Annotated in this window: 50 protein-coding genes (2 of these 50 only partly in view); 20 read left to right on the top strand and 30 right to left on the bottom strand. The window is 71.9% G+C overall.

Going from position 1 to position 57,671, the window contains the following annotated elements; genetic code table 11:
• From E1288_RS08115 to E1288_RS08105, 3 genes are all read right to left on the bottom strand, one after another.
• A protein-coding gene (locus tag E1288_RS08115; protein ID WP_132482853.1) for a transporter substrate-binding domain-containing protein crosses the window boundary here: on the bottom strand, positions 1-153 show its beginning. Its footprint begins 462 nt before the window's first position; only the first 153 of its 615 coding nucleotides appear in the window; it begins with the start codon at positions 151-153; the stop codon falls past the left edge of the window.
• A 140-nt stretch (positions 154-293) separates the two neighbouring features.
• Positions 294-2,960, bottom strand: coding sequence for a helix-turn-helix transcriptional regulator (locus E1288_RS08110; protein ID WP_132482851.1), 2,667 nt, complete (start codon positions 2,958-2,960; stop codon positions 294-296).
• A gap of 22 nt (positions 2,961-2,982) precedes the next feature.
• Complete coding sequence (locus E1288_RS08105) at positions 2,983-4,107, bottom strand: questin oxidase family protein (RefSeq protein WP_207954245.1); 1,125 nt, start codon at positions 4,105-4,107, stop codon at positions 2,983-2,985.
• A gap of 172 nt (positions 4,108-4,279) precedes the next feature.
• Here E1288_RS08105 and E1288_RS08100 point away from each other — a divergent pair, with 172 nt between their 5' ends.
• The 5 genes from E1288_RS08100 to E1288_RS08080 all read left to right on the top strand — a co-directional run bounded on the left by E1288_RS08100 (position 4,280) and on the right by E1288_RS08080 (position 10,864).
• On the top strand, positions 4,280-5,791 hold the full coding sequence (locus E1288_RS08100; RefSeq protein ID WP_132482849.1) for an MFS transporter: 1,512 nt from the start codon (positions 4,280-4,282) through the stop codon (positions 5,789-5,791).
• 135 nt (positions 5,792-5,926) lie between these two features.
• Complete coding sequence (gene edd / locus E1288_RS08095; RefSeq protein ID WP_132482847.1) at positions 5,927-7,774, top strand: phosphogluconate dehydratase; 1,848 nt, start codon at positions 5,927-5,929, stop codon at positions 7,772-7,774.
• 105 nt (positions 7,775-7,879) lie between these two features.
• Positions 7,880-8,506, top strand: a complete 627-nt coding sequence (gene eda, locus E1288_RS08090) for a bifunctional 4-hydroxy-2-oxoglutarate aldolase/2-dehydro-3-deoxy-phosphogluconate aldolase (protein ID WP_132482845.1) — start codon at positions 7,880-7,882, stop codon at positions 8,504-8,506.
• Between the two features lie 295 nt (positions 8,507-8,801).
• Entirely contained in the window at positions 8,802-10,136 is a 1,335-nt protein-coding gene (locus E1288_RS08085; RefSeq protein ID WP_165968029.1) for a polysaccharide deacetylase family protein, read from the top strand.
• Positions 10,124-10,864 carry a hypothetical protein gene (locus tag E1288_RS08080; RefSeq protein ID WP_132482841.1) on the top strand — a complete coding sequence of 247 codons (741 nt, stop codon included), beginning with the start codon at positions 10,124-10,126 and terminating at the stop codon, positions 10,862-10,864. Before E1288_RS08085 ends, E1288_RS08080 begins: the two co-directional genes overlap by 13 nt.
• 3 nt (positions 10,865-10,867) lie before the next feature.
• Here the strand turns inward: E1288_RS08080 and E1288_RS08075 are convergent, their stop codons facing one another.
• From E1288_RS08075 to recA, 4 genes are all read right to left on the bottom strand, one after another.
• Positions 10,868-11,527: an HAD family hydrolase gene (locus E1288_RS08075; protein WP_132482839.1), complete on the bottom strand. Its 660-nt coding sequence runs from the start codon at positions 11,525-11,527 to the stop codon at positions 10,868-10,870.
• Positions 11,528-11,614: 87 nt separating this feature from the next.
• A complete protein-coding gene (locus E1288_RS08070; RefSeq protein WP_132482837.1) occupies positions 11,615-12,205 on the bottom strand; it encodes a HEAT repeat domain-containing protein in 591 nt (196 codons plus the stop codon).
• 219 nt (positions 12,206-12,424) lie between these two features.
• Positions 12,425-12,931, bottom strand: coding sequence for a regulatory protein RecX (locus E1288_RS08065; RefSeq protein ID WP_235883417.1), 507 nt, complete (start codon positions 12,929-12,931; stop codon positions 12,425-12,427).
• A 140-nt stretch (positions 12,932-13,071) separates the two neighbouring features.
• Positions 13,072-14,112: a recombinase RecA gene (gene recA / locus E1288_RS08060; RefSeq protein ID WP_132482835.1), complete on the bottom strand. Its 1,041-nt coding sequence runs from the start codon at positions 14,110-14,112 to the stop codon at positions 13,072-13,074.
• Positions 14,113-14,373: 261 nt separating this feature from the next.
• Here recA and E1288_RS08055 point away from each other — a divergent pair, with 261 nt between their 5' ends.
• Positions 14,374-15,144 carry a DUF4383 domain-containing protein gene (locus E1288_RS08055; protein ID WP_132482833.1) on the top strand — a complete coding sequence of 257 codons (771 nt, stop codon included), beginning with the start codon at positions 14,374-14,376 and terminating at the stop codon, positions 15,142-15,144.
• Here E1288_RS08055 and E1288_RS08050 read toward each other — a convergent pair.
• Positions 15,141-15,335 (bottom strand): DUF3046 domain-containing protein, encoded by a 195-nt coding sequence (locus E1288_RS08050; protein WP_132482831.1) that lies wholly within the window; start codon positions 15,333-15,335, stop codon positions 15,141-15,143. The genes E1288_RS08055 and E1288_RS08050 overlap by 4 nt on opposite strands.
• Positions 15,336-15,372: 37 nt before the next feature.
• Between E1288_RS08050 and E1288_RS49790 the strand changes: the two genes are divergently transcribed.
• Complete coding sequence (locus tag E1288_RS49790; RefSeq protein WP_268951806.1) at positions 15,373-15,504, top strand: hypothetical protein; 132 nt, start codon at positions 15,373-15,375, stop codon at positions 15,502-15,504.
• 13 nt (positions 15,505-15,517) lie between these two features.
• Here E1288_RS49790 and E1288_RS08040 read toward each other — a convergent pair whose 3' ends face one another.
• Entirely contained in the window at positions 15,518-17,341 is a 1,824-nt protein-coding gene (locus tag E1288_RS08040) for an Hsp70 family protein (RefSeq protein ID WP_132482827.1), read from the bottom strand.
• 172 nt (positions 17,342-17,513) lie between these two features.
• Here E1288_RS08040 and E1288_RS08035 point away from each other — a divergent pair, with 172 nt between their 5' ends.
• On the top strand, positions 17,514-22,082 hold the full coding sequence (locus E1288_RS08035; RefSeq protein WP_132482825.1) for an ATP-dependent helicase: 4,569 nt from the start codon (positions 17,514-17,516) through the stop codon (positions 22,080-22,082).
• Between the two features lie 78 nt (positions 22,083-22,160).
• Here the strand turns inward: E1288_RS08035 and E1288_RS08030 are convergent, their stop codons facing one another.
• Entirely contained in the window at positions 22,161-22,931 is a 771-nt protein-coding gene (locus E1288_RS08030) for a maleylpyruvate isomerase N-terminal domain-containing protein (protein WP_235883416.1), read from the bottom strand.
• Positions 22,928-23,374, bottom strand: a complete 447-nt coding sequence (locus tag E1288_RS08025; protein WP_132482823.1) for an SAV_6107 family HEPN domain-containing protein — start codon at positions 23,372-23,374, stop codon at positions 22,928-22,930. Before E1288_RS08025 ends, E1288_RS08030 begins: the two co-directional genes overlap by 4 nt.
• A 316-nt stretch (positions 23,375-23,690) precedes the next feature.
• On the opposite strand from E1288_RS08025, the gene E1288_RS08020 reads away from it, so the two are divergent.
• Positions 23,691-24,260: a GNAT family N-acetyltransferase gene (locus E1288_RS08020; protein ID WP_132482821.1), complete on the top strand. Its 570-nt coding sequence runs from the start codon at positions 23,691-23,693 to the stop codon at positions 24,258-24,260.
• Positions 24,261-24,380: 120 nt separating this feature from the next.
• On the opposite strand, the gene E1288_RS08015 is transcribed toward E1288_RS08020, so the two are convergent.
• Positions 24,381-26,063 (bottom strand): DUF885 domain-containing protein, encoded by a 1,683-nt coding sequence (locus E1288_RS08015; protein ID WP_132482819.1) that lies wholly within the window; start codon positions 26,061-26,063, stop codon positions 24,381-24,383.
• A gap of 306 nt (positions 26,064-26,369) precedes the next feature.
• Here E1288_RS08015 and E1288_RS08010 point away from each other — a divergent pair, with 306 nt between their 5' ends.
• Complete coding sequence (locus tag E1288_RS08010; protein ID WP_132482817.1) at positions 26,370-27,035, top strand: DUF3153 domain-containing protein; 666 nt, start codon at positions 26,370-26,372, stop codon at positions 27,033-27,035.
• Here E1288_RS08010 and E1288_RS08005 read toward each other — a convergent pair.
• Positions 27,032-27,910 (bottom strand): methylenetetrahydrofolate reductase, encoded by an 879-nt coding sequence (locus E1288_RS08005; RefSeq protein WP_132482815.1) that lies wholly within the window; start codon positions 27,908-27,910, stop codon positions 27,032-27,034. The genes E1288_RS08010 and E1288_RS08005 overlap by 4 nt on opposite strands.
• Positions 27,911-28,013: 103 nt before the next feature.
• Between E1288_RS08005 and E1288_RS08000 the strand changes: the two genes are divergently transcribed.
• Positions 28,014-29,144, top strand: a complete 1,131-nt coding sequence (locus E1288_RS08000) for a polyprenyl synthetase family protein (RefSeq protein WP_235883415.1) — start codon at positions 28,014-28,016, stop codon at positions 29,142-29,144.
• Complete coding sequence (gene crtI / locus E1288_RS07995) at positions 29,144-30,607, top strand: phytoene desaturase family protein (RefSeq protein ID WP_132482813.1); 1,464 nt, start codon at positions 29,144-29,146, stop codon at positions 30,605-30,607. The genes E1288_RS08000 and crtI overlap by 1 nt, the downstream gene beginning before the upstream one ends.
• A gap of 127 nt (positions 30,608-30,734) precedes the next feature.
• On the opposite strand, the gene E1288_RS07990 is transcribed toward crtI, so the two are convergent.
• The gene (locus E1288_RS07990) at positions 30,735-31,100 is read right to left on the bottom strand and encodes an Rv2175c family DNA-binding protein (protein WP_207954243.1); all 366 of its coding nucleotides are present in this window, start codon (positions 31,098-31,100) and stop codon (positions 30,735-30,737) included.
• 171 nt (positions 31,101-31,271) lie between these two features.
• Between E1288_RS07990 and pknB the strand changes: the two genes are divergently transcribed.
• From pknB to E1288_RS07975, 3 genes are all read left to right on the top strand, one after another.
• The gene (pknB, locus tag E1288_RS07985; RefSeq protein ID WP_235883414.1) at positions 31,272-33,254 is read left to right on the top strand and encodes a Stk1 family PASTA domain-containing Ser/Thr kinase; all 1,983 of its coding nucleotides are present in this window, start codon (positions 31,272-31,274) and stop codon (positions 33,252-33,254) included.
• Between the two features lie 224 nt (positions 33,255-33,478).
• The gene (gene mptB, locus E1288_RS07980; RefSeq protein WP_235883413.1) at positions 33,479-35,068 is read left to right on the top strand and encodes a polyprenol phosphomannose-dependent alpha 1,6 mannosyltransferase MptB; all 1,590 of its coding nucleotides are present in this window, start codon (positions 33,479-33,481) and stop codon (positions 35,066-35,068) included.
• A 128-nt stretch (positions 35,069-35,196) separates the two neighbouring features.
• Positions 35,197-35,892, top strand: coding sequence for an aspartate/glutamate racemase family protein (locus E1288_RS07975; RefSeq protein ID WP_132482811.1), 696 nt, complete (start codon positions 35,197-35,199; stop codon positions 35,890-35,892).
• A gap of 58 nt (positions 35,893-35,950) precedes the next feature.
• Here the strand turns inward: E1288_RS07975 and E1288_RS07970 are convergent, their stop codons facing one another.
• Both E1288_RS07970 and E1288_RS07965 read right to left on the bottom strand, forming a co-directional pair.
• Positions 35,951-37,339, bottom strand: coding sequence for a class II 3-deoxy-7-phosphoheptulonate synthase (locus E1288_RS07970; RefSeq protein WP_132482809.1), 1,389 nt, complete (start codon positions 37,337-37,339; stop codon positions 35,951-35,953).
• 81 nt (positions 37,340-37,420) lie between these two features.
• Entirely contained in the window at positions 37,421-37,897 is a 477-nt protein-coding gene (locus E1288_RS07965; protein ID WP_132482807.1) for a PPOX class F420-dependent oxidoreductase, read from the bottom strand.
• Between the two features lie 163 nt (positions 37,898-38,060).
• Between E1288_RS07965 and E1288_RS07960 the strand changes: the two genes are divergently transcribed.
• Positions 38,061-38,462, top strand: coding sequence for a hypothetical protein (locus tag E1288_RS07960; protein ID WP_132482805.1), 402 nt, complete (start codon positions 38,061-38,063; stop codon positions 38,460-38,462).
• On the opposite strand, the gene E1288_RS07955 is transcribed toward E1288_RS07960, so the two are convergent.
• The 4 genes from E1288_RS07955 to E1288_RS07940 form a co-directional block, all read right to left on the bottom strand.
• A complete protein-coding gene (locus E1288_RS07955) occupies positions 38,459-39,919 on the bottom strand; it encodes an MFS transporter (protein WP_132482803.1) in 1,461 nt (486 codons plus the stop codon). The genes E1288_RS07960 and E1288_RS07955 overlap by 4 nt on opposite strands.
• A gap of 327 nt (positions 39,920-40,246) precedes the next feature.
• Entirely contained in the window at positions 40,247-41,272 is a 1,026-nt protein-coding gene (locus E1288_RS07950; RefSeq protein WP_132482801.1) for a 6-phosphofructokinase, read from the bottom strand.
• Positions 41,273-41,555: 283 nt separating this feature from the next.
• A complete protein-coding gene (locus E1288_RS07945) occupies positions 41,556-42,056 on the bottom strand; it encodes a polyadenylate-specific 3'-exoribonuclease AS (protein ID WP_132482799.1) in 501 nt (166 codons plus the stop codon).
• Between the two features lie 45 nt (positions 42,057-42,101).
• Positions 42,102-42,851 (bottom strand): lysophospholipid acyltransferase family protein, encoded by a 750-nt coding sequence (locus tag E1288_RS07940; RefSeq protein ID WP_132482796.1) that lies wholly within the window; start codon positions 42,849-42,851, stop codon positions 42,102-42,104.
• 198 nt (positions 42,852-43,049) lie between these two features.
• Here E1288_RS07940 and E1288_RS07935 point away from each other — a divergent pair, with 198 nt between their 5' ends.
• Together E1288_RS07935 and E1288_RS07930 are read left to right on the top strand one after the other, a co-directional pair.
• Entirely contained in the window at positions 43,050-43,817 is a 768-nt protein-coding gene (locus tag E1288_RS07935) for an alpha/beta hydrolase (protein WP_132482794.1), read from the top strand.
• The gene (locus tag E1288_RS07930; RefSeq protein ID WP_132482792.1) at positions 43,814-44,293 is read left to right on the top strand and encodes a DUF308 domain-containing protein; all 480 of its coding nucleotides are present in this window, start codon (positions 43,814-43,816) and stop codon (positions 44,291-44,293) included. Before E1288_RS07935 ends, E1288_RS07930 begins: the two co-directional genes overlap by 4 nt.
• Positions 44,294-44,388: 95 nt before the next feature.
• Here the strand turns inward: E1288_RS07930 and E1288_RS07925 are convergent, their stop codons facing one another.
• The 5 genes from E1288_RS07925 to E1288_RS07905 all read right to left on the bottom strand — a co-directional run bounded on the left by E1288_RS07925 (position 44,389) and on the right by E1288_RS07905 (position 48,226).
• A complete protein-coding gene (locus E1288_RS07925) occupies positions 44,389-45,324 on the bottom strand; it encodes an ROK family protein (protein ID WP_132482790.1) in 936 nt (311 codons plus the stop codon).
• Positions 45,318-45,686, bottom strand: a complete 369-nt coding sequence (locus E1288_RS07920) for a hypothetical protein (protein ID WP_132483012.1) — start codon at positions 45,684-45,686, stop codon at positions 45,318-45,320. Before E1288_RS07920 ends, E1288_RS07925 begins: the two co-directional genes overlap by 7 nt.
• Positions 45,687-45,700: 14 nt before the next feature.
• Positions 45,701-46,918, bottom strand: coding sequence for an ArsA family ATPase (locus tag E1288_RS07915; protein WP_132482788.1), 1,218 nt, complete (start codon positions 46,916-46,918; stop codon positions 45,701-45,703).
• A gap of 11 nt (positions 46,919-46,929) precedes the next feature.
• Positions 46,930-47,373: an SRPBCC family protein gene (locus E1288_RS07910; protein ID WP_132482786.1), complete on the bottom strand. Its 444-nt coding sequence runs from the start codon at positions 47,371-47,373 to the stop codon at positions 46,930-46,932.
• Positions 47,374-47,437: 64 nt separating this feature from the next.
• Positions 47,438-48,226: a metallophosphoesterase family protein gene (locus tag E1288_RS07905; protein WP_132483010.1), complete on the bottom strand. Its 789-nt coding sequence runs from the start codon at positions 48,224-48,226 to the stop codon at positions 47,438-47,440.
• 244 nt (positions 48,227-48,470) lie between these two features.
• Between E1288_RS07905 and E1288_RS07900 the strand changes: the two genes are divergently transcribed.
• On the top strand, positions 48,471-50,279 hold the full coding sequence (locus E1288_RS07900) for an AMP-dependent synthetase/ligase (RefSeq protein WP_132482784.1): 1,809 nt from the start codon (positions 48,471-48,473) through the stop codon (positions 50,277-50,279).
• Between the two features lie 187 nt (positions 50,280-50,466).
• On the opposite strand, the gene E1288_RS07895 is transcribed toward E1288_RS07900, so the two are convergent.
• The 3 genes from E1288_RS07895 to E1288_RS07885 form a co-directional block, all read right to left on the bottom strand.
• A complete protein-coding gene (locus tag E1288_RS07895; protein ID WP_235883412.1) occupies positions 50,467-51,741 on the bottom strand; it encodes a basic secretory protein-like protein in 1,275 nt (424 codons plus the stop codon).
• Between the two features lie 95 nt (positions 51,742-51,836).
• Positions 51,837-52,808, bottom strand: a complete 972-nt coding sequence (locus E1288_RS07890; RefSeq protein ID WP_132482781.1) for a C40 family peptidase — start codon at positions 52,806-52,808, stop codon at positions 51,837-51,839.
• A 451-nt stretch (positions 52,809-53,259) separates the two neighbouring features.
• Positions 53,260-54,576, bottom strand: coding sequence for an NYN domain-containing protein (locus tag E1288_RS07885; protein ID WP_132482779.1), 1,317 nt, complete (start codon positions 54,574-54,576; stop codon positions 53,260-53,262).
• Between the two features lie 132 nt (positions 54,577-54,708).
• Between E1288_RS07885 and E1288_RS07880 the strand changes: the two genes are divergently transcribed.
• Positions 54,709-56,427: a DEDD exonuclease domain-containing protein gene (locus E1288_RS07880; RefSeq protein ID WP_132482776.1), complete on the top strand. Its 1,719-nt coding sequence runs from the start codon at positions 54,709-54,711 to the stop codon at positions 56,425-56,427.
• Between the two features lie 92 nt (positions 56,428-56,519).
• On the opposite strand, the gene E1288_RS07875 is transcribed toward E1288_RS07880, so the two are convergent.
• Both E1288_RS07875 and qcrB read right to left on the bottom strand, forming a co-directional pair.
• Positions 56,520-56,945, bottom strand: a complete 426-nt coding sequence (locus E1288_RS07875) for a PPOX class F420-dependent oxidoreductase (RefSeq protein ID WP_132482773.1) — start codon at positions 56,943-56,945, stop codon at positions 56,520-56,522.
• A gap of 92 nt (positions 56,946-57,037) precedes the next feature.
• Positions 57,038-57,671, bottom strand: the final stretch of a protein-coding gene (gene qcrB / locus E1288_RS07870) for a cytochrome bc1 complex cytochrome b subunit (protein WP_132482771.1). Its footprint extends 1,019 nt past the window's final position; only the last 634 of its 1,653 coding nucleotides appear in the window; the start codon falls outside the window, past its right edge; the stop codon is at positions 57,038-57,040.

Raw genomic sequence — 57,671 nt, 5'->3', positions numbered from 1 at the left:
GTTGCCGGCCGACGGGGCCTGGCTCGTCGGCGCCGTGGTCGGGGCGGGCGGCTTCGGCCCGGGCAGTGCGTTCGGCTCGACCGGCACGTCCTGCCCGCAGCCCGACAGCACCGCGGCCGCGGCGACCACCGCGGCGAGCACGCGAATCCGCATGGGCCCGCTCCTCACTCCTCGACTCCCCCACCCATGATCCCGCACGCGGCGGGGTGCTCGTGGCCGGATTTCCGGGAAGCTGTATCGATCGTGAAATGCACACCACATCCGCGGCGTGATCGTCATCACGAGCACCGCAGTCATTCGGGAAGGCCGGGGAGGCGGGCGAGTTCGAGGCGGGAGGCGACGCCCAGCTTCGGGTAGGCGTTGGACAGGTGGTAGCCGACCGTTCGCGGGCTGAGGAACAGGCGGGCCGCGATGTCCCGGTTGGTCAGGCCCGTCGCGGCCAGGCGGGCGACCTGGCGTTCCTGCGGGGTGAGGCGGGCCGCGGGGTCGGCCGACGCGCCGCGGCTTTCGCCGGAGGCGCGCAGTTCGTCGCGGGCGCGCTCCGCCCACGGCCGGGTGCCGAGGCGGTCGAAGGTGTCCAGGGCCGAGCGGAGGTGCGGCCGGGAGTCGGTGCGGCGGTGCCGGCGGCGCAGCCACTCGCCGTAGAGCAGTTCGGTGCGGGCTCGCTCGAACGGCAACTCGTCGCCCTCCCGGTGCAGGTGCACGGCTGCCGCGTACTGCCGTTCGGCGACGTCGCCCTCGCTGAGCAGGGCCCGGCAGCGCAGGGCGACCGCCTCGGCCCAGGGACGCCCGAGGTTGGCCGCCCAGTCCGAGTACCAGTCGCAGGGGCCCTGCGCACGTTCCGGTTGCCCGACCCGCGCTGCCGCTTCGATCAGTTCGGGCAGGCCGTTGCGGGCATCCATCCTGGTCAAGCCGGCGGCGATGTCATCCGCTCGGTCCAGGACGGACTCCGGTCGGCCCGCCGCGAGATCGGCGAGGGCCAGCGCGCGGGTCGCCCGGATCGCGGCCGCCGGCGCGCCGTCGCGCAACGCGACGTCGAGCAGTTCCCGGCACCGGACGTCGTCCCCTTCCAGCGCCGCCAGGTGCGCGAGGACGACCGCCAGCGTGCTCGCGACCTCGGTCTGCCCCATCTCCTCGGCCAGCCGAAGCCCCTCGCCGCTGCTGTTCCGCACCTCCTGGAGATCCCCGAGCTGCAGGTTGGCCATCGCCGAGAGCGCCAGCACGTTGGGCAGCAGCCCGATCGCGCCGTCCGTCCGGCAGCCGGTCTCCAACGCGGTGGCGAGCTCGCGCGCGGTGCGGAAGTCCCCGAGCAGCACGTGCGACCACACGATGACCGCGCGCTTGCGCAGGGAACCGGACATCACCCCGAGCTCGGTGCGCATCTCCCGCAGCGCGGCCATCCCGTCCACGGCTCCGCCGGTGGTGAGCCTGCCGAACCCGGTCGCCGTCCGGGCCAACGCGCCGACCAGCGCGGAATTGCTCCGGCCGAGCGCGTCCGCGCTGCCCGCGGCGTCGACGACGGCAGCCAGATCACCGGATTCCCAGGCGTTCTTGGCGGCGCGGAACAGCAGGCGCCCGGCCAGCTCCGGGGCCCGTGCCGCGATGTCGGCCGCCGCATCGACCAGCTCGCGGTACGGGCGGCGGCCCTGTTCGTGGGCAAGTACTGCGGCCACGTCGACCGCCTCGGCCAGATCGACGGGGTCGGTGAGGAACCTGCCGGTCTCCTCCACCAGGCCGGACGCCAGCTGGAGCCGGCCCGCGTTGGCCGCTGCCCGCGCCGCCGCGAGCAGCCGACGGCCCCGCCGACGCGGATCGGGCGTCAGCGCGGCGGATCGCCGGTGGAGCTCGGCGGCCACCGCGTAGCCACCGCATCCGCGCACGTCGGCCGCGATCCGTTGGAGCTCCGCCGCGATGTCCTCGTCCGGTTCGAGGGTGGCGGCGGCCAGGTGCCAGGCCCGGCGGCCCGGATCCGCCCGATCGGCGAAGGCGGCGGCGAGGGCTCGGTGCGCCGCGAGCCGCTGGACCAGCTCGGCGCTCTGGTAGGCGGTGGCCTGGAGCAACGGGTGGCCGAAGACGAACACCCCGCCGGAAAGCCTGATCAGCCCGGCGTTCTCGGCGGACGCGAGATCCACTATGGACGAATCGAGTCGGCTCGCCGCGTCGAGCACCGCTTCGGCCTCACCGGCGTCGGCGGCGGCCGCGATCAGCAGCAGGGTCCGCGTGCGGGGCGGCAGCTCGGCGAGCCGGGCGGCGAAGCCGCGCTGGACCGGATGTCGCAGCGGCGGCGCACCCGGGTCGTAGCCCAGGCCCGTGCGCCGGATTTCCAGCAGCGCCAACGGATTTCCCCGGGCTTCGCGCAGGATCGCGGCGCGGGCGAGGCCGGGCAGGTCGGCGGCGAGCAGGTCGGCGGCCGCCGCCTCGTCCAGCCCTCCGAGCCGCAGCTCGGGCACGCCCGGGGCCGGGAAGTCCGGAGCGAAGGAGTCGCGGGCCGCGAACAGCACGGCGACGCGTTCGCCGTCCAATCGGCGGGCGGCGAACAGCAGCGCCTCCGCGGAAGCGCCATCGAGCCAGTGGGCGTCGTCGATCACGCACAACAAAGGGCGATGCGCCGCCAGCCGCCCCAGCAGGGTCAGCACCGCCATTCCCACCAGGAAGCGATCGGGATCGCGCGCTGGTTCCAGCCCGAAGGCGCTGCGCAGCGCGCCGGCTTGCTCGGCGGGCAGCTCATCCGTGCGCTGGCCCCGCAACAGCAGGTGCAGCCCGGCGTGCGGCAGCTCGGCTTCGCCGTCCACGCAAGCGATGCGCAGCACCTGCATGCCGCCGGTATCGGCATGGGTGAGCAGCGCTGTCTTGCCGATGCCCGCCTCGCCCCTGATCACCAGGGCGCCGCCGCGGCCGGCCCGGGCGGCGACCAGCAGCTCGTCGATGCGAGCCAGCTCGTCCGCTCGTCCCACGATCATGTTCGCAGGCTAGCCCGGACCGTCAGTTGCCCGTGACGATTCGACGAGCGGTGACTCCGGCTCCGCGCGGCGTGCGCTGCAGTGCAGAAGCGGCGGCCGCGGCATAGCGGTCATCGGGCCGCAACGCGTTTTCTCGCATGCATGCCTCGGTGAACTTGATGACGTGCTCGTCGCCGTGCTCGACCGCCCTGGCCGCGAGTTCGCCGAAACCGGGCGTCTCGACCTCGGCGGCCAGCGTCCGCGAAGCCTCCCTCTCGTTGCGCCCGACGGAAAACGTGGTCAGCAGGGCTGCCTGCATCTTCCACAGCTCGCCCACCGACGGCAGGTGCTGCTCCGCCGGGAGGTGCGGCAGGACGAGCCGGACCGCGGCCGGAGCGGTGACGGCGTGGACCAGCGCGGGCGCCGGGACGAAGTCGGGGTGGGCGAGGAAGACCCCCGCGAACTCAGCGGTCATCTCGCTCAGCAGCCGCTGCGGATCGGCCGACGCCGGGGCGCGCAACGCCGCGTCGTATCCGGGGATCTGGTCCATCCGGGCCCAGGCGCGTTGGAACTCCTCGACGTTGCGCGCCTCCGGCAGGCCACGCCGCGGAAGGGTCGCGATGGCGTCGGACAACGCCGCCGTGCCGTCGAAGCCGACACGCCCCGGCAGGTGCACGAAGCGGGCCGCCCAGTAGGCCATGCCCCGCGCGAGCTCGTCCAGCTGCAGGCTGCTCGGCTCGTCCACGGACGCCAGCCCGCGCACGGCGTGCGCGGTGCGGATCACGCCGTGGGTCATCCCGGCGAAGATCCCCGGGGTCAGCCTCGGCCACCACCGGGCGAGCACCGCGCGCCACGGTTCGTCGGCCAGCTCCCGCCGGAACAGCTGCTCCCAGTCCCCCACCTGCCCGAACGACCCCAGCGCCGATCGCCACGACGACTCGTCCGCCGCATCGATCCGGTTCGAGCCCTCCGGCGGGTCGTAGTGCTCCTGCCCCGTGCGGTACCGCTCGATCCACGGGGCGACCTCGTCGAAGTAGCCGAGCACGGCGATCGCCTCGGCCCCCATCGGCGCGTGGTTCGCCAGCTCACCGCCGGTGCGCTCGAAACCGAGGTCGGCCACGCGCTCCAGCGCGCTGTTGAGGATGTCCGCGTATCGGTCCACGTCCACGAGCCTTCCGCTGCGCCGTCCCGTCGCGGTCCGGCATTCGATCCGACGCCGCCAACGCTATGGATGCGCGTCGCACGACTGCCTCTGTCAAGCGACCTGGTTTCGCCGGCCCGCGCATCCCGGTCGGTCGGCAGAGGCGCTCGACCGGCCGCGCTTCCTAGCGTGCAGGCCCATGGATCAGCCGAGACGGGCAGCCGGGCGGCGGGAGTGGGCGGGGCTGGCCGTACTCGCCCTGCCGACCGCCCTGGTGGCCATCAACAACTCCGCGCTGCACCTGGCGTTGCCGACGCTGAGCGCCGACCTCACCGCCACCGGGCCGCAATTGCTGTGGATCGTCGACGTCTACGGATTCGTCATGGCCGCGCTGCTGATCTCGATGGGATCGCTCGGCGATCGGATCGGGCACCGCCGCTTGCTGCTCACGGGCGCCGTGGCCTTCGGCGCGGCCTCGCTGCTCGCCGCGTTCGCCCCCAGCGCCGAGGTGCTGGTCCTGGCGCGGGCGCTGCTCGGCGCGGTCGGCGCGACCTTGATGCCGGCGACCCTCGCGCTGCTGCGCGCCATGTTCCCGCTGCCCGAGCAGCGCACGGTCGCGATCGGCTGGTGGGTCACCAGCTTCACCGCGGGCAACGTGCTCGGCCCGGTCGCCGGCGGGCTGGTGCTGGAATTCGCCGACTGGGGCTCGGTTTTCCTGCTGGGCATCCCGGTGATGGCGCTGCTGCTGATCATCGGCCCGTTCCTGCTCCCCGCCCACCGCGACCGCGCCGGCGGCCGCCCGGACTTCGCCAGCGCACTGCTGTCGGCAGGTGCCGTGCTGGTCCTCGTCCACGGGCTCAAGGAGCTGTCGGCCGGAAACGAGCAGCTGGTGCCGGGACTCGCGATCGTCGGCGGGCTGGTGCTCGGTTACGCCTTCATCCGCCGCCAAGGCCGGTCGGCACATCCGATGCTCGACCTGGGATTGCTGGCCGACCGCGCGTTCGCCGTTCCGCTGGTCGCGGTGACGCTCACCGTTTTCACCAACGCCGGCACCACTTTCGTCCTCGCCCAGCACCTGCAGGGCGTGCTCGCGCTGCCACCGCTGGAGGCCGCGCTCTGGCTGCTTCCGTCCACAGTGGCCGGAATCGCGCTGTCCGCCTGCTCCGCCACCTTCGCCCGCCGGTTCCGGCCATCGGTCCTGCTGACCACCGGCCTCGTCATCGCCGCCGCCGGAACCGGCGCGCTCACCCAGGCCGACGGCCCGGCCGCGCTCGCGGTCCTGGTCACCGGCACGATCGTGCTCCGCGTCGGAGTGGTTCCGGTGATGATCTCGAGCACGGACGCGATCGTCGGCGCGGCGCCGCCGGAGCGCGCCGGTTCGGCCACCGCGCTCCAGGAAACCTGCGGCGAGCTCGGGCTGGCGCTCGGGGTCACCGTGCTCGGCAGCATCTGCACCGCCGTTTACCGCGCCGGGTTGGGCGGGGCGATCCCCGGCTCGGTGGCACCGGAAGCCGCCGAAGCCGCCCGCGGTGGCATCGGCGCTGCGGTCGGGCTGGCCGCCCGGTTACCCGGGGAGCAGGGCACTGAGCTGCTCGACCAAGCCCGCCAGGCGTGGACCGATGCATTGCACGTCAGCACCGCTATCGGAGCCGTGATCCTCGCCGCGGCCGCGGTCGGGGTGTGGAGCGTCCAACGGCGCCGAGCCGGCTAGGAGTCGTCGAGGTCGCCGCAGGTGAACAAGCTGTATCGATTGTGAAATGCAGGCCACACCCGTTAGTGTGATGGCCGTCATGAGGCGCCACCGTCGTCGCCGCCCCGCATTTCGCAATTCTTCCGGAGGCGATCAATGGCGCCGCCAATGCAGCACGTCGTCGAACAGGTCACCCAGCGGATCGCGGACCGCAGCTCCGCGTCCCGCGCCGCGTACCTGGAGCGCATCCGCGCGGCCGGGGCCGTCGGTCCGGCCCGCACCGAGCTGCCCTGCAGCAACCTCGCGCACGGCTTCGCCGCGTGCAGCGGCCCGGACCGGCTCGCGGTGCGCGGAGCGGTCAAGCCCGGCATCGCGATCGTTTCCGCCTACAACGACATGCTCTCCGCGCACCAGCCGTACGCCGAATACCCGGCGTGGCTGAAGGACGCGGTCCGCGACGCCGGCGGCGTGGCGCAGTTCGCGGGCGGTGTGCCCGCCATGTGCGACGGCATCACCCAGGGCCGCACCGGCATGGAGCTGTCGCTGTTCTCCCGCGACGTCATCGCGATGGCCACCGGCGTCGCGCTCTCCCACGAGATGTTCGACGGCGCCCTGCTGCTCGGGGTGTGCGACAAGATCGTGCCGGGCCTGCTCATCGGCGCGCTGTCGTTCGGCCACCTGCCGACCGTGTTGGTGCCCGCCGGGCCGATGCCCTCCGGGCTGCCCAACGGGGAGAAGAGCCGCATCCGGCAGCTGTTCGCCGAGGGCAAGGCCAGCCGCGAGGACCTGCTGGAAGCGGAGTCGGCGTCGTACCACTCGCCCGGGACCTGCACGTTCTACGGCACCGCCAACTCCAACCAGCTCGTCGTCGAGGTCATGGGCCTGCACCTGCCGGGGTCGAGCTTCGTGCCGCCGGGCACCCCGCTGCGCAAGGCGCTCACCGAGGAGGCCGCCCGCCGCGTCGTGCAGCTCGGCCGCGACGCCGACCGCGCGCCGATCGGCGAGATCATCGACGAGCGGGCCATCGTCAACGGTGTCGTCGCGCTGCTGGCCACCGGCGGTTCGACCAACCACACGCTGCACCTGGTGGCCATCGCCGCCGCGGCCGGCATCGAGCTGACCTGGGACGACTTCTCCGACCTGTCCGCCGTCGTGCCGTCGCTGGCGAAGGTCTACCCCAACGGTTCGGCCGACATCAACCACTTCGCCGCCGCCGGAGGCGTGCAGACGCTCGTCGGCGAGCTGCTCGACGCCGGCCTGCTGCACCCCGACGTCAAGACGGTCGCCGGCCCCGGGCTTGACCGCTACCGGCAGCAGCCGTTCCTGGAGGACGGCGAGCTCGTCTGGCGGGACGCGCCCGCGAAGAGCCTGGACCCGGACGTGCTGCGCGGCGTCGACGAGCCGTTCGCCCCCGACGGCGGGCTGCGGGTGCTCGACGGCAACCTCGGGCGGTCGGTGATCAAGGTTTCCGCGGTCAGCGCGGAACACCGCGCCGTCACCGCCCCGGCCCGGGTCTTCGACGACCAGCACGGCTTCACGGCCGCGTTCCAGGCCGGCGAGCTGGACCACGACGTCGTGGTGGTGATCCGCAACCAGGGTCCGCAGGCCAACGGGATGCCGGAGCTGCACGGGCTGACGCCCGCGCTGGGCGTGCTGATGGACCGCGGCCACCAGGTCGCGCTGGTCACCGACGGCCGGATGTCCGGCGCCTCCGGCAAGATCCCGGCGGCGATCCAGCTGACCCCGGAGGCCAGCGCGGGTGGGCCGCTGGCCCGCGTCCGCGACGGCGACGTGGTCCGGCTCGACGCCGACCGCGGCACCCTGGAGGTGCTGGTGCCCGACGACGAACTCGCCGCGCGCGACAACGCCCCGGCCGCGCCCGGGGCGCAGTACGGCACCGGCCGGGAGCTGTTCGCGGCGTTCCGGCAGGCCGTGGGGCGGGCCGATCGCGGTGCCAGCGTGTTCGCGCCGCCGACGGCGCAGCCCGTCGACGTGACAGCATGACAGCGCTGCTCAGGACCCGTGAGTACTTTGAGTTGCTATGGCGACACGAAGTACGCACGGGTCCCCGGCGGAGCGTCACACGCACTAGGAACGGATGAACCACCCATGAACACTGCAGCTGACGTGCTGGAACTCGCCCCCGTGGTGCCGGTCGTGGCGCTGGACGACGTCGCGCACGCGGTGCCGCTGGCCGAGGCGCTGCTGCGCGGCGGAATCCGCACCATCGAGGTCACCTTGCGCACCCCTGCCGGGCTGCCCGCGATCGAGCGCATCGCCGCCGAGGTGCCCGAGATGGTCGCCGGGGCCGGCACGATCACCGAACCCGGGCAGGCCAAGCGGGCCGCCGACGCCGGCGCCCGCTACCTCGTCACGCCGGGCACCACGGACCGGCTGCTCGACGACGTCGAGGCATCCGGGGTGCCGTTCCTGGCCGGTGCGAGCACCGTGTCGGAGGCGATGCGGCTGGCCGAGCGCGGGGCCACTGCGATGAAGTTCTTCCCCGCCGAGCCCAGCGGCGGCGTGCCGTTCCTCAAGGCGATCGCCGGACCGTTGCCGGACCTGCGGTTCTGCCCGACCGGCGGGATCAGCCCGCAGACCGCGCCGAACTACCTCGCGCTGCCCAACGTGGGCTGCGTCGGCGGCTCGTGGCTGGCGCCGAAGGACGTGCTGGCCGCCGGCGACTGGGCGCAGATCGAGCAGCTCGCCCGCGACGCGGCCGCGCTGCGCCCCTAGCCGGGCCCAGGCCGCGTCGAACGGATGGCGCGAACGGCCTGTTCACCTCGTCTATCGAGGTGAACAGGCCGTTCACGTCAAGCCGTGGCACAGCCTCCGCAGGCGCGAGGCGAGTTGTGAACATCCGCTGCAGCAGCCCGAAAAGTCTCACCGCCTCCGTCAAACGCGGTAACCGGCGCCCCGCAGCGACTGGTTCCGCCTCCGCCTGTGCCGTCCGTAGCGTGATGCCGGTCAGTATCCGTCGACCGGTTGGCGGTCAGGTGCGATGGACGGAACACGCCCGGCTCGCAGAGGCTTGAGCAGAACCCTCGCCTGCGCCAGCGCCACCCTGCTGGCCGTTTTCCTCGGCATGCCAGGGGATGCCGACGCCCAGACGCCGCACACCGTGGTCACCTTCACCGTGGACGACGGGAGCGTCTCGCAGACCTCCGGCGCCCGGATCCTCAGGAAGCACGGGATGCGCGGCACCTTCTACGTCGTGTCCGGATCGATCGGCACGCGCGGCTACCTGAGCCTCGACGACCTTCGCTCGCTCGCCGCGGCCGGGCACGAGATCGGCGGGCACACCGTCAACCACCCCGACCTCGCCGAGGGCGCACCGGACGAAGCCCGCCGGGAGATCTGCCAGGACCGGGCCAACCTCGTCGGCTGGGGCTTCCGGCCGACCTCGTTCGCCTACCCGTACGGCAGCTTCAGCCGCGAGGCCGAGCAGGCGGCCGCGGACTGCGGTTACAACAGCGCGCGGGTCATCGGCAGCCTCCGGACCAAGAAAAGCTGCTCGGACTGCGCCCCGGCCGAGTCGATACCGCCGGTGAACCCGCTGGTGGTGCGCGGCACCGACACCGTCACCCCCGACTGGACGCTGGCGGACCTGCAGCAGGTGGTGCTGCGGGCCGAAGCCTCCGGCGGCGGCTGGGTTCCGCTGGTGCTGCACCAGACCTGCGACTTCTGTGGGTCGCTGTCGATCAGCCCGGCTGTGCTGGACCAGTTCGCGTCCTGGCTGGCGCAGCGGCAGGCGAACGGCACGGTGGTGCGCACGGTCGACCAGGTGATCGGCGGCGGGTTCCGCCCGCTGGTCCGCCCGCCGGCGCCCGCGCCGCGCGACGGGCTGGTCAACGCGTCGCTGGAAGAGCCGGGCCCGCGCGGCTGGGTGCAGAGCAGCTGGGGCCAGAACAATCCACAATGGACCCGCAGCGCCGACGCGCACGACGGGCATTGGGCGCAGCGGCTGGACATCACCGAATACGCCAGCGGCGAGGCGAAACTCCTGCAGCAGCTCGACATGGGCGAGGCCGCGCCGACCGCGCACCCGAACAACACCTACGAACTCAGCACCTGGTACAAGTCGACCGCGCCCACCCAGCTCGCCGTCTACCGCCGCGATCAGGACGGCATCTGGCGCTACTGGACGACCAGCCCGTGGTTCGCCGCCTCGGCGAACTGGGCGTCCGCGGCGTGGACGACACCGGCGGCCCCGGACGGCACGACCGGGCTGAGCTTTGGGCTCACCCTGGCCCGCGCCGGTTCGCTGACCACGGACGACTACCGGCTGCAGGAGAACGTCAGGCCGAAGGCCGAGGCCGTCTGCGCCCGCCTGCCGTGGACCTACCTGTTGAGATGGCTCTGCTGACGGCGAGCATGGTCGCGGTCGCCATCCTGATCGCGGCAGCCTGCGGCGGAGACGCCGCGGAACCGGACGGCCGGGCGTATCCGCCGCACACCGGCATCGTGGCCACCACGTTCTGGGTCGGCGAGGTGCTCGACCCGGACTCGCCGGATGGCAGCCAGCGGTTGTCGGCCTACGACGCCGACTGGCTGGCGAGTTACGGCGGTTGCGACGGCGTGGAGCGGGACGGCCGGTGCGACACCGAACGGCGCACCGCCGCCAACGACTTCTTCCCCACCAGGATGACGCCGCGGCAGAACCCGTTCTACCTGGACCTGCCCTTCGACGACCGAAACGATCCGGCCGCGTTCGAGCAGCGCGGCCGGGTGGTGCCGTGGGCCAGCGATCCGGGCTACGCGGGCCGCGCCGCGGACCGCTCCACCAGCTTCATGAAGAACCGCTGGGTTCGGATCCAGCACGGCGCCGCGGTCTGCTACGGGCAGATCGAGGACGCCGGGCCGGGCGAATACGACGACGTGGCTTACGTGTTCGGTACCGACGACCGCCGACCCGCCAACACCCGGTTCAACGGCGCGGGCATGGACGTGTCGCCCGCGCTGAACGGCTGCCTCGGCCTGCGCGAGCTCGATGGGCAGCACGACGTCGTCGACTGGCGGTTCGTCGACGACGTCGACGTGCCGCCGGGACCGTGGACCCGGATCGTCACGACGAGCCCGCCGTCGCCCTGGTGAGGATCAGGCGGCGATGGTGGTCAGCGCCTCGGGAATCGAGTCCACCACGGGGAATCCGGACGTCTCCAGCGCCGCCCGGCTCATCACACCGGTGGTCACCAGGACGCACTTGGTGCCGGCCTGCTCCGCCGCGTGCGCGTCGTCCAGCACGTCGCCGATGAGCACCACGTCGCGCGCGTCGATTTCCTGCGCCGCGAGGTGGCGGCGCAGGTGCTCGGCCTTGGACCCGCCGCCGATGTCGTCGCGGAGCCCGTCGACGCGCTCGAAGAGCGGGTGCAGGCCCATATCGGTCACCAGCGGGACCAGTTCGTCGTGGAACCACATCGAAAGCAGCGACTGGGTGCGGCCGGCGGTCGCCCAGTCCTTCAGCGCGTGCGGCACGCCCTGCGCGAGTCCGCAGGTGTGCAGCAGTTCCCGGTAGGCCTCGTGGTAGAGCACGTCGATGCGCGCCCAGTCCTGTTCGCCGAGCGATCGCCGCAGCAGCCGCTCGTAGCACTGCAGCAGCGGGCGGCTGAACACCGACCGCCACTCGTCGATGTCGATGTGCTCGCGGTCGTAGGCCGTGCAGACCGCGTTCACCGCCGCCACCACTGCGTCGTTGTCCGCGAGGAGCGTGCCGTTCCAGTCCCACACGATGTGCCGCACGTCGGCGAAGGTCGTCATGGCTGGCGACTCTACGAGCCGGCGGCGACATTCCGGTACCGCCGTCCCATTCTGAGAGGCGGCCCACACTCGACCGGCCCGGCTGGATCACACCCCGCCCGTGCCGACCTCGGCCATGACCTCCAGCAGCGGGTCGGCATCGGCCCGGACGCCGGGATCGGGGTCCCGCTCGCGCAGCGAGCCCAGCATCGGCTTGTACCGGACGGACGGCGTGTAGCTCATCGCGTAGACCGCAGCCTTTCTGATCTCGGCTTCCGGTGCACCAAGCGCGTCCCGGATCACCTCGAAGACGTCCTCGTCGAATCCGTGCGGGCCGCCGAGCGCCACCATCAGAAGCGCATGCCGGCGCTCGGCGACGCTTCGCGCGGATTCCAGAGCGGCGAAGAGCTCCTCGCGCGAGTAGACGTCGAGCCGGCCCGCAGCGAGCTTGGTCAGCGAGAGGCAGGAGTTCCACATTCCCGTGGTGAAGAAGAAGTACGGGCAGCCGGTGACGTCGTCGACGACGAAGCGGAGGTCGACGTTGTAACCGCTCCACACCACCTCGCGGAGCATGCCGTCCCGCTCCGGGCGCACCGCTTTCTCCCAGCCGAACTCCGCGGCGAAGGAATCGAGCCGGGATTCAGGTTCGCTCTCCCGCAGGATGAACCGAAGGCCTTGGTGGACGAGCGAGAAGGGCATTCGACTCCTCCTGCGACGGCGGGGCGCCGGCCGATGTGGGTTCGGTGGATCAGCGACCCCTCATCGGACGAAGCGCGGCGCCGTTGCGTTCCGACTCCACGCCGCAGTACTTCTCGCCGTGCCGGCAAAAGCAAAGCCGAGCGGGCGGCGCGCCATCGCGCACCGGCCGCCCGGCAGGTCTGCTCGCTCAGCGGGCGGACGAAGCCGCGACGCTGTCGGTCACGGGGATTCGAGGTCCGGGTCCGGAGCGTCGTCGCCGGAGCGCTCGATTTCCTCCCGCACCACGCGGAACGCGAGGCCTTCGGAATAGCCCTTGCGGGCCAGCATCCCGACCAGGCGGCGCATCTTCGCCGCGTGGTCCAGGTTCGCCATCGTCCGGAGCTTGCGCTGCACCAGCTCCCGCGCGCGCTCCACCTCCGCGTCGCCATCCACAGTGGACAATGCCGCGTCGACCAGGTGCTCGTCGACGCCCTTGCGGCGCAGCTCGAAGCCCAGCGCCTTGCGCCCCAACCCCTGGTACCGCTGCCGTGAATGCACCCACTCCTCGGCGAACGAGGCGTCGTCGACCAGGCCCGCGTCGACGAACTTCTGCAGCACGGCGTCGGCGACTTCCTCGTCGATCTCCTTGCGCAGCAAGGCCTTTCGCAGCTCCGAGCGACTGCGCGCGCGGGCCGCAAGCAGCCGGTACACCGTGTCCCGAGCCAACTGCTCCGGATCGTCCGGCATGCGCCGCGGCTTCTCGTCGGCCGCGGCTTCCGGCGGGGCGTCGTCAGAAGAGCGGCGCCGCGCACCGCTCCCCCGACGCGTACCGTCACCGTTCATCTGCACCCAATGGCCAAAAGGCGATCAACAGGCGGTCGGCCGGATCAGAAGTCCACCGGCGCCGGCTCGGCGGTCTCGGCGTCCAGCGTCGCGCCGATGCCGAGCTTCTCCTTGATCCGCTTCTCGATCTCGTTGGCGATGTCCGGGTTCTCCCGCATGAACTTGCGGGCGTTCTCCTTGCCCTGGCCGAGCTGGTCGCCCTCGTAGGTGTACCAGGCACCGGACTTGCGGATGATGCCCTGCTCGACGCCCATGTCGATCAGCGAGCCCTCGCGGCTGATGCCGATGCCGTAGATGATGTCGAACTCGGCCTGCTTGAACGGCGGGGCGACCTTGTTCTTCACCACCTTGACCCGGGTCCGGTTGCCGACCGCGTCCGAGCCGTCCTTCAGCGTCTCGATCCGCCGCACGTCCAGGCGCACCGACGAGTAGAACTTCAGCGCCTTACCACCGGTGGTGGTCTCCGGCGAGCCGAACATCACGCCGACCTTCTCGCGGAGCTGGTTGATGAAGATCGCGGTGGTCTTGGCGTTGTAGAGCGCGGAGGTCAGCTTGCGCAGCGCCTGGCTCATCAGCCGGGCCTGCAGACCCACGTGGCTGTCGCCCATCTCGCCCTCGATCTCGGCGCGCGGCACCAGCGCGGCCACCGAGTCGATGACGATGATGTCCAGCGCGCCGGAGCGGATCAGCATGTCCGCGATCTCCAGCGCCTGCTCACCGGTGTCCGGCTGGGACACCAGCAGTGCGTCGGTGTCCACCCCGATCGCCTTGGCGTACTCCGGGTCCAGCGCGTGCTCGGCGTCGATGAACGCCGCGGTGCCGCCCAGCTTCTGCGCGTTGGCCACGGCGTGCAGCGCGACGGAGGTCTTACCGCTGCTCTCCGGGCCGTAGATCTCCACGATGCGGCCTCGCGGCAGACCGCCGATCCCCAGCGCGACGTCCAGCGAGATGGAACCGGTCGGGATGACCTCGATCGGTGCGCGCGACTCGTCGCCGAGCCGCATGACCGACCCTTTGCCGTACTGCTTGTCGATCTGGGCGAGCGCGAGCTCCAGCGCCTTGCCCTTGTCCGGTGTCGCTGCCATCGGGGGTCCACCTCGGTCGAGTCGAACTTCGTCGTCGTGTGTCAGATCAGACGCTACGGGCAGGGACCGACAATTCCGTCGCGGGGTGCGCCGACGGTCCGATCCCACGCGCCCCATCTTAGACGAACGGATGTTCGATCAACTTCCCGACACGCCAGCGACGTCACCCGACCGTGTGACAGTGCGATCACCGTGTTCGAGGCGGACACTCGGAAGACCAACTGGCGAACCGGCCGCCCGGGCTCCGAGGAGGTGCCGACCATGCGAATGGACCGCTACCTGCCACCAGACCACCCGCTGAGCCGGTTCTACCGGGTCGGGGCGGCCATCTTCGGCGCGTTCCTGCTCGCCTTCGGCGTGCTCGGGCTGGCCAACCAGGTGCCGCTGTTCACCACCAGGGGCATCGACGTCATCGGCCTGTCCAGCAACGGCCTGCTGGCCGTGGTCTCGGTGGTGGTCGGCGCGATCCTGGTCGGCGCCGCCGCCTGGGGCGGACCGGTCGCCTCCACCACCACCGCCGCGGTCGGGGTGCTGTTCTTCCTGTCCGGGCTGATCAACCTGGGCCTGCTGAACACGCCCTGGAACGTGTTCGCCTTCAAGCTGCAGAACGTGGTGTTCAGCCTGATCGCGGGCATGCTGCTGATGTTCCTCGGGTTCTACGGCCGGGTCAGCGGCGGACTGCCGCAGGACAACCCCTACGTCCGCTACCGGCACCACGAACCGCCCGCCGAGGAGGTCCCCGAGCAGCGACTCGCCGACGAGCGGCGGATCGCCGAGATCGAACCGCTCTGCCAGGCCGAAAAGGCCGTGGCCGACGGCAACCCCACGCCGGAGCAGAACCGGTTGGTGCAGGCCGAGACGTGGCGGCACATGCAGGAGGAGCGGCGCCGCGCCTACCAGCACTACCTGGAAGCCGGGCGCAGCGCCGAGCAGCAGATCAGCGCGCAGAACCTGTGGGCCGACTTCGAGGTCCCGGAACGCCGGCCCGCGGCGCCCCGCGCCGCGGAGCGCAAGGAGGAAGCGGAGTCCTAGCGCCGTTCGGCGGGCACCTCGAAGGCGTCGCAGACCGCCTGCCAGACCTCCTTGGTCGACAGCCCGGCCTCGAGCGCCTGGTCGACGGTCCGCCCGTCGAGGGACGAGAACACGTGGTCCTGGGCCAGCATCTCGGCGCGGACCCGGCCGAATTCGTCGGCCATGCGTTGGCGGAAAGCAGTGTGGCGCATCGCCCGCCAGCCTACGCGGCGGCCGTACCCTGGTGGTGTGCTGCTCTTGCTGCAGGCCGATCCGACCGGGTTGTCGACGCCGCTGGGCCAGGTGGTGATCGGCGCCGTATTGCTGGCGGTCATCGTGCTCGCGGTGCGCTTCCTGTGGGAGCACCGCAACCGGCGCTGAACCAGGCGCTGGATCAGGCCGTGCCCGGCTGGACCGACTTCTCGAACTCGTCGGCCAGCTTGTTCGGGTCGAGCTGCTTGTCGCCGTTGGGCTTGAGCACCATGCCGACCAGCGGGCGGTCGTCGACCGTGAACACCAGGGTGCCGAAGGTGTCGCTGGTGACCGCGCGGTAGGTGCCGGTCAGGCCGTTGCCGCTCCAGTCCGCCTCGACCTGGTCGCTGGTCACGCCGTTGAACTCCAGCAGCAGGTCGGCGCGCCGCTGCGCGGCCTCCATCGTGTCCAGCTGGGTGTAGACGATCTGGGTGCCCTCGTTGGGATTGCCGATCGAGCAGGACACCACGGTGCCGTCGAGCTCCCGCAGGCCGGGCATGATCCGCTGCCAGCCCGGCGCGCAGTTGGCGTGCTCCGGAACGGTACCGGCGAGGTTGCCCAGGCAGGCGGTGAAGCCCTCGGCGTTGACGGTGCCGGGCTGGAAGCAGTCCGCCGCGCTGGGCGCGCTGGAGCCGTTGGTGGCGCGGAACACGATCGCCACGACCGCGACGATCACCGCGACGGCCGCGACCGCGCCGAGGCCGATCAGCATGTTGCGGTTGCGCCGGGACACGTCCGCGGGCGGCTGGGGGTGGGGCTGCTGCTGGGGCGGCGCGACGGGGTACGTGCGGACCGTGTCGGGCTCCCGGTACGGCGCCTGCGGCTGACCGGTCTGCGGGATGGCGACCGGGCCCGACTGCGGGCTGGACCGGATGTCCTGGGTCCACATCGCGGCACCGTCGCGGGACACGTGGTGCGCCCCGAGCGCGACGGCCGTCTCCGGCTGGTCGAGCGTCGTCGGCACGATCCGCAGTTGTTCGCCGATCAGGCTGGCGACCAGCGGCAACCGGCTGGAACCGCCCACCAGGTACACGCCGGCGAGGTGCTCCGGGTTCATCGCGTTGGAGCGCAGCACGGCGGCCAGCAGCTCGACGCTGCGCAGCATGCTCGGCCGCACCAGCGCTTCCAGCTCCGCGCGGGTGACCAGCACGTCCTCGAAGGGCTCCGGCATCGGCACCTCGGTCTGCGGGTGCCGGGAGAGCGCTTCCTTCGCGGCGCGGACGTCTTCACGCAGGGCACGCTGGGCCCGCCGGTCGCCGGTGCTCTCCGGGCGCAGCAGCCGCTGCCAGCGCTGCGGGTCCTTGTTGGAGACCTGTCGCCCGACGTGCTCCAGCAGCGCCTGGTCGACGTCCAACCCGCCGAGGTCGGCCAGGCCGTCCTCGGCCAGCACCGCGAACCCGTTCTGCGTGGCGCCGACGATCGCGCAGTCGAAAGTGCCCGCGCCCAGGTCGTAGACGGCGAGCGCCTGGCCGGCGCCGAGGGCGCGGTCCGGGAAGGACGCGAAGTGCGCGGCCGCGGCCACCGGTTCCGGGATCAGCACCAGGTTGCAGGTGAAACCGGCCAACCGGGCGGCGGACAGCAGCACGTTGCGGCGGACCGTGCCCCACTGCGCGGGGTGGGTAAGCCGGACCTCGTCGGGCTGGGCGCCGCCTAGCTGCCGGGTGGTCTCCTCGGCGACCCGGTGCAGCACCGCGGCCAGCGCGTCGGTGACGGTGATGACGTTGTCCCCGAGCAGCAGGGTGCTCTCGTCGACCCGGCGCTTCGGGTTCGGCTCGAACCGGGACGGGTCGAGCCGGGCGCGGCGTTCGGCGTCGCGGCCGACGATGATCCCGCCGTCCTCGGTGGCGAACACCGCGGACGGCATGGTCGCAGAGCCGTCGACCTCGACCACCCGCGGCGGCCGACCGTGCGCGGACAGGACCGCGACGGTGTTCGAGGTGCCGAGATCCACTGACAGGACGCGCACCCGTCCCCCTCCCACGCTGAAGCTTCCGGGCTCGAATGCTGCCACGTCAGCGGCGGCGGGAAGCACCGATCCCCCGCATTCGTGCCGAATCACATCCCGGCAGGCCCTTGTGGACGGTCGGCCACTGCCGGTCGCGGGTGTCGGTGTCAGGGCGTTGGTCCAGCATGTAGTGGTGAGCGATGTGCTGGACGGCTTCTCCGCGGCGACCCGCGACTGGTTCCGCGGGGCCTTCGCCGCGCCCACCGAGGCACAGCGCGGCGCGTGGGAGGCGATCGCCGGGGGCGAGCACGCCTTGGTCGTCGCGCCGACCGGCTCCGGCAAGACGCTCGCGGCGTTCCTCTCCGCCCTGGACAAGCTGGCCGCGGAAGGCACGCCCGCCGACGCGAAGCAGCGCTGCCGGGTGCTCTACGTGTCGCCGATGAAGGCGCTGGTCGTCGACGTGGAGCGGAACCTGCGCGCGCCACTGGCCGGGATCCGGCAGGCCGCGCAGCGCCTCGGCAGCGCCCCGCCGGACATCCGGGTCGGCATCCGCACCGGGGACACCCCGGCCGACCAACGCCGTTCGTTCGCCCGCACGCCGCCGGACGTGCTGGTCACCACGCCCGAGTCGCTGTTCCTGCTGCTGACCTCGGCGGCCCGGGAGTCGCTGCGCGGCGTCGAGACGGTGATCGTCGACGAGGTGCACGCGGTGGCCGCCACCAAGCGCGGAGCGCACCTGGCGCTTTCCCTGGAACGGCTGGACGAGCTGCTGCCGAAGCCGGCGCAGCGCATCGGGCTGTCCGCGACGGTCCGCCCGGTGGAGGAGGTGCGGACGTTCCTGGCCGGCGGCCGGCCGGTGCGCACCATCCAGCCCGCGAACGCCAAGCAGGTCGAGGTCCGGGTCGAGGTGCCGGTGCCGGACATGGCCGAGCTGGGCGCGCCGACCGGCGAGGTCGAGGGCCCGGCGGCGGGCGCGGAGCAGCGCACGTCGATCTGGCCGTCGGTTCAGGAGCGGATCCTGGAGCTGATCCGCGAGCACCGCTCGACCATCGTGTTCACCAATTCCCGGCGGCTGGCCGAGCGGCTCACCGCCGGGATCAACGAGCTCGCGGCCGAGGAGCCGGTGCCCCTGGAGCGGTTCCCCGCCGAGGCGGTGGGCGGCTCCGGGATCGGCGGCGGCGCCCCGCCGATCGTCGCGAAGGCGCACCACGGCTCGATGTCGAAGGAACAGCGGGCGGTGGTCGAGGAGGAGCTGAAGTCCGGGCGGCTGGCCTGCGTGGTGGCCACCTCGTCGCTGGAGCTGGGCATCGACATGGGCGCGGTGGACCTGGTGATCCAAGTGGAGACGCCGCCGAGCGTGGCATCCGGGCTGCAGCGCATCGGGCGCGGCGGGCACCAGGTCGGCGCGGTGTCGCGGGGCGTGGTGTTCCCGAAGTTCCGGGGCGATCTCGTCGGCTGCGCCGTGGTGTCCGAGCGGATGGCGGACGGGCTGATCGAGTCGCTGTCGTTCCCGCGCAACCCGCTGGACGTGCTGGCCCAGCACGTCGTGGCGATGGTCGCGATGGACACCTGGCCGGTGCCGCAGCTGGCGGCGCTGCTGCGGCGCGCCGCGCCCTACGCGGGGCTGCCGGATTCGGCGCTGCACGCGGTGCTGGACATGCTGGCGGGCCGCTACCCCAGCGAGGAGTTCGGCGAGCTGCGGGCTCGCATCGTCTGGGACCGGGTGAACGACGAGCTGCGCGCGCGGCCGGGTGCGCAGCGGCTCGCGGTGACCTCCGGCGGCACGATCCCGGACCGCGGCCTGTTCGTGGTGACCACGCCCGCCGACGAGGCGGGCAAGGGCGGGGTGCGGGTCGGCGAGCTCGACGAGGAGATGGTCTACGAGTCGCGGGTGGGCGACACCTTCCTGCTGGGCACCTCGGCGTGGCGGGTGGAGGACATCACCCACGACCGGGTAGTGGTGGTTCCCGCGCCGGGCGAGCCGGGCCGGATGCCGTTCTGGAAGGGCGATTCGCCGGGGCGGCCGCTGGAGCTCGGGCGCGCGCTGGGCGCCTTCGTCCGGGAGCTGACCAGCGCGGACACCCAGGCGGCGCGGTCCCGTGTGACGGCCGCCGGGCTGGACGAGTGGGCCCGCGACAACCTGCTGTCCTATTTGGACGAACAGCGTCAGGCGACCCGGCACGTCCCGGACGACCGCACGATCGTGGTGGAGCGGTTCCGCGACGAGCTCGGCGACTGGCGGATGGTGGTGCACTCGCCGTTCGGCGCCAAGGTCAACGGCCCGTGGGCGCTGGCCATCGGCGCCCGGATCCGCGAGCGGCGCGGGATCGAGCCACAGGTGGCCTCCTCCGACGACGGGATCGTGCTGCGGCTGGCCGACGCGCTGGACGAGTCCGGCGCGGAGGTCCTGCCGACCGCCGAAGACGTCCTGCTGCCGCCGGATGAGGTGCAGCAGGTGGTGACCGACGAGGTCGGCGGTTCGGCACTGTTCGCGGCCCGGTTCCGGGAGTGCGCGGCGCGGGCGCTGCTGCTGCCGCGCCGGGATCCGCGTCGCCGCACGCCGTTGTGGCAGCAGCGGCAACGGGCCGCGCAGCTGCTGACGGTGGCTGCGCAGTACGAGCAGTTCCCGATCGTGCTCGAAGCGATGCGGGAATGCCTTCAGGACGTCTACGACCTGCCCGGGCTGACCGAGCTGATGTCGCAGGTCGCGGCGCGCAAGGTGCGGGTGGTCGAGGTCGAGACGCCGACGCCGTCGCCGTTCGCACGCAGCCTGCTGTTCGGCTACATCGGCATGTTCCTGTACGAGACCGATGCGCCGCTGGCGGAGCGCCGATCGGCCGCGTTGAGCCTGGATTCGACGCTGCTGGCGGAGCTGCTCGGTTCGGAGGCGATGCGGGAGCTGCTCGATCCCGAGGCGCTCGACGAGATCGAGCAGCAGCTGCAGCGGCTCGCCCCGGATCGGCAAGCCCGCGACGCCGAGTCCGCGGTGGACCTGCTGCGGTTCCTGGGAGATCTGTCCACCGCCGAAGCCGAGGCACGAGGCGTGCGTCCGGAGTGGCTGGCGGACCTGGCGGAACAGCGCCGGGTGCTGCGGGTCCGCATCGCGGGCGACGAGCGCTGGATCGCGATCGAGGACGCGGGCAAGGTCCGCGATGCGTTGGGCGTCGCGCTACCGGTCGGCGTGCCGGAGGCGTTCACCGAGCCTGTCGCCGACCCGCTGGGCAACCTGCTGATCCGCTACGCGCGCTGCCGCGGGCCGTTCACCGCCGACGCCGCGGCGCAGCGATTCGGGTTGGGCGTGGCCGTGGTGCACGGCGTGCTGTACCGGTTGACCGGCACCGGGCGGCTGGTCCGCGGCGAGCTGCGGCCGCTGGAGGCCGGTGGCGGCGGCGTGCTGGAGTACTGCGACGCCGACGTGCTGCGGCGGCTTCGCCGGGCGTCGCTGGCCCGGCTGCGCGCCGAGGTCGAGCCGGTGGAACCGGCCGCGCTGGGCCGTTTCCTGCCCGCGTGGCACGGCATCGGGGCGCGGCTGCGCAGCGCGCCGACGGTCGACGACGTGTACGCCGTGGTCGAACAGCTCGCGGGCGCGCCGGTTCCGGCGAGCGGCCTGGAGTCGCTGATCCTGCCCGCCCGGCTGCCCGGCTATTCCCCCGCGCTGCTCGACGAGCTGACCGCGACCGGCGAGGTCAGTTGGGTCGGCTCGGGCTCGCTGGCCGGCGGCGACGGCTGGATCGCGCTGGCGCCCACCGATGTCGCCGACCTGCTGTTGCCCGACCTGCCGGAGGAGGCCACCGCCGATTCCCCGTTGCACCGCGCTGTTGTGTCCGCATTGGACGGTGGCGCGCTGTTCTTCCGCCAGCTGGCGGATCGGTCGGCGGCGCTGCTGCTGGAGCAGGGCGAGAGCGCGCCAGCCGACGATGCGGTCACTTCGGCGTTGTGGGATCTGGTCTGGTCCGGCGCGGTCACGAACGACACCCTGGCGCCGTTGCGAGCGTTGGTGTCCGGACGCGGCGCAGCGCACAAGCCGCGCCGCAGCGCGCCTCGTGGCCGCTACGCGAGGTTGCGCGCGGGGCGGCCTTCGATGCCCAGCCGCAGCGGACCGCCGACGGTGTCGGGGCGTTGGTCGCTGGCGCCGCAGCCGTCCAGCGAACCGACGCGACGGGCGCACGCGCGGGCCGAAGCGTTCTTGGAACGGCACGGGGTGCTGACGCGCGGAGCGCTGGACATCGAGCGCGTCACGGGCGGATTTTCCGCCGTGTACAAGGTGCTTCGGGCGATGGAGGAATCCGGGCGCTGCAGGCGTGGATACGTCGTCGAGGGGCTCGGGGCCGCGCAGTTCGCGGTGCCCGGCGCGATCGATCGCCTGCGCGCGCTGTCCCGCGAGGATGGCGACGACGAGGCTGTGGTGCTGGCGGCCGCCGACCCGGCGCAGCCCTACGGGGGCGCGCTGGAATGGCCTGCGGTGATGGGCGAAACCCGGCATCGGCCCGGGCGCAAGGCCGGAGCGCTCGTGGTCCTCGTGTCCGGCGAAGCGGTGTTCTACGTCGAGCGCGGCGGAAAGTCGTTGTTGTCCTTCACCGACGACGAATCCGCGTTGCGCAGCGCTGCGGCGGGGTTGGCCCGCGTTGTCCGGGACGGCTGGTTGGAGCAGCTCGCAGTGCAGCGCGCCGACGGCGAGGGCGCTTGGGGATCCCGCCTGGCCGACGTGCTCACCGAAGCAGGATTCCGCGCCACGCCGAAGGGTTTGCGGCTACGCGCCTGACTCCGTTCGCCAACGCCCATCGGCGAGACTCCCTCCGCGACGAGGTCCGCGCCGCCACCCAGAACGAGCTTCGAGGGCTCAGCGGGTGGCGAGTTGCAGCAGGCCCCAGAGCTGCGCGATCGCATCGAGATCGCCACTGGTCTCCACCGCTCGATCGGGCAGCCGGCCCCACATCCACAGGTAGACGGCGGGCGCATCACCGCCGACGACCGCGTCGGGCGTCGTGGTCGACACGTCCCCCGAACTCACCACCGCGGCCCCGTTCTGGTCCGCGGTGACCAGCCAGTTGCGGTCGGCCACGTACACCCCGACCGAACAGGGCCGCGTCGCGGTGATGCCGAGCGCGTGCAGCCGGTAGCCGAACCAAAGCCGCAGCACCTCGTCAACGCCGTCGGTGGCCACATCCGGCTCGATCGGCGTCGGCAGCACTCCCGCCGCGGCCTGCACGTCCACCCGGTGCACCGTCGTGGCGTGCAGCATTCGACGCAGCCAGAACCGCACGGTGTGCTGCTCGGGCCACCACGTCGGACACCGGTCGTGCGGCGGCCGGGAGCCGAACTCGGCGAGCAGGTCGGCAAGGCGAACGGCGAACCTGCTGGTCACCTCGCGCAGCGCGGGCCGATCCGGCAGATCCCAGCGCTGTTCGGCCGCCGTCGCGCCCAGCCAGGACAGCGTGTCCTCGCACAGATCGCCCAGGTGCCGGATCGTCTGCCCCAAGGTCCGCCCGGACGCGCCCCACACCGGCGCGTCGACGTGCGCGTCGTGGGTCGCCGCCGTGAGCAGCTGCGCCTCGATGCCGAGCAGATCGAGCATCCGCCCGTAGTCGAGCCCCAGTTCGGTTCCGTTCATCGAGCCACCCCCAGCAGGCTCCGGCCCACGATTTCGAGGAATTCGCGGCTGCGCGCCAACAGCCCGTCGGCATCCAGCCTGGTGATGGTCGGCACCCCCGCCTCCGCCGCGGCCCGCCGGTCCGAGCGCGCCGCGAAGTAGGCCGCCCACTCCCGGAATTCGGGGGCGGCGGCGGTCAGCATCGTCCACACGCTGGCCGGGCGGCTGTTCTCGCGCCGCCAGGAACGCGCCACCACCACCGCCGTCGCGGCACGTAACGCCGCCACGTGCGCGGCCACGTACCGCTCGCTCGGCCGGTCCGCCTCCTCCGCTTCGTGCAGGCGGCTGCGGGCGTCGAGCAGCAACGACAGGGAACCGGCCGGCGTGTCCGCCTCGGGCGTCGGTTCGTGGTTCTCCACGGAATGCCGCGGAGCCGGAATCGAGAAGTCAGTGGAAAAAGACATCGGCGTATCTCCTCTGCACGACGAAGCCGTCCACGCCTGCCGTGGGGAGCCGGCAGGTCCGGCGGCGGGGTGCTTCCCCCACCCCACCGCCGGACTCGATGTTCGAACAAACGTTCATCGAACTTCCGTTCGAACATCTTCAGATTAGCGCGCACCACCGACGGACTCAAGCAATGAGCCCTAGCTCACCTGTTCGAGTCATGACCAGCCAAGATGATCACCCGAGTGGCCGAATCAGGCACCCGGCCGGGACGCCGCAGCGGCAGGATCGGCCGCGGAAAGGACCGCACGCCGCGGAGGGTCTAATGTTCGGCCCGTGACCGCCGCGCCATCCCCCCGTTGTGACCGGATCACCGAGCTGACCACGGAGCAGCTCCGGGCCCGGCTGCCCGAGGCCCTGCAGATCTACGTGACCGCGATGAACTACCCGCCCACGACCGCCCAGCAGCGCGCCCCGATGTGGTCGGCGCACATGCTGCGCGCGGGCTGGCGCTGCATCGGCGCGTTCAGCGACCACGACGAGCTCATCGGCATCGGCTACGGCTATCTGGGCGCCCCCGGGCAGTGGTGGCACGAGCAGGTCCGCCGCGGGCTGCTGAGCAGCGGCGGCGACGCCGACAGCTGGCTGGACGACTACTTCGAGCTCACCGAGCTGCACGTGCACCCGGGAAGCCAGGGCGGCGGCCTCGGCGAGGAGATCCTGCGCCGCCTGCTCTCCGGCGCGCAGGGCGGCAAGGTCCTGCTCTCCACGCCGGAAGGCCCGACCCGCGCCTGGAAGCTGTACCGCCGGGTGGGCTTCGCGGACGTCCTGCGCAACTACCGCTTCACGGGCGACCCGCGCCCCTTCGCGGTCCTGGGGCGCTCGCTCCCCCTGGAACCCAGCTGATCGCGCCGGTGGGCGACGTGGCCCGCGGCTGACGTCGGAGCAGGGTTCGATTTCCGACCACGGCGCCGTGGGTCTCCCGGTACCCCGGAAGACCCACGGCCCGGGTCGATGCCGAGCCCGTTACAGCAGGGCCAGCTGCTCGCGGAGGGTGTCGAGGCCCATGCCGCCCATCCGCAGGGCCTGCGTGTGGAACTCCTTCACGTCGAAGGCCGCGCCGTGGCGCTGCTTGGCCTCGTCGCGGGCCGCCCGCCACAGCCGCTCGCCGAGCTTGTACGACGGCGCCTGGCCCGGCCAGCCCAGGTAGCGGTCGATCTCGTCGCGGACCTGCGCCGGGTCGGTGATGGTCCGGCTCAGCATGAACTCCAGGCCCAGCTCCGGCGTCCAGCGCTCGCCCTCGTGGAAGCCGGTACCCGCCGGGATCTCCAGCTCCAGGTGCATGCCGATGTCGACCACCACGCGCGCCGCGCGGAAGAGCTGGTCGTTGAGCATGCCGAGCAGGTCGCCGTCGTCCTCGAGGTAGCCGAGCTCGCGCATCAGGCGCTCGGCGTACAGCGCCCAGCCCTCGCCGTGCCCGGAGACGAAGCAGGCCAGCCGCTGGAACTTGTTGAGCCGCTGCGCCTCGTGCACCGCGGTCGCGACCTGCAGGTGGTGTCCCGGCACGCCCTCGTGGTACACGGTGGAAACTTCGCGCCAGGTCGGGAAGTCCTGCCGGTCGGCGGGCACCGACCACCACATCCGGCCGGGCCGCGAGAAGTCGTCGGTCGGGCCGGTGTAGTAGGCGCCGACGCCGCCGCCCGGCGGGGCGATCCGGCACTCCAGCCGCATCAGCGGGTCCGGGATCTCGAAGTGCGTGCCGCGCAGGTCCTGCAGCGCCTGGTCGGACAGCTGCTGCATCCACTCCTCGAACCGGTCCTGCCCGTGCACCTGGTAGCGCGGATCGGCGTCCAGCACGGCCGCGGCCTCGGCCAGCGTCGCCCCCGGCTTGATCCGGTTCGCGATCTGCTTCATCTCCGCCTCGATGCCGGAGAACTCCTGCCAGCCCCACTCGTACGCTTCCCGCAGGTCGAGCCGGGCTCCGGTGAAGTAGCGCGACCACAACCGGTACCGCTGCTCGCCCACGGCGTCCTTCTCCGGGGCCTTCGGCAGCAGCTCGCCGCGGAGGAAGTCGGCGAGTCCGGCGTACGCCTCGGCGGCCGATTCGGCTGCGGTGTCCAGGTCGCGGCGCAGCGATTCGTCCACGCCCTCGGCGCGCCCGACCATCGCCGCGAAGAACGACGACTGCCCGCCGCGCCCGGACCAGGTGTCGCACTGCTCCGCGACCTTGCGGACCTGCCGGGCCGCCGACACGTTGCCGTCCGCGGCCGCCGCCAGCAGCCCGGCGCGCAGGCCCAGCACCGCTTCGGGCATCACCGACAGGCGGCGGGCGATGGTGCGCCACTGCTCCGGGGTGTCGGTCGGCATCAGGTCGAAGACCTGCCGGAGTTCCTGCACCGGGCTGGCGATCACGTTCAGCGCGGCCATGTCCGCGCCGATCTCGTGCAGCTCCAGGTCCAAACCGACGCGCTCGGCGAACACCGCCTGCGCGACCCGCTCGGAATCGTCGGCGGGATCGGCCGCCTGCACCGCCGCGAGGCTGCGGCGGGCGAGTTCCGCGCGGGCCCGGTGCCCGTCCGGCGAGTAGTCGGTCAGCTCCTCGTCCCGGCCGGGCACGCCCAGGTAGGTTCCGGCGACCGGGTCGAGCGCGACCAGCTCGGATACGAACTGGTCGCTGATTTCGTGCACACCGCTGTGGTCAACTCCCATGCCCGCCACGCTATCGAACCTGTCGGAGAACTCATCTCGATTAACGGCGCGGGTAGCGGAACCCCAGACGCCTTCTCGCTGTGGGATCCCCGACCGATTCACCACGTCGGGGCTCTCGTCGCTGGGAGAACCCCGGGCGGGTGGGCACCGTGAACCCGCGGCGGCGGACGCTGAGTGCGTGGGCCAAGCGGCTGCGCCGCTTCAAGAACAAGAACCCGCTATCGAACGGCGACGCGGTCACGCGCCTCGACGAAAGTGAGCGTTCGCAGGCGGCGAAAAGGCCCGCCGGATGGGAAGATCGCCCGGGTGGAGGACAAGACCCCGCGCGGCCGCACCGCGCTCCTGCTGGTCCTGATCACCGTGCTCGGCGCGCTGCTCAGCGGGTGCCTGCACGCCAACGCCTCGCTGAACATCTCCGGCGAGGACCAGGTGTCCGGCGAGGTCGTGCTCGCCACCCAGGTCGCCGACGGGCAGGCCCCGCTCCGCCTGCAGCCGCCCGAGAACGTCGCCGACCGGGTGCAGATCACGCCGTTCCGCGACGGCCCCCGCGTCGGCTCGCACCTGTCGTTCCGCGACCTGACCTTCCCGGAGGTCGAGCAGCTCGCCGAGGCGATGAGCCCCGATGCCCGCTACCGGCTGCACCTGTCCCGGTCCGGCTCGCTGGTGATCTTCGAGGGCTCGGCGGACCTGACGCCGCTGGCCGACACCGACTCCGGCGTCGACCTGAAGATCAGCGCGCCCGGCGAGATCACCAACACCAACGGCCAGGAGAGCGCCGGCACGATCTCCTGGTCGCTGCAGCCCGGCGCGGTCAGCGAGATGTCGGCCACCTACCAGTTCTCCAACTCCACCGGGATGGACTGGATCGGCTGGGCGCTGCTGGTCGGCGGGCTCACGTTCTGCGCCGCGGCCGTCGTGGCGGTGCTCGCGCTGCGCGCCCACGTGCGCAGCCGGGCGGACCAGAACGCCTAACCGGCTCCCAGGCCGAGGTTCGCGACCACCTGGCGCGTCGCCTTCGAGCGGTTGAGGGTGTAGAAGTGCAGCGCCGGGACGCCCTCGGCGATCAGCCGCTCGCACAGCCGCGTCGCCAGATCCACGCCTGCGGCGCGGAACCCCGCCGGATCCTCCGCCAGCGGCAGCAGCTGCTCCGACACCTCGGTAGGCACCGGCACCCCGGCGAGCTCGCCGAACTTGCCCAGCACCCGCGGCGTGGTGATCGGCATGATGCCCGGCAGCAGCGGCACGTCGCAGCCGCGGGCGGCCATCCGGTCGCGCAGCCGCAGGAAGTACTCCGGCTCCAGGAACAGCTGGGCGATGGCGAAGCCCGCGCCCGCGCGGATCTTGCGCACCAGGTGGTCGGCGTCGGTTTCCAGGTCCGAGGAGCGCGGGTGGCCGTGCGGGAAGGCCGCGACGCCGACGCAGAACTCGCCGAGCTCCCGCACCAGCCGGACGAGGTCCTCCGCGTAGGTCAGGCCCTCGGGGTGCCGGAGCCATTCGCCGTTGGGGTCCCCCGGCGGATCACCGCGCACGGCCAGCACGTTCTGCACGCCGGACGCGGCGTACCAGCCGATGACGTTGCGCAGTTCGGCGACGGAGTGGTCCACTGCCGTCAGGTGCGCCATCGGCGTCAGGGTGGTCTCCTGCGCGATGCGGCCGGTGGTCCGGATGGTGCGGTCCCGGTTGGAGCCGCCCGCGCCGTAGGTCACCGAGACGAAGGCGGGGTCCAGCGGCTCCAGCTCGCGGATGGCCCGCCAGAGGATGCGCTCCTCGTCGTCGCCCCGCGGCGGGAAGAACTCCACCGAGAAAGTCGTCTTCTCGGTCCGCAACCGATCCACCACCGCCGTCATGCCGAACAGGATAAGGACGGTTCCCGGACTCCTCCGGCATCGTCCCAGCGGCTGGGAGCGGCCCCGGCGGCCGTCACCCGATGGCGTCGCGGAGGATGGAGGTGTGCCCCCATCGAATTCGACCACCCTGCAAGCGACCGGCAAGGACACCGTCGTCGTGGAAACCGACCTCCCCGGTCAGGTCCAGCGGACGCTGACCGACTACCTGCAGACCCGCAGCGCCGAGGCAGCCGACCTCGACCCGGCGTTCGCGACCGCGGTGGCCGAGCTGGCCGGGTTCGTCCTCGGCGGTGGGAAGCGGATCCGCCCCACCTTCGCCTGGTGGGGCTGGCGCGCGGCCGGCGGGCCCGCCGAGGGCCCCGCGGCGCAGGCGATGCTGCGGGCCGCGAGCGCCTTGGAGCTGCTGCAGGCCTGCGCGCTGGTGCACGACGACTTGATCGACGAATCGGACACCCGCCGCGGCAACCCGACCGTGCACCGCAAGTTCGAGCAGATCCACCGCGAGTCCGGGTTCTCCGGCGCCGGCATCCAGTTCGGGCGCGCCGCCGCGGTGCTGCTCGGCGACCTGGCGCTGTCCTGGGCCGACGACCTGCTGCACAGCGCCGGTATCCCGCCGGAGGCGCTGGCCCGGGCGCTGCGCCCGTGGCGCGCGATGCGCACCGAGGTGCTCGCCGGCCAGTACCTCGACGTGCTCGGCCAGTTCCGCGGCGACGAGACGCCGCAGGCCGCGCTGCAGATCTGCCAGCTCAAGGCCGCGTCCTACACCGTCCAGCGGCCGCTGGAGCTCGGCGCGGAGGCCGCCGGGGCCGGCCCGGACGCGCTGGAGGCACTGCGCCGGTTCGGCTCCGACATCGGCGTCGCCTTCCAGCTCCGCGACGACCTGCTCGGCGTCTTCGGCGACCCCGGGGTGACCGGCAAGCCCGCCGGGGACGACCTGCGCGAAGGCAAGCGGACGGTGCTGATCGCCGAGGCCGTGGCGACGGCCCGCGAGCAGGCCGACCAGCCCGCCCTGGACCTGCTGCGCGACGTGCTCGGCGATCCCGAACTGGACGCGGACCGCGTCGAGCAGGCCCGGCAGGTGCTGACGAGGCTCGGCGCGGTCGCGGCCGTCGAGAAGCGGATCACCGACCTGACCGGCTCTGCGATGCTGGCGCTGCACACCGCGGGACTGGCCGAACCGGCCGCGTCGCGGCTGGCGGAGCTCGCAATCGCCGTCACCGACCGCAGCCACTGATGCGCACCGTCGCCGGACGCACCGATCACGTCGTGGTCGTCGGTGCGGGCCTGGCCGGGCTGACCGCGGCCCTGCACCTCGCGGGCGCCGGGCGGCGGGTGACGGTCGTAGAACGGGCGGGCCTGCCTGGCGGGCGGGCCGGGTTGCACGAGGTCGCCGGGTACCGGATGGACACCGGCCCGACCGTGCTGACCATGCCCGAGCTCGTCGACGAGGCACTGCACGCGGTCGGCGAATCGGTGGCCGACCGCCTCGACCTGATCCCACTGCACCCGGCCTACCGGGCGCGGTTCGCGGACGGCTCGGCGCTCGACGTGCACACCGACGCCGCCGCGATGGAGGAGGAGGTGCGGCGGTTCGCCGGGCCTGCGGAAGCGGCCGGGTACCGGCGGCTGCGGCGCTGGCTGACCGAGGTCTACCGGGCGGAGATGCACCGCTTCATCGACGCGAACTTCGACTCGCCGCTGGACCTGCTCTCGCCCGAGCTGGCGCGCCTCGCGGCGCTCGGCGGCTTCGGCCGGCTCGGCCCGGCGATCGGCCGGTTCCTGGCCGACGAGCGGCTGCGCCGGGTCTTCTCCTTCCAGGCGCTCTACGCCGGCCTGGACCCGCGCCGAGCGCTCGCCCTGTACGCCGTCATCTCGTACATGGACACCGTCAACGGGGTGTGGTTCCCGCGCGGCGGCATGCACGCGGTCCCGACCGCGCTCGCCGACGCGGCAGCGGGCGCGGGCGTCGCGTTCCACTACAACGCCGAAGTCACGGCACTGGAGCGGCGCGGCGACCGGATCACCGCGGTCCGCACGTCAGACGGCACCCGCATCGAGGCCGACGCGTTCGTGCTCACGCCCGACCTACCGGTCGTGCACGAGCTCCTCGGCCGCCGTCCGCGGCGGCGGTTGCGCTGGTCGCCGTCGGCGGTGGTGCTGCACGCCGGGACCACCCGCGGCTGGTCCGACGCGCACCACACGATCTCCTTCGGCGCGGCCTGGCACAGCACGTTCACCGAGATCATCCGCGACGGCAGGCTGATGACCGATCCGTCGCTGCTGATCACCCGGCCGACCGCGACCGATCCGTCGCTGGCGCCCGACGGCCGCGAGCTGCACTACGTGCTCGCGCCCTGCCCGAACCTGCGCACCGGGCCGATCGACTGGGACCGGATCGGCCCCGCCTACCGCGACGAGTTGCTGGGCGAGCTGGAGCGGCGCGGGTTCGCCGGCTTCGGCGCGGCGATCGAGGAGCAGCAGCTGATCACCCCGGCGGACTGGGCGGCGCAGGGCCACGCCGCCGGAACACCGTTCTCGGCCGCGCACACGTTCGCGCAGACAGGTCCGTTCCGGCCGCGCAACCTGGTGCGCGGCCTGGCCAACGCGGTGCTCGCCGGCTCGGGCACGACGCCGGGCGTGGGCGTCCCGCCGGTCTTGCTGTCCGGCAAGCTCGCCGCCCGGCGCATCACCGGCTGACCGGCGCCGACTGCCGCGTTCGCGCAGCTCGACGGCCTCGTAAGCACTTTGGATCGCTATGACGGACCAAAGTGCTCACGAGCCCCGAACAGGCTGAGCAGCGTTTCGTCGTCCGGTCGGCCGGACCTCAGAAGCCCATCGCCTGAGCCCTCCGCTTCACCTCGCGACCGCGGTCGCCGCGCAACGCGTCGATCGGCGTGCCTGGCAACGAGTCGTCCGGGGTGAACAGCCACCGGAGGATCTCGTCCTCCTGGTAGCCGTTGTCCCGGAGCAGGGTGATCGTGCCCGCCAGGCCCTTCACCACTTCGGTGTCGACGAGGAACGCGGTGGGCACGCCCAGCACTCCGTTCCTGCGCAGGGCGAGCAGATGTCCATCACGGATCAGTTGGTGCACCCGGGTCACTGGCTGACCGAGTCGCTCGGCGACGTCGGGCAGCGGGACGACCTCCACATCGGGAGCGAGCACATCCGGGGCAGCAGGGATCGCACTCACGCTGCACACCTTGCCACATGACCGACCGCGATGCCGCACACCGCACGGGTCACGCCCGGCATACCATCATGATCGTGATCGATCCCGAGCCCGACCGCGGAGCCATCCCCGGTGCCGCCCGCGCGGCCTGCCACAATCGGGGGCGGAAAGGTTCCCGGCGGTGGGCGGAAGATGACTCCTGAGACACGTTCTGGCGGTGGCGCGAGCCTCGTCGGAGCCATGCTCGAACGCCGCTACCGGGTCGATTCGCTGATCGCTCGCGGCGGCATGTCCACGGTCTACCGCGGCCTGGACACCCGGCTGGACCGGCCGGTGGCGATCAAGGTGATGGACGCGCAGTACTCCGGCGACCGGTCGTTCGTCGACCGCTTCGAGCGCGAGGCGCGCGCCGCTGCCCGGCTGCACCACCCCGACGTCGTCGCCGTCTACGACCAGGGCGTGGACCACCGCCCCGACGGCGACCACGTGTTCCTGGTGATGCAGCTCGTCGAGGGCTGCACGCTGCGGGACCTGATCCTGGACCGCGGCGGCCGCCTGCCGCTGGCGATGGCGCTGAGCGTCATGGCGCCGGTGCTCTCGGCGCTGGGCGCCGCGCACCAGGCGGGCATGGTGCACCGCGACGTCAAGCCGGAGAACGTGCTGATCGGCCGGGGCGGCTCGGTCATGGTCGCCGACTTCGGGCTGGTCAGGGCCGCGGCGGAGGCCGGCACGACCAGCGGCAGCATCATCCTGGGCACCGTCGCGTACCTGTCGCCGGAGCAGGTGACCACCGGGGCCGCCGACGCGCGCTCCGACGTCTACGCCGCCGGGATCGTGCTCTTCGAAATGCTGACCGGCCGCCCGCCCTACGTGGGCGACACCGCGCTGTCGGTGGCGTACCGGCACGTCAACGACGACGTCCCGCCGCCGAGCGAGCTGGTGCCCGAGATCCCGCAGGCCATCGACGACCTCGTGTTCCGCGCGACGCGCCGCGACCCCGCGCAGCGCCCGGAGAACGCCGAGGTGTTCCTCGCCGAGCTGCAGCAGGTCCGCACCGACCTCGGCATCGCCCCGGTCGCCGTGCCGGTCCCGGCGTCCGAGGAGCGCACCACGCAGATGGCGCCCGCGGCCGAGGACCCGCCGACGGAGCAGATCCCGGCCGTCCGCGAGACGCCCCCCGTCGGGCCGCAGCGCACCCGCGCGATGGCCCGCCCCGCTACCGGAGACCACACCCAGGAGTTCTCCGCCGTCGCCGCCCCGGCCACCGGCCCGCAGCGGGACCGGCGTCGCGGCAGGCGGACGGTGCTGGTGTGGACCGTCGTGGTCCTGGCGCTGGCCGCGCTGGTCGGCGGCGCCGCGTTCTGGCTGGGCCTCGGCAGTTCGGTCCAGGTGCCGCGCCTCGTCGGCGAGCAGGAGGCCGTCGCGCAGCAGGCGCTGGAAGGCGCCGGACTGACCGGCAACGTCACCAAGACCTACGACAACACCGTCGCGGAAGGCGTGGTGATCAGCTCCAACCCGAACGAGGGCAGCAAGGCGCGCAGCGGCAGCACCGTGGACCTCGTCGTCTCGCTGGGCGAGCCCAAGGTCCCGGAGATCGCCGAGGGCACCACGCTCGCCGAGGCGGAGAGCGCGATCCGCAACGTCAAGCTGCAACCCAAGCACGACGAGTCCGCCGACCAGTTCCACACGACGGTGCCCGAAGGCCGGGTCATCAGCGTGAACCCCGGCCCCGGTACGCCGCTGAACATCAGCGCCGAGGTCACCGTGATCGTCAGCAAGGGCCCGCCGCCGGTGAAGGTGCCCGACGTGCGCGGGATGAGCAAGGACGACGCGTTCACCACGCTGCGCAACTCCGGGTTCGATCCCTACGAGGCGGGTCGCCAGTTCGACTCCGACATCGCCGGCGACCACGTCATCAGCACCGATCCGGCCATCGGCAGCGAGATCCGGCTGGTCGGCAAGCCTCGGATCGGCGTGGTGCTGTCCAACGCGGTAGAGGTGCCCAGCCTCAACGGCGTCCGGGTCGACGAGGCGAAGCAGCAGGTCGCCGCGCTGGGCCTGCAGCTGGACGTGCAGGCGTTCTTCGAGCGCGACGGCATGATGATCCTGGGGCAGCTGCCGCTCCCCGGCAGCAAGGTCGAGCCCGGGTCGACGATCCACGTGACCGCGTTCTGAGCCACCGGGTCGTGGGTCCGCGCCCACGACCCGGCAGAACCGCACGATCCGCAATGTGATCCTGATCTCTTCTCGGCGGTGTAACGTTTGCCCGCCGCCGGTGTCTACCAGCGCGTACTCGGCGCCCGGCGATCACCGAAAAGCGGGAGCGTTGCCCACGACACGACGGATCTCGCCTGGTCACAGCGGCTCGATCGGCCGGTTGTGGAATTATTGGCAGCACAATGCCCCCGAGTGTTTCGATCGAGTCGGCTCCCGACTGGTCCGAACGGACCACCAACACCACAGCCGGCCAGCCCAGTCTCGGCGGACGCCGGCCTCGGCGCCCGCTGCCCCTGCGCACCATCGCACTGGGCGCGATCGGGTCCGTGCTGCTGCTGATCGGATCCTTCGGCGCCGCCGGCACGCTCGTCCACGATCCCGTCCTCGGCTCCGGGCCGCTTTCGGTGCTGCGCTACGGGCACGGGCGCGACGTCGCGGTCACGGTCGTCTACGTCGGCTTCGCGCTGCTGGTGTGGGCGTGGGTGCGGCTCGGCCGCGGGGTCATCGCGAACCTGGTGACCTCCCGCGGCGTGCTGTGGGCGACCGCCGCCTGGCTCGGCCCGATGCTCGTCGCGCCGCCGTTGTTCACCCGCGACGTCTACAGCTACCTGGGCCAGGGCCTGCTCGCGCTCAACGGCCTCGACCCCTACGGCGTCGGCCCGTCCGCGCTGACCGGGCCGATCCCGGAGAACGTGCACCCCACCTGGCAGACCACGCCGGCGCCGTACGGCCCGCTGTTCATGGGCGTGGCCAAGGGCGTGATCCTGCTGGCCGGCCACGACGTCATCGCCAGCGTCATCGTGATGCGGCTGGTGCTGCTGGGCGGTCTGGTGCTGCTGATCTGCGCCCTCCCCGGCCTGGTCCGGCACCTCGGCGGTCGGCTGCCGGTCGCGCTCTGGCTGGTCGCGGCCAGCCCGATGACGGTGGTGCACCTCGTCGGCGGCCCGCACAACGACATGCTCATGATCGGGCTGCTCGCGGTCGGCACGCTGCTGGTGCTCGAGGGCAAGAACGTCACCGGGATCGCGCTGGTGTCGGCGGCGATGGCGATCAAGGCGACCGCCGGGCTCGCGCTGCCGTTCCTGGTGTGGATCTGGGCGTCTCGCCTGGAGGGACCGCTGTGGCGGCGGTTCGTCCGCGCCGTGTTCCCGGCGGTGGGCGTGTTCGTGGTGGTCTTCGGGGCCTGCACGGCGCTCGCCAAGGTCGGGTTCGGGTGGCTTTCCGCGCTGTCGGCGCCCGGCATGATCGTCAACTACCTCTCCGCGCCGACCGCCGTCGGACAAGCGGTGCACAGCCTGGTGCAGATGTTCGGCGAGACCAACATCTGGCCGTTCGTGGGCACCACGCGCACGCTCGGCTCGGTGCTGCTGGTGGCGATCCTGGCCTGGAACTGGTGGCAGGCGCGGGACGGCGGGCCCGAGGCGGTGCGCCGCGCGGCGATCGTGCTGTGCTTCGGCGCGTTCCTGTCGCCGGTCCTGCTGCCGTGGTACACGACGTGGGGCTTGGCGCTGGGCGCGGCCTTCGCCTGGACGCCGCGCGCGCTGTCCTACGTGGTCGGCGCCTCGATCGCACTGGTCCTGGCCTACTACCCCGACGGCGAGCAGGCGATGTACAACTGGCCGTTCGTCGCGGTCGGCATCGGCGCCGCGGTGCTCGGCGCGCTGTCCCTGGTCCGCTTCGACCCGCTGGGCTTGAGCAGCACCTTCGGCAAGTTCTCGCGCACGGTCACGACCGCCCACCTGCCGCGCGAAGTGCACGAATCACGGCCCTGACCCGTTCACCCCGCGCTAGGCGTCGTTCCTCGTGGCTCGTCAGGCCGCGACGAGCCAGACCCGGCTCACCGGCACCGGCTGCCGCAGGCGAGGCTGTCCGGCACGACGCCGTTCGACGAGGAGGACGCATGCGCACGATCGGGATGCTCGGCGGGATGAGCTGGGAATCCTCCGCCGAGTACTACAGGCTGCTGAACGAGGAGAGCCGCGCTCGACTCGGTGGCTACAACACCGTGCCGAGCGTGCTGTACAGCGTGGACTTCGCCGAGATCGTGGCCATGCAGGAGGCCGGGGACTGGGCAGCGGCGGGCCGGCGCCTGGCAGACGCCGCGCGCCAGGTGCGCCGCGCCGGGGCGGATTTGGTCCTGCTCTGCACCAACACGATGCACCAGGTCGCCGAGGAGATCGAGGCGGCGATCGACGTGCCGTTCGTGCACATCGTCGACGCCACCGGCGCGCGGATCGCGGCCGCCGGCCTCACCCGGGTCGGCCTCCTGGGCACGCGCTACACGATGGAACTCGACTTCTACCGGGCGCGGATGCGCGACCAGCACGGCATCGACGTGATCGTCCCGGAGGAACCCGACCGCACCGTGGTGCACGACGTGATCTACCGGGAGCTGACCCGCAACCGCGTCGAGGACAGCTCACGCGAGCAGTACGTGCGGATCGTGCGGGGCTTGGCGGAGCGCGGCGCCGAGGCCGTGATCCTCGGCTGCACCGAGATCACGCTGCTGCTCGGCCCGGACGACAGCCCGCTGCCGCTGTTCGACTCCACCCGCCTGCACGTCGCGCACGCACTCGACATCGCACTCGCCGAGTAATCGAAGGAGGGCCCGGAACCGCTTGGGTTCCGGGCCCTCCCGCATGCTTTCCGCTGGTTCAGCCGCGCAGCATCTCCGCGACCAGGAATGCCAGCTCCAGCGACTGCTGGGTGTTCAGGCGCGGGTCGCAGGCCGTCTCGTAGCGGCCCGCCAGGTCGGCGTCGGAGATCTCCTGGGCGCCGCCGACGCACTCCGTGACGTCCTCGCCGGTCAGCTCGATGTGGATGCCACCCGGGTGGGTGCCGAGCCGGTGGTGCACCTCGAAGAAGCCCTGCACCTCGTCCACGATCCGGTCGAAGTGCCGGGTCTTGTAGCCGGTGCTCGCCTCGTGGGTGTTGCCGTGCATGGGGTCGCACTGCCAGATCACCTGGTGCCCGGAGGCGGTGACCTTCTCCACGATGGGCGGCAGCACGTCGCGCACCTTGCCGTTGCCCATCCGGCTGATCAGGGTGAGCCGGCCGGGCTCGTTGTTCGGGTCCAGCCGCTCGACGTACTCCACGGCCTGCTCGGGCGTGGTGCCTGGGCCGATCTTGAGGCCGATCGGGTTGGAGATCAGCTCGGCGAACGCGATGTGCGCGCCGTCCAGCTGGCGGGTCCGCTCCCCCACCCACAGGAAGTGCCCGGACAGGTCGAACAGCCGCGGCCGGTCGCCGGTGGTGTCCAGCCGGAGCATGGCGCGCTCGTAGTCCAGCACCAGCGCCTCGTGGCTGGCGAAGAACTCCACCGAGTGCAGGCTGGAGTCGTCCACGCCGCAGGCCGCCATGAAGCGCAGGCCACGGTCGATCTCGGCGGCGACGGACTCGTAGCGCTCGCCGGCCGGCGAGTTGAGCACGAAGTCCTTGTTCCAGTCGTGCACCTTGGTCAGCGCGGCCATCCCGGCGCTGGTCAGCGCGCGGGACAGGTTCATCGCGGCGCTGGCGTTGGCGTAGGCGCGGATCAGCCGCGACGGGTCGTGGCGGCGCGCGTCCTCGGTGGCGACCAGCGAGTTGATCATGTCGCCGCGGTAGGACTGCAGGCCCAGCGCGTCGGTGTTGCTGGAACGCGGCTTGGCGTACTGCCCGGCGATCCGGCCGACCTTGACCACCGGCATGCTCGCGCCGTAGGTCAGCACCACCGCCATCTGCAGCAGCGTGCGGATGTTGCCGCGGATGTGCGGCTCGGTGTTGTCCGCAAAGGTCTCCGCGCAGTCGCCGCCCTGCAGCAGAAACGCCTCGCCGCGGGCGACCGCCGCGAGGTGCCGGCGCAGCTCGTCCACCTCGGAGGGCACGGTCACCGGCGGGACGCTCTCCAGCACCTTCCGGACGCTGCCGGCCTGGTCCGGGTTCGGCCACTGCGGCTGCTGCGCGGCAGGGCGGGCGAGCGCGTCGTCCAGGCGGGCGCGCATCTCCGGCGGCAACGGCGGCAGCTCGGGCAGGTCATCTACGGGGACGTCGACGGTCCAGTTCACATTCCCAGAATAGGGGCTGCGCGCTACACCTTTAACGCCGGGAGAGCCGTCCCACATCGCGGAAGCCCTGCGGGCTTCGATTCAGTAGCCGCCGCCGAGCTTGCGGTGGTCCCAGGTGATCGTCCGGGTGGGGGTGAAACGCAGCCCGACCCGCTTCGCGGCCTTGGCGCGCAGGACGGCCCGGGCCTCCTCGCTCGCCGCCAGCTCGCCCGGAGCCGCCGTGCCGTAGCGCTCCGCCAGACCCAGTCCGATGCGCTCGACGTCCTCCGGCGCGTCCAGTAGCTGCACGTCGCACTCCAGCGAGACGCCGCGCAGCTCGCCGTACTCCGTGCCGGTCTCCACCAGCAGCGTGGCCCGCGGATCGCGACGCAGGTTCAGCGTCTTCTGCGACCGGCCGTAGGACCACACCTCGATCACCGGGCCGTCGTGCACGAACCACATCGGCACCAGGTGCGGTCGCCCGTCGGCCTTCAGCGTCGCCAGCACGACGACCCGGCGCTGGGCGATGAAGTCGACGATCTCGTCCTCGGACATGGTGATCTGGCCGCGACGCGACATTGCAGCGCTCCGTTTCCGCTGGGCCGGTGGTGTGCCGATCTTGTTCCGGAACACCCCACCGCGTCAACGGAAGACCGGTCGCCGACGATCATCCGAACCGGCCCCGACACGACACCGCCGGCGCTAGGCTCTCGCCCCGTCGATGACGCGAGAGGAGCCGCCGGTGACGTGGGGACCGGGCCAGCAGCCACCGCAGGAACCGCAGCCGGGGCGCAAGCCGATGCACCAGCCGATCGTGCTGACCGGCGGCTACGCCTTGGATCTGGACTCCAGCGACCCGCTGTGGGTCACCAAGCCGACGAAGGACTACTCCGGGCAGGACCTCGAATACAGCAGCGGCTACCTCTACGCGGACTGGCACGTCGCGCCAGCTACTGCTAAGGCGACGTTCGAAGACTGCGTGCGGGCCGGCTACCACAGCTACGTCAACTCGAACTACCTCGTCACTGGAGCCGCGTTCTGCGTGAAGACGAGCGACGGCAACTACGCGCGGATCGTCGTCCGCGACAACCAGGAATCGCAGCAGCTGACACTGGACGTCGTCGTCTGGAAGATGCCGAGCTAGCTCGTCGCGACCTTCTCCTGCTGCCACTCGGCCTCGGCCGCGTCGGCGTCGTAGCCCACCGGCTCCCAACGCTTGGCGAGCAGCGCCACCAGGCCCATCAGCGGGGCGAGCGCGATCACCCAGAACACGCCGCTGCCCAGCGCCGCGCTGAGCACCGGGAAGAAGAACAGCGCCAGCGTGGAGCCGACCCGCAGGGTGCCCTGGTTGAAGCCGATCCCGGTGCCGCGCATCGTCGTCGGGTAGCTCAGGGACGCGAAGCTCATGAAGTGCGCGCCCGGCCCGGAGGCCTGCGCGAACATGAACGCGCCCAGCGCGAAGATCGCGAACAGCACGTACGCGGTCGCCGACGGCTTGCCGATCAGCGCCAGCACCACCATCGACGCCAGCTGCACGGCGAACCCGATGAACGTCATCTTCCAGGCGCCCGCCGTGTTGGCCAGCCGGATGCCGAGCAGGCCACCGGTGACCGCGAAGACCAGGTTGAGCACCAGCGAGGCGGTGATCGTGTTCAGCGCGCCCTGGGCGAGGATGCTCGCGATGATGATCGGCAGCCCGTAGGCGACCGCGTTGTAGCCGAAGGTCTGGGCGAGGCCGATGGCCAGCGCCTGGAACGTCCGGGCGCGGTAGCGGCGCTGGAACAGTTGCGCGAAGTCCCGCAGCCCGCGGCGCTCGGCCTGGGGCTTCACCACCTCCGCGTCCGGCGCCACCACGGCGTTGACGCCGTAGGACTTGCGCAGGATCTTCGCGGCCCGCTCCAGGTCGCCCTGGTTGGCCGCCCAGGACGGCGACTCGTTCATGTACTTGTTGCGCACCAGCAGGATCACCAGCGCGGGCACCGCGCCGAAGCCGACGGTGAACCGCCACAGCAGGCCGTGGTGCTCGTCGGGCAGCACGAAGTACAGCGCCATGATCACCAGGTAGCAACCGCTGGTGGCCACGTACCAGGCGGGCGACCACGCCGCGGTGCGGGAGCCCTTGCTGCCCTTGCCCTTCAACCGGGAGAACTCGGCCAGGAAGGCCATCGCGACCGGGATGTCCATGCCGACGCCGAAGCCCATCAGGAACCGGAAGAAGATCAGGACCTCCATGTTCGGCGCGAGCGCGCAGCCGAGCGCGGAGACCACGAAGAACAGCATGTCGGCCATGAACACGCGGTAGCGGCCGAGCCGGTCCACCAGCAGGCCGCCGAGCCACGCACCGAAGATCGCGCCGACGCTGATGGAGGCGGTGACGGCGCCGGCCCCGGCCGGTGAGAGCCCGAACTGCTGCTTGATGTCGGTGATGCCGTAGGCCAGCGAAGTGAGGTCGTAGGCGTCCAGGAAGATCCCGCCGAGGGCCAGCAGCACGATCATCTTCGCGTGGCTGCCGCGCGCCGCACCCGAGTTGACCAGTTCGGTGACGTCCCGAGCCGAGCGAATGAGCACGGGCTCCCGCTCGGCGACCGGCTGCGTGGACACGGCTGCACCCCTCCGAAGTTCTTGGGTCGTGCCCGCAGGCGCGAGCGAGGGGTTAGCCTAACCGGTGGAACGAGTACGTCCACATGCTGGAACACCTCCAGCGTACGGCAGCGGCCGGCCGGTCGACGATCGGCCGATGCGCACGCCTTCGCGCCAGATATCGGCGGGATCCCGGTACGCCGGAACCAGGGTGTCCAGAGTGGAATATACGAGTGCTGACTCGGGCGAGGATCGCGCACAGCCAGGGGAAGAACTCTCGACCACCTCATGGACGAAGGGGCGCCGCCGAGGACCAGTTCAGGCTGGGCGGCGCTCCTTCTCCGGGCTTCAGCCGAAGAGGACTTCGGCTTCTGCGTAGCGCTCCAGGGGCACCGTCTTCAGGGATGCCGTCGCTTCGCTCAGGGGCACCCGCACGATGTCCGTGCCGCGCAGCGCCACCATCTTGCCGTAGTCGCCTTCCGTGATCGCGTCGATCGCGTGCAAGCCGAAGCGGGTCGCCAGCACCCGGTCGTAGGCCGTCGGCGTGCCGCCGCGCTGCACGTGGCCGAGGACCACCGCGCGCGACTCCTTGCCCGTCCGCGCCGCGATCTCCTCCGCCAGCCAGGTGCCGACACCGCCCAGCCGGACGTGGCCGAAGGCGTCCTTCTCGCCGGTCAGCAGCAGTTCCTTGCCGCCCTCCGGGACCGCTCCCTCGGCCACCACGATGATCGGCGCGTACTGGCGCTCGAAGCGCTGCTCCACCCAGGTGCAGACCTTCTCGACGCTGAACGGCTGTTCCGGCACGAGGATGACGTTCGCGCCGCCCGCCAGCCCGGAGTGCAGCGCGATCCACCCGGCGTGCCGGCCCATCACCTCGACCACCAGCGCCCGGTGGTGCGACTCCGCCGTGGTGCGCAGCCGGTCGATGGCCTCCGTGGCGATGTGCACCGCCGTGTCGAAGCCGAATGTGTAATCCGTGGCATCGAGGTCGTTGTCGATCGTCTTGGGCACGCCGACCACCGGCACGCCGTCGTGGGTGAGCTGCTCGGCGACGCCGAGGGTGTCCTCGCCGCCGATCGCGATCAGCGCGTCCACCCGGTTCTCCTCCAGGGTCGCCTTGAGCCGGGCGACCCCGTCGTCGACCTTGTACGGGTTGGTGCGCGACGAGCCCAGGATGGTGCCGCCCCGGCTGAGGATCTCCTCCACCTTGTCGAGGGTCAGCGGCATGGTCAGGCCCTCCACCGGGCCCAGCCACCCGCTGCGGAACCCCAGGATCTCGTGCTGGTGCACCGAAATCCCCTTGCGGGTCACCGCGCGGAGCACCGCGTTGAGCCCGGGGCAGTCGCCGCCACCGGTGAGCACTCCGACACGCATTCCAGCCGGCATCGCTTTCGCCGCCTCCTCGAATTCAGCCCAGAAAGGACGTGATCTGCATCTCCCCCTGGCCACAGCGTGGCACGAACTGGATCGTTGCAGCAAGTATCCGGGAAGTTACCGGTCGCGATGAACGGGCTGGGAAAGCACAGGCCGGGCGCGAGTCACCCGCCGATTTCGCGCGAAACCGGCACCTGCCACGCGTGGCCAACGCCGATTTCGCGCGAAATCGGCGACTCTCCCTCACACGGGGCGGCGATTTCGCGCGAAATCGCCGCGCTCGTTACCAGACGAAGCCGCGCTTGCGGCGGACCTCCTCGATCACCTTCCAGCGCTCGAGGTTGTGCTTGGCGTCGGCCAGGGCGTCGTGGGCGTTGTCCGGCGCGGACGGCAGCTTGGGCTTACCGACGTCCTCCCAGCGCTGCCGCAGGTCGCGGGTGAACTTCGGGATCCGCGACGGCAGCATCGGCATCGCGCCCCACAGCTGCGCCAGCGCCACGTGGTCGTAGGCGGCGTACCAGGCCCACAGCTCGACGTTCCCGTTGCGGGCGGTCAGGAAGGAGTACAGGTCCTCGCGGATCCTGGCGCGGGAGCGCCAGCACGGATCGGCGGGCGGCGGCAATTGCGGCAGCACGTGCTGCCGCACCCAGGCACCGGCCCGAGACGCGTCGAACTCGGTGGACACCGCGTAGAATTCGCGGCCGGACTCGTCGACCATCCCGATCGACACCAGCTCGATGGTGTGTCCGTCCTCAATGAACTCGCAGTCGTAGAAGTACCGCACCGGGCAAGGGTAGGTGCCCGCCGTTCCAGCAGCGTATGCGGGCCGTCAGCCGGCCTTGGACTCCGGGAGCCGCTCGGCGGGCTTCGGCTCCTTCCAGCCCGCGACGTGCTTGCCCTGCGCGGCGAGGTCGTCCTTCACCTTGGCGGCGTAGACGTCGACGTACTCCTGACCGGAGAGCTCCATCAGGGCGTACATGATCTCGTCGGTGATGGACCGCTCCACGAACCGGTCGCCCGCCATGCCCTCGTAGCGGGAGAAGTCCAGCGGCGGCCCGACCTTCACCACGACCTTGTGCGGGTACCACATCTTCGACCCGATGGGGTTGACCCGGTCGGTGCCGAACATCGCGATCGGGATCACCGGCGCCTTCGACTCCAGCGCCATCCGCGCGACCCCGGTCTTGCCCTTGTACAGCCGGCCGTCCGGCGACCGGGTGCCCTCCGGGTAGACGCCCAGCAGCTTGCCCTCGCGCAGCAGGCGGACGCCGGTGTCCAGCGCGGCCTGCGCGGCGGCGCCGCTGGAGCGGTCGATCGGCACCTGCCCGACGCCGGAGAAGAAGTACTTCTTGAACTTGCCCTTGACGCCCTTGCCCGTGAAGTACTCGCGCTTGGCCAGGAACGTCACCCGGCGCGGCATCATCAGCGGCATGAAGAACGAGTCGGCGACCGCGAGGTGGTTGCTGACCAGGATCGCGCCGCCGGCGGCCGGCACGTGCTCGACGCCTTCGACCTTCGGACGGCAGAACAGCTTCATCAAGGGCCCGAGCAGTAAGTGCTTCATCACCCAGTACAACACCGCGCTGCCGCCTCCTTGCCCCGCCGACTTCCCTGCTCAGCCTACGGAGCCGCGACATCGGGCACAATGCGGGCTCTAAGTGGCGATCTCGCGCTTTCCCCGGAGCGATCACGACGGCACCGCCAATCCGCCCCACATGTCGGCCGCTCATGCGACGATGAAAAGGTACTGGCTCGCCGATGCTGTTGGGAGGCCGCGGTGCCCGTGCTCCCCGGTGCCGAACCGTTCACGCACAACGGATCGGAGGACATCGGCGTGCTGCTCTGCCACGGGTTCACCAGCACCCCGCAGAGCATGCGCGCCTGGGGCGAGCACCTGGCGGCGGAGGGGTTCACGGTCCGCTGCCCGCTGCTTCCCGGCCACGGCACCCGGTGGCCGGACCTGAACCGGACGAGCTGGCGGGACTGGTACACCGCGGCGGAGGCCGAGCTCGCCGAACTGCGCGGGCGCTGCCGGTCGGTGTTCGTGTTCGGCCAGTCCATGGGCGGCACGCTCACCTTGCGGCTGGCCGAGCAGCATCCCGACATCGCCGGGATCGTGCTGGTCAACCCGTCGGTGACGACGCTGCGCAGGGGTGCCCGGCTGCTGCCGCTGCTGAGCCGGGTGTGGCCCGCGATCGGCGGGATCCCCGGCGACATCGCCCAGCCCGGCGGGTTCGAGCTCGCCTACCAGCGGTTGCCGCTGCGCGCGATGGCAAGCCTGCAGGAGTTCTGGGGCCTCGTGCGCGCCGACCTCGGCCGGGTGCACCAGCCGCTGCTGCTGTTCCGGTCGGCCGTCGACCACATCGTGGAGCCGGTCAACTCCGCGCTCGTGCTGGACGGGGTCGCCAGCAGCGATCTCGCGGAGGTCGTGCTGGCCGACAGCTTCCACGTGGCGACGCTGGACCACGACGCGCCCGCGATCTTCAGCGGCAGCGCCGAATTCCTGCAACGCATCCACAGCGAACTGGCCGAGGAAGTCGTATGAACACGCGCCGCGACAACCCCGACGGGCCGGAGGACATCGACGCCGCATTCGCCGAGATCGTCGCCGATCTGGAGCGGGACTCGACGTTCGCGCGGTGGCCCGAGGACGCCCCCGGGGAGACCACCGAGACCGCGGGCACCGCGAGCGCGGTCGCCGACGTCGCCGAGGTCGAGCCGAAGGCCGCGCGCGACGCGGGGCCGCGGGACTGGGCGCCGGGGCCCGAGGAGGAGGAAGAGCACTTCGTCCCGCCGGAGCCGCCGCCGCTGCCCACGCCGCGACCGACGACGCTGCTCGGGATCGCGGTGATCGCGGTCGGGGTGCTGGTGCTGCTGGTGCCCGGCCTCGCCGGGATGTCGAGTTCGCTCTCGATGCCGCTGGGCCTGGTGCTGATCAGCGCGGGCATCGGCTGGCTCCTGCTGAGGCTGCGGCAGGGCCCGCCGCCGAACACCGGCAACGACGACGGCGCCCAGGTCTGAGGCGTCCGGCGTGTCGGGGCCCGACACACCGGATCCTGTGGACAACTTCCGCAATTTCAATGGAAATCGGACCTTCGATTTCCATTGAAATTGCGTCAGGTGAGGTGCGGGGCTTCGGTGAGGACGTGTTCTCGGGCCAGGGCAGCCGAGCCGATCATGGCCGCCGAATCCCCGTAGTGGGCCACCGCGATCCGCGCCAGCGGGCGGTGGCCGGCTCCCGTGACCGCCTGGGCGTAGTGCTCTCGGGCGGCGTCGAGGAACAGGTGGGCCGAGTCCGAGACCCCGCCCGCGATCACCACGAACTCCGGGTCGTAGACGTCCGCGACGAGCGCCAGGCCTTCGCCGAGCCAGCGGGCCAGGTCCGCGACCGCGCGGAGGGCTAACGGGTCGCCCGCTTCCGCCGCGTGCGCGACGTCGACGCCGGTCGGCTCGACCAGCACCGGCTCCCCCGCCTCCCGGCGGAGCTCCACCGCGGTGGCCGCCAGTGCGGTGCCGCTGCAGTACCGCTCCCAGCAGCCTCGTTTGCCGCAGGAGCACGGCCTGCCGTCCGGGACGACCCGCAGGTGCCCCAGTTCCGGGGCGACGCCGTAGGCCCCGCGGAACACCTCGCCGCCGATCACCAGCGCGCCGCCGATGCCGGTGCCGATGGCCACCAGCGCGGCCACCCGCGCACCGACGGCCGCGCCGAAGCGCTGCTCCGCGACGGCCGCGGCGTTCGCGTCGTGCTCCAGGACGACCGGCAGCCCAAGCCGTTCGGCGAGCTCGTCGGCGACCGCGACGTGCCGCCAGGCCAGGTGCGGTGCGAAGCGCACCACCCTGCGGTCCTCGCTGACGAAGCCGGCGACGGCCAGGCCGACCCCGGCGACCGGGTACCGGTCGGCGAGCGCGCGAACCGTGTCCGCGATCGCCGCGTTCAGCTCTGGCCCGGTGGCCGGCGTCGGCACGCGGTGGGTTTCCAGGATCTCGCCGTGCTGATCCACCACGCCGGCCCGCACGCTGGTCCCGCCGACGTCCACTCCGATGGTCAGCACCTCGACGCGGCCTCGCCGTCCGCCAGCACCGGGCCGGCGACCCGCCGCACCGCGATCCGCTGCACCTTCGACGGCGCCGGAACGTCCTCTTCGGACTCCTCGGGCGCTTCGGCCGGGCGCTGATCGGACAGCATCTGCCGCAGCGACTGGACGATCCCGAGGAGCTGGTCGTCGAGCTCCGGGCGGCGACCGCGCAGCAGCGCCACCGCCGCGCACAGCGGGCACCAGCCGCAGCCCGTTCCGCTGCCGGGCTCGGCACCCTCGTCGCAGCTGCTCAGGTAGTCCTCCGCCTTGCCCGCGATCACGTCGAGCAGCTGCCGGAGCTCGTCGAGGAGCTGGTCGTACCCGGATTCGTCGCGCATCTCGTCCACCGGTCTCACCGCATCCACAACTCTGGGTCGGGCCGGAACCGCACCGTCAGCCCGTCGTCGCCGGCGACAGCCGATTCCACGGCGCACCGCTGGAGCACCGCGGGCAGGGCGATCAGCCTGCGGCGGCCGTCGACCGTGATCGCCAGCTCGTCACCGATTCGCGCCAAGTCCAGCTCCGCCGCCGGGTGCAGCGGCAGTGCGATCCTTAGGGAGTACTCCGCGTCCAGCGTGCGCCCACCGCCGGTGACCTGCATGGACGGCTGGTTCGACGGGTTCTCCAGCGGATCGGCGTCGGCGTAGAGCTCGTCGCCGAGCGCCAGCAGCTCGTCCGCGCCGACCGGTTCGGCGGCGCGGTGCTCGACCACGCGCAGCGGCAGATCCGTCGCCGTCCGCAACGTGTCGAGCACCTTCTCCTGCTCGTGGCGGCGGGTGCGCAACCAGCCCGCCGCGGCGCCGCGTGCCGATCCGGGGTGCGGCACCACGCGGTTGGCCACCAGGCCGTCCACCCGGATCTGCTGGAGCGCCAGGGCGGTGAGCGTCCGGCGGGTTTCGGCGGCCACCACCGTCTCCGGGGTGAGCACCAGCCGGACGCTGGTCCCGGCGTCGCCGAGCATGTCCTTGAGGGCCGCGAGCCGCTCCGCGAGCCGACCCAGCCCGTCGGCGACGGAGTCCCAGCGCTCCACCTGCTCGCTACCGGCGATGCCGGCGAGCAAGCCGCGCACGGCCCGGCGGTGCGCCGGGAACAGCCGCTCCAGGTAGCCGGCGAGCGATTCGGGCAGCGCGAGCAGGCGCAGCGTTTCGGCGGTCGGCCCGCAGTCGACGATCACGGTGTCCCACGGCCCGCTCACCGCCAGTCGGTGCACCTCGGACAGCGCGAGCAGGTCCTCCACACCGGGCAGCACCGTGAGCTCTTCCGCGTCGACCTCGTCGACACCGGCTCCCTGCAGCATCGTCCGCAGGTGTTCGCGCAGCTCGCGCCAAGCGCCGTCGACCAGCCCGCGGGTCTGCACCTCGGCGGCGTGCAGCACCGCGCGCGAACCGTCCAGCCGCACCTCGCGCGGCAACGCGGCGAGTTCGACGTCGAGCGCGTCGCCCAGCGAGTGCGCCGGGTCGGTGGAGACGACGAGCACCTTGCCGCCGTGCCCGGCGACGCGGGCGGCGGTGGCAGCGGCGAGGGTGGTCTTGCCCACCCCGCCTTTTCCGGTGAACAGCAGGATTCGCAACGGATGCTTGCTTACTTCGCGCCTTCGACGCGGCGCTTGAGCTCCTTCAGCGCCGTATCCATGATCATCTTCTCGGCCTTGCGCTTGAACAGGCCGATCATCGGGATCGCCAGGTCCACCGCCAGGCTGTAGGTCACCTCGGTGCGGTCGCCGGACAGCGGGTTGAGCCGGTAGCTGCCGCGCTGCGCCTTCTGCACCTGGCCCTCGACGAGGTTCCAGCTCACCGACAGCCCGTCGCCCGCCCAGTCGTAGACGTTGACGTAGGTGTCCTTGACCACTCCGGCGTCCAGCACGAAGCGCACCCGCTCCGCGTCACCGCCCGAGGTCTGCGAGAGCACCTCGGTCTCCTTCACCGCTTCCGCCCACTCCGGGTAGGCGCCGAAATCCGCGATGGCTGCCATGATCTGCGCGGCCGGCGCCTCGATCACGATGGACTGGGTGGACTGATCGACCATGCGCCGCAGGTTACCGGGTGCGGGCAGCGGTGGCGGCGTGGAGGAGCAGGGTTTTTGCTCACCTTCACCAGCGGAGCACGTAGGGCCGCCCGGTGCGCTGGAAATGCCCGACGTTGACGCACTCGGTGCGCCCGATCCGCATGCGCCGCGCCAGCGGCTGGTGCACGTGCCCGAACAGCGACCACCGCGGCTGGTCGGCGGCGATCCGCCGGACCAGCGCGGCCGAGCCGCTCTCCGGCCGCCGCGCCACCACGTCGTAGGTCAGCTCCGCCACGGCGGGCGGGAGGTGGGTGCACAGCACGTCCACTTCGGGCAGCGCCGCGACGGCCGCGTCGTACTCGTCCTCCGGCCGCAGGTACGGCACCCAGGCGGCGTGGCGGCGCAGCGTCGCACCCGCCGGCAGCACGGTGCCGCCGACGAAACCGAAGGTCAGGCCGCCGATTTCGGCGCTCTCCCCGTCGAGCACCCGGATGCCTTCGCGGACGAACTCCGGCCAGAGGTGCGGAGCGTCGACGTTGCCCGGGGTGGCGTAGGTGGGCGCCGTCAGCGCCGCGAACAGCTCGGCGTACTGCTCGCGCACGGCTTCCTCGACCACCGCCGCCGGATCGGTCAGCCCGGCCCACAGCGAGCGCACGTAGGCGCCGAACTCCGGGCCGCGCTGGCTGCGCCGCAGCTCGGCGAACCGGGCCACCTTCTCCGGGCCGAACACCCGCCCGAGGATGCCCTTGCCGTGGTCGTGGTAGTCGACGAAGTCGATCAGGTCACCGAGCACCACCAGCGCGTCGGCGCCGTCCCCGGCCCGCTTGAGGTCCTCGACGTTGCCGTGGACGTCCGAAACGACGTGGACGCGCAAGTCCAACTCCCCTCCGCCGACAACTCCTCCCCTCGAACCTAATCCGTTCGAGGGCCGCTTTGGGAGCACCCGATGCCCACCTGCACCGTTCGAGGGGCGCAAGCCGCCAACCGGCGGCACCATGCCGATCATCGGGGCAACTACGCTGTGTTGACTGGAGCGGGCGCACAACGGGGACTACCGCTCAGTAACTATCAGCGTTAGGTTGTGCCCCACTGACTGGTGTGTTTTCGGAGGTTTCGACGTGCGAGAGTTCAGCGCACCCGCCACAACGACCGTGGCCGAGGACGAGAACCTCACCGACATGGTGTGGGCCAACGCGGAGCGCTTCGGGAGCACGGTGAGCTTCCGGCGCCGGGTGGACGGCACCTGGGTCGACGTCACCGCCGCCGACTTCGCCGCGCAGGTGCTGACCGTGTCCAAGGGCCTGCTCGCCGCAGGCCTGGGGCCGGGTGACCGGGTCGGCCTGATGTCGCGGACCCGGTACGAGTGGAGCCTGCTGGACTTCGCGATCTGGACGGCCGGCTGCGTCACGGTGCCGATTTACGAGACGTCCGCGGCCGACCAGGTCGAGTGGATCCTCACCGACTCCGCGGCCAAGGCCGTGATCGTGGAGAGCGAGGCGCACCGTGCCGAAGTGGACAAGGTCGTGGGCCGACTCTCCGAGGTCTCCCACGTCTGGCAGATCGACGGCCCGACCAGCGGCGGAGCCGCCGGCGCGATCGACGAGCTGACCGCGCTCGGAGCGGAGGTCGAGGACCGCGACGTGCACCTGCGCCGCCGCGCGGTGCGCGCCGAGGACGTCGCGACGCTGATCTACACGTCGGGCACCACCGGCCGCCCCAAGGGCTGCGTGCTCACGCACCGCAACATGCTCGCCGAGGTGCGTGCGGACATCGAGGCCTTCCCGCAGCTGACCCGGCCTGGCAACTCGATGCTGATGTTCCTGCCGATGGCGCACGTGCTGGCCCGCGCGATCACCGTGATGTGCGTGTACGGCAGGGTCACCCTCGGCCACACCAGCGACATCAAGGACCTCGTCACCGACCTCGGCTCGTTCCGGCCGACGTTCGTGCTGGCGGTGCCGCGGGTGTTCGAGAAGGTCTACAACACCGCCAAGCAGAAGGCGCACGGCAGCGGCAAGGGCCGGATCTTCGACGTCGCCGAGGACACCGCGGTCGCGTTCAGCCGCGCCCAGGAGGAGGGCGGCCCGGGCCTGGGGCTGAAGCTCAAGCACGCGCTGTTCGACAAGCTCGTGTACGGCAAGCTCCGGGCGGCACTCGGCGGTCGCTGCATCGCGGCGGTATCCGGCGGCGCGCCGCTGGGCGAGCGACTCGCGCACTTCTTCCGCGGCGTCGGCGTGCCGGTGCTGGAGGGCTACGGGCTCACCGAGACGACCGCCGCGGCCGCGGTGAACGTGGAGAGCGCGTTCAAGGTCGGCACCGTCGGCAAGCCGGTGGCGGGCACGTCGGTGCGCATCGCCGAGGACGGCGAGGTGCTGATCAAGGGCGACGTGGTGTTCAAGGAGTACTGGAACAACCCGACCGCCACCAAGGAGTCCCTCGAGGACGGCTGGTTCCACACCGGCGACCTCGGTTCGCTGGACGACGAGGGCTTCCTGAAGATCACCGGCCGGAAGAAGGAGATCATCGTCACCGCGGGCGGCAAGAACGTCGCCCCGGCGATGCTGGAGGACGCGCTGCGGGCGCACCCGCTGATCAGCCAGTGCATGGTGGTCGGCGACCAGAAGCCGTTCATCGGCGCGCTGATCACCCTCGACCCGGAGTTCCTGCCGTCCTGGCTGGCGAACAACTCGCGGCCGGAGAACACCCCGGCGACCGAGCTGGTCGACGACCCGGACCTGCGCGCCGAGGTGCAGAAGGCCGTCGACGAGGCCAACAAGGCGGTGTCCCGGGCGGAGCAGATCAAGCAGTTCCGGATCCTGCCGGAGGACTTCACCGAGGCCACCGGCGAGCTGACGCCGAGCATGAAGCTCAAGCGGAACAAGGTCGCCGAGAACCACGCGGCCACCATCGAGGCGATCTACTCGTAGCAGGCTCGTTGCAGCACTGAGGGCCGCCGATTTCCCGCGAAATCGGCGGCCCTCAGTGTTCCTGGCCCGGCTAGGCGAGTGCTCCGTCGTCGTACTCCGGAACGCCGCCGACGACGGTGGCGCCCACCGCGAGGTCCTTCAGCCCCGCCGTGTCGACCTCCCAGAGGTCGTCCGACAGCCCAGGAGATCAACCGAAGGTGTGACGGAGGTCGGCTCGCCAGTCGGCCACCAGCCGGGCGCGGGTGACGCCCGTCGCCTCGCGCAGGGCATCGTCCACTTCGGCCGGTGAGCCGGTGGCCGCCACGCGGCGGTAGAGGTCCACCAGGCGTCGCTCGCCGAGCCGGTCGGCGAGGTGGCTCACCACCGACCAGGACTGCTGGTAGGCCAGGTCCAAGCGACGCCCGGCCTGGTGGAACTCGCGGTCGTCGGGCAGCCTCGCCGGCGGCCCGGCCTCGCGGAGCTTGCGGATGAGGTCCGGGGCGATGTCCTTCGGCGCCACCCCGCTGTTGCGGTAGCCGACGTAGTCGGCGAAGCCCTCCAGCATCCACATCGGAGCGTCGGCCGCCGTGTCCGCGCGGGCCGCGACGTGGGTGATCTCGTGCCGCAGCACCACGCGCAGGGCCTGGTCGGAGAGCCGGTCGGCAGCCTTGGGGTTGAGCACCACCCGCTGGCCCTCCGCCCGGCGAGCGTCGGTGTCCACCCGGTCGGCCACCGCGACGGCCGCGATGCCGTCCACCGCGAACTCCGGGCCCACCAGCGAACGCAGCTCCTCCTGGGACGCCGGGACCAGCACGCCCACGCGCCGGGGCCAGTCCGGCCCCCAGACCTCCGTCACGTCCGCCACGGCTTCGTCCAGCAGCCGGGAAACCCGCTCCACCGGTTCCGGGTCGTGGCCGATGACCATGCCGGTGGCGGTGCGGCGCACGTGGCAGAGCCCGAAGTCCCACGGGCCCCGCCAGGCGCCGGCATCGTCCGCGAGGTACCAGGAACCGCCGCGCCGGGCGAACACGTAGCCGAGCGTCCGCTGGGTCGGCGCACCGTCCACATCGGTCAGCGCGTAGCGCAGCACCACCCGCGGGGCCCAGGTCTCGTCCGCCGCGGGCACCGGCGGCCGGTCACCGGCCGCGCCGTCGAGCTCGTAGGTCCACTCGGTCGCCGGGATCGTCGTGAGGTTGCGGAAGAGCTCGTGCTGGCGCCGCTGGAAGTCCGGCGGCGACTGGGGGTCCACTGTGGTCGCGAACGCCGCCTCGTCACCGGCCCGGACCGCGGCGGCCCGCCGCTCCAGCAGGTCCCGCACCGCCGCGTCCGGCGTCGCCGGCACGGCGAACCCGGCGCGCACCGACGCGGTGCGCGGAAGGTCCGGCAACGGAAGCGGAATCGTGGAAACCCCGGCCAGCACGGCGCCGGCGGCGACTACCGCCAGCCACGCCCGAAACACCCCCGGTGCATGCACGGGGCGCATGGTATTCCCGATCACATCGGCGGCCCGCCCGGGTCCCCCGACGCGCGTTCGGGGCCGGCACCTGGTGGTGCCGGCCCCGAATGCGGAACGTCAGCTCAGCCCGCGACGCGGCGGATCGCCGTCACCGGACCGATCTTCTTGTAGTCGGTCACCTTGACGACGTCGCCCTCGGTCGGGGCGTGCACCGCCTTGCCGTTGCCGATGTACATGGAGACGTGGCTGACCGGGCTGTAGTAGAAGATCAGGTCGCCCGGCTTGAGGTCGCCGGCCGACACGCTGCGGCCCTGGGTGACCTGGGTCTTGGTCGAGCCGCCGATCGTCACGCCGGCCTGCTTGTAGGCCCAGTAGGTCAGCCCGGAGCAGTCGAAGGTCGACGGCCCCTTGGCACCCCACACGTAGTTGGAGCCCTGCTTTCCCAGCGCGGCGTTGACCGCCTGGACGGCCGCACCGGCACCGGCGATCGAGCCGACACCGGTCTCGCCGTCGGACTTCAGCGAGTCGCGATCGGCGTCGCTGAGCTGGTTGTAGCGCGCCTTGGCCTTGGCGATCTGGTCGTTCATCGCCTTGGTCTTCTCGTCCAGCTCGCCGGCGATGCGCGCGGCGTCGGCCTCAGCCTGCACGGCGCGGTTGCGGGCGTCCTGCGCGGCGCGCTCGGCGGTCTCCGCCTGCTGCCGGGCCGAGGACAGCGCCTTGACCGCGTCGTTGTTGTCCTTGGCCAGCGCGTCCAGCGCGGACGCGCGGTTGAGGAAGTCTTCCGGGGTCTCGCTCACCAGCAGCGCCGACAGCTTGTTCAGCCGGGCACCCTGGTAGGACGCGTGGGTGAGCTGGTCGACCTGGCCGCGGAACCGCTCTTCCTCGGCGCGGGCCTGGTTGGCGACCTGCTCGGCCTGGCCGGCCTCCTGGTTCGCCCGATCCAGCTCCGCCTTCTTGGCGTCGTGGTCGTCTTCGGCCTTCTTCGCTTCTTCGGTGAGCTGCTCGGCCTGGTGCTGGAGCTCCTGCACCTGCTTCGCCGCGTCCGACGCGTTGTTCGGGAGTTGTGGGTCTGCGAGCGCCGGCCCGGAGGTCATGCCAACGACGGCTGCGACCGCGGTTGCGGCCAGGGCACCTCGCAAAGAGCGCTTAAGTCGGTGCGACTCCACGTCGCGCACTGCTCCTTCTGCTTCGCCCGCTTACCGGTCGGTTGCCCCCTGCCCGACACGGCCCGACTCCCCGACAAGCCGGTTCAACGGTGCCCCGCGGGCCGCCCGGTCTGGGCAACTGATCGCCACGAGGTCCCGAGTAGGTTACGAAAGGTGAGCCGCAAGGTCCAGAAGTGGGCCCAAAAATTTGTGCCTTCGTGCACAAGACCTCTAACGGACGAGAGTCATGCGCTCACGGTGACGGATCACGCAGGCCGGTCACCTGGAATTGTTGTTTTCGAACCCACTCGATCGAGAGACGCACGACACGCTGGTGATCGGTTATGACATCGGCCACGTGCCCGCGAATCGCCAGGCGGTCGATTGCGTCGGCAAGCTGCTAGACGCGGTTGAGCCGGGCCAGCAACATCGCGGACGAAACGGCGTAGGCGCCGCGCCGGCGGACCGAGGTGACCACGGCCCGGTCCGAGGTCGCGACCACCACCTGCCGCCCCTTCGGCTCGGCGGAGACGAGGTCCCGGATCACGTCGTCGGCCTGCACCCCGGGCTCGCTGAACAGCACCCGGACCCCGCGCGGCCCGGCGGTCGGCACCGCCAGCACGTCGGCGCCGTCGAACACGACGGTGACCTCGGCGCCGGTCCGTGCCGACAACGCGGCGAGCTGGTGCGCCAACCGATCCCGCTGATCGGACAGCGGCAATTCCGGATACCCGGTCTTGGTCACGTTGTAGCCGTCGACGATCAGGTGCACGGCGGGCAGCGCCAGCAACCGGTCCAGCGCGGCGACGTCCGGCACCTCACCGGTCGCGCCGGAATGCGCCCTGACGCGCTGCACGACGTCCGCGGGCCGAGGCCCGCTCCCGCTCGCCCCCAGCTCGCGCCTCAGGCCGCCTACGGCGCCCTCCAGCGTCTCCAGCAGCAGCGCCAACCGCACCTCGTCGCCCTGACGGGCTTCTCGGGCGGACTGCCGCGCCACCTCGACCTCGGAGCTCGCGCGCTCCGCGCGCCGCCGCTCTTCCTGCGCTCGCGTCCGCTCGCGGTCGCGCTCCGCGGCGATCTCCTCGATCTCCGTCTCGTGCTCCGCACGGATCTTCTCCAGCTCGCCGCGCGCGTGCTCCGCGGCGTCCTTGGCTTCCTTGAGCCGCACGCCCTGCTCGCGCAGGCGCTTGCGCAGCCGGTCCGCCTCTGAGCTGTTCTCGTCGCCTACGCGCTCGGCAGCGTGCTTGGCCGCGGCGAGCTCTCCGCGCAGGCGCTCGACGTCGGCGGTCAGCCGCTCGACCCGCGCCGTCGCGGAGTCGCGCTCGCCGCGCAGTTGGCCCTGCTCCGCGCGGAACGCGATCAGCTCCACGTAGTGCGGCGCGGTCGGCGAGCCGAGCAGCACGGCGGCCGCGGCGACCACAACCGGATCGGGGTCGTCCAGGGCGAGCGCCTCCGGGCGGTGGTTGCCGCACCAGTCCACGACCGCGGTGCGGAACACCCCGGAGTCGCGCAGCGCCGCGATCAGCGCCGGCTGGCCGAGCTTGGCCCGCTTGGCCGGCGCGAAGCGGACCACCGGGCGGAGCTGGGGCGGCACGTCCGACGCGCGCATCTCGCCCAGCGAGCAGGCCGCCAGTTCCGCCAGCCGCAGGCGCAGCGGACCGGGCAGCGCGTCCCAGTCGACGGGCGGGCCACCGCCGGCCTGCTGTGCACTGTCCACAGCAGACTCGTCGGGCGTTGGGGCGTCGGTTGCCCCTGGCTTCGGCGGTACCACCCCCACAGGCTAATGGCCCAGGTCCCAGAACCCCGCATCCACCGGGCCTGTCGGTAGCGGGACGTAACGTGATCGCCGATGTCCGCGCACCCGCAACTGTCCTTCGACGAGCTGCTCACCGCCGAGGAAGTCCCGCTGCACGAGGTGACTTTCGTCGTCGTCGACCTCGAGACCACCGGCGGTGACCGCAACGAGGACGCGGTGACCGAGATCGGCGCCGTCAAGGTCCGCGGCGGCGAAGTGCTCGGCGAGTTCGCCACGCTGGTCAACCCGGAGCGCGGCATCCCGCCCGCGGTCGTGTCGATCACCGGCATCACCGAGGCGATGGTCGTCGAAGCGCCCCGCTTCGACACCGTGCTGCCCGCCTTCCTGGAGTTCAGCAGCGGCAGCGTGCTGGTGGCCCACAATGCACCGTTCGACATCGGGTTCCTCCGCGCCAACTGCGAGCGGCTCGGGCTGCGGTGGCCGAAGCCGCAGGTGGTGGACACCGTGCGGCTGTCCCGCCGGGTGCTGACCAGGGACGAGACGCCCAACCACAAGCTCGGCACCCTCGCCCGGGTGCTCAACGCCCGCACCGTCCCGGTGCACCGCGCGCTGGACGACGCGCGCGCCACCGTGGACGTGCTGCACGCCCTGCTGGAGCGCGTGGGCCCGCTCGGGGTGCGAACGCTGGAGGACCTGCTCGGTCACCTGCCCGACGTCGCGCCGCAGCAGCGACGCAAGCGCGGCCTCGCCGACGCGCTGCCGAACTCGCCGGGCGTCTACCTCTTCCGCGGGCCGAAGGACGAGGTGCTCTACGTGGGCACGGCGACCGACCTGCGGCGGCGCGTCCGGCAGTACTTCACCGCCGGGGAGCGCCGCAGCCGCGTCAAGGAGATGGTGCTGATCTCCGAGCGGGTCGATCACGTGGAGTGCGCTCACCCGCTGGAGGCCGAGGTGCGGGAGCTGCGGCTGCTGGCCGCGCACCAGCCCCGCTACAACCGGCGCTCGAAGTTCCCGCAGCGCGCCTGGTGGGTGGTGCTGACCGACGAACCGTTCCCCCGCCTGTCGGTGGTGCGCGTCCCGAAACCCGGTGCGCTGGGGCCGTTCGGCTCCCGCCAGGCGGCGGCCTCCGCCGTCGAGGCGCTGCAATCCGCCGTGCCGGTGCGCCGGTGCACCGAACGCATCTCGGCGCGCGAACCCAGCGGCCGCCCGTGCGCCCTGTACGAGCTGGGGCGCTGCGGAGCGCCTTGCGCGGGGCGGCAGAGCGCAGCCGAGTACGAGCCCGCGGTGATCTCCATCCAGGACGTCATCCGCGGCCGCAGCTCCGATCTGCTGGAGCAGCTGCGGGGCGAGCTCGACCGGCTGTCCGAGGCACAGCGCTTCGAAGACGCCGCCGTGCACCGCGACCAGCTGGCCGCGCTCGTGCGGTCGTTGGACCGCGGGCAGCGGCTGGCCGCCCTGACCGGCGTGCCCGAGCTCGTGGCGGCCCGGCCGGACGGCCGCGGCGGCTGGCACCTGTCGGTGATCCGGCACGGGCGGCTCGCGGCCGCGGGCAACGCGCGACGCGGCGTCCCACCGATGCCGATCGTGGACCTGCTGCAGGCATCGGCGGAGACCGTCATCCCCGGCGCCGGGCCGCTGCACGGCACGACCGCCGACGAGGCTCGCGTCGTCTACCGCTGGCTGACCACCGGAGGCACCCGCATGGTCCGGTGCAGCATCCCGTGGGCCGAGCCCGCCGGTGCCGCCGGATCGTGGCGCACCTGGCTGGAGAAGGCCACCACCGGCCGGACCCCCTACGCCGCCATCGACTGAACGTTTCCGGCTGCGTACGGGGCCGTGAGCCTTTTGTGCTGCTATGGCGACCCAAAAGACTCACGGCCCCGTGGCCTACGGCGACTTCCGCCTCACCCGGTCATGTCCAGGGCGGCGATCACCTTCGTCGGCCGGATGCGGACCACCAGCTCGCCGGGCACCCCGTTGCGGCGACCGAACTCCTCCGCGCGGTCCCGCCCCATGTAGCGGCCGCCGATCTCGGTCGCCGTCCGCAGCAGCTCGCCGGGCTCCTCGGACGTCACCGCGACGCCCTGCACCTGCACGAAGGCGTACGGCGGCTCGGGCAGGTCGACGCACAGCACGAGCCGCGGATCGCGGGCGATCGCACGGCCCTTCGCGGTGTCCTTGCCGGTGTTGAACACCACCTCGTCGCCGTCCAGCACGAACCACACCGGTGCAACCAGCGGTCGCCCGTCGCTCGCGGTGAAGCCGAGCTTGCCGGTGCGGGTGCCCGCTTCGAGGAAGGCGCGGATTTCTGGATCCCTGATCGTTGCCACGCCGGAGAACGTAGTCGCCCTTCGCCCGCCGCGCTCCCAGAAACGACGAGGCCCGGCACCCTCTCGGGTACCGGGCCTCGCTCGTACTCGCCTTACTCGGTGGGCTGCTGCGGCTTGCCCGCCGTCAGCTCGCGCTCCGCGTCGCGGGCCACGTCGTCGTGCCGAGCGCGCTCCAGCGCTGCGGTCTCCTCGGACGGGTCCGGGGTGAGCAGGCTGCCCTTCACCGGGCGGCCGGCCGCGCCGAGCTTGTTCATCTTCTTCGGCACCGGAGCGCCCTGGTAGGGCAGCGCCTCCGGGTGACCGTGGTCGTCCACCGGGCCCAGCGGCTGGTGGACCTCGATGAACTCGCCGTGCGGCAGGCGCTTGATGATGCCCGTCTCCACGCCGTGGTCCAGCACCTCGCGGTCGCTGTGCTGCAAGCCCAGGCAGACCCGGTAGGTGATGTAGTACACCAGCGGCGGGAGCACCAGCAGGCCGATGCGGCCGGCCCAGGTCATCGCGTTCAGCGAGATGTTGAACTGGAACGCGACGATGTCGTTCGCACCCGAGATCATCAGCACGCCGAACAGCGTCAGCGCCATCATGCCGAGGCTGGTGCGGACCGGCGCGTCACGCGGCCGCTGGAGCAGGTTGTGGTGCGCGTTGTCCTTGCTGAGCTTGCGCTCGATCAACGGGTAGGTCATCAGCAGCGTGAACAGGATGCCCATGCCGATGACACCGGCGAAG

The sequence above is a fragment of the Saccharopolyspora elongata genome (assembly GCF_004348985.1).
GTDB classification, from domain to species: Bacteria; Actinomycetota; Actinomycetes; order Mycobacteriales; family Pseudonocardiaceae; genus Saccharopolyspora; species Saccharopolyspora elongata.
The sequence above is the reverse complement of the archived record's forward strand: the minus strand, read 5'-3'. Positions and strand labels throughout refer to the sequence as shown.

Coding starts and splice junctions, on each gene's coding strand:
- E1288_RS08110 (WP_132482851.1), bottom strand. CDS start 2,960: ATGATCGTGGGACGAGCGGACGAGCTGGCTCGCATCGACGAGCTGCTG.
- E1288_RS08100 (WP_132482849.1), top strand. CDS start 4,280: ATGGATCAGCCGAGACGGGCAGCCGGGCGGCGGGAGTGGGCGGGGCTG.
- edd (WP_132482847.1), top strand. CDS start 5,927: ATGGCGCCGCCAATGCAGCACGTCGTCGAACAGGTCACCCAGCGGATC.
- eda (WP_132482845.1), top strand. CDS start 7,880: ATGAACACTGCAGCTGACGTGCTGGAACTCGCCCCCGTGGTGCCGGTC.
- E1288_RS08080 (WP_132482841.1), top strand. CDS start 10,124: ATGGCTCTGCTGACGGCGAGCATGGTCGCGGTCGCCATCCTGATCGCG.
- E1288_RS08075 (WP_132482839.1), bottom strand. CDS start 11,527: ATGACGACCTTCGCCGACGTGCGGCACATCGTGTGGGACTGGAACGGC.
- E1288_RS08070 (WP_132482837.1), bottom strand. CDS start 12,205: ATGCCCTTCTCGCTCGTCCACCAAGGCCTTCGGTTCATCCTGCGGGAG.
- E1288_RS08065 (WP_235883417.1), bottom strand. CDS start 12,931: ATGCCGGACGATCCGGAGCAGTTGGCTCGGGACACGGTGTACCGGCTG.
- recA (WP_132482835.1), bottom strand. CDS start 14,112: ATGGCAGCGACACCGGACAAGGGCAAGGCGCTGGAGCTCGCGCTCGCC.
- E1288_RS08055 (WP_132482833.1), top strand. CDS start 14,374: ATGCGAATGGACCGCTACCTGCCACCAGACCACCCGCTGAGCCGGTTC.
- E1288_RS08050 (WP_132482831.1), bottom strand. CDS start 15,335: ATGCGCCACACTGCTTTCCGCCAACGCATGGCCGACGAATTCGGCCGG.
- E1288_RS08030 (WP_235883416.1), bottom strand. CDS start 22,931: ATGAACGGAACCGAACTGGGGCTCGACTACGGGCGGATGCTCGATCTG.
- E1288_RS08025 (WP_132482823.1), bottom strand. CDS start 23,374: ATGTCTTTTTCCACTGACTTCTCGATTCCGGCTCCGCGGCATTCCGTG.
- E1288_RS08015 (WP_132482819.1), bottom strand. CDS start 26,063: ATGGGAGTTGACCACAGCGGTGTGCACGAAATCAGCGACCAGTTCGTA.
- E1288_RS08005 (WP_132482815.1), bottom strand. CDS start 27,910: ATGACGGCGGTGGTGGATCGGTTGCGGACCGAGAAGACGACTTTCTCG.
- crtI (WP_132482813.1), top strand. CDS start 29,144: ATGCGCACCGTCGCCGGACGCACCGATCACGTCGTGGTCGTCGGTGCG.
- pknB (WP_235883414.1), top strand. CDS start 31,272: ATGACTCCTGAGACACGTTCTGGCGGTGGCGCGAGCCTCGTCGGAGCC.
- mptB (WP_235883413.1), top strand. CDS start 33,479: ATGCCCCCGAGTGTTTCGATCGAGTCGGCTCCCGACTGGTCCGAACGG.
- E1288_RS07975 (WP_132482811.1), top strand. CDS start 35,197: ATGCGCACGATCGGGATGCTCGGCGGGATGAGCTGGGAATCCTCCGCC.
- E1288_RS07965 (WP_132482807.1), bottom strand. CDS start 37,897: ATGTCGCGTCGCGGCCAGATCACCATGTCCGAGGACGAGATCGTCGAC.
- E1288_RS07950 (WP_132482801.1), bottom strand. CDS start 41,272: ATGCGTGTCGGAGTGCTCACCGGTGGCGGCGACTGCCCCGGGCTCAAC.
- E1288_RS07930 (WP_132482792.1), top strand. CDS start 43,814: ATGAACACGCGCCGCGACAACCCCGACGGGCCGGAGGACATCGACGCC.
- E1288_RS07920 (WP_132483012.1), bottom strand. CDS start 45,686: ATGCGCGACGAATCCGGGTACGACCAGCTCCTCGACGAGCTCCGGCAG.
- E1288_RS07910 (WP_132482786.1), bottom strand. CDS start 47,373: ATGGTCGATCAGTCCACCCAGTCCATCGTGATCGAGGCGCCGGCCGCG.
- E1288_RS07895 (WP_235883412.1), bottom strand. CDS start 51,741: ATGCGCCCCGTGCATGCACCGGGGGTGTTTCGGGCGTGGCTGGCGGTA.
- E1288_RS07890 (WP_132482781.1), bottom strand. CDS start 52,808: ATGACCTCCGGGCCGGCGCTCGCAGACCCACAACTCCCGAACAACGCG.
- E1288_RS07880 (WP_132482776.1), top strand. CDS start 54,709: ATGTCCGCGCACCCGCAACTGTCCTTCGACGAGCTGCTCACCGCCGAG.